A 53,909-nucleotide genomic window follows, 5' to 3' on the forward strand; every position below is an offset into this window, starting at 1 on the left:
ATGCGAAAGCTCATCGAGGCCGCTAACCTCGTCCTCTCCCGCAGCCAGCCCTGGGTCAAACATGCCACCACCTGAACATGGTTGCTCCACCACGCCCTCTGCGGGGCGCGGTCCCCCTCCCGCCGCTAAGCGGAGGAGGTGAGGGTTACGCTGTTTTTCTGCAGAGAACACTCAGCCATTTCTCGTGGGCGCGTTCCGGGCGGCTATCACCGCCGACACTGAGAGATATCAACTCCAGGCCGCCCGCCTCGGCCAACAACGCTTCCGCACCCGCTTCATCGAGGTCCGTGAAATGGCGTCCATCAGCTTCACGTTCCCCGGCGTCATACTTGAAGGACATCCACAGTGCGCCACGAGTCGCAAGCGAATCCAGCAGGCGGCGCATGACACCTGAAAGCTCGTTGCGCGGTACGTGTAGCAACGAGGCGCAGGCCCAGATACCGTCGAAAGTCTCGCGCCAGTCCATCTGATCGAACGTCATGACCTGGACAGAAAGACCTGTGTGAGCGCGGGCCAGTTCTGCGAGCCTGCCAGAAGCCTCGGTCGCGGTGACATGGAAGCCAGCCCTGTGGAAGAACAGCGCGTCGCGCCCGGACCCGCAGCCGGCGTCGAGAATGCGGCCCCCTTCGGGCAAAAGCTCGACAAAGGCTTTCCAGCCCGATGGCACATCGACGCCCACGTTCCGCTCGAAAAACGCCTCGGCGTTATTCTCGTAGAACTGGATCGTGCTCACCTCAGAGCGCCTTGACCCGGTTCACATGGCCCATCTTTCGGCCCGGCTTGGCGTCGCGCTTGCCGTAGAGGTGGATGCGGGTGTCGGGTTCGTGGGACAGCCGTTCCCACGCGTCGACCTCGTCGCCCAGCAGGTTCAGCATCTCGACGCGGGCGTGGGGGGTTGTCGGGCCCAGCGGCCAGCCGGCGACGGCGCGGATGTGCTGTTCGAACTGGTCCACCTCGCAGCCGTCCTGGGTCCAGTGGCCGGTGTTGTGGACGCGCGGCGCGATCTCGTTGACCAGCAGCCGGCCATCGGCGAGCTCGAAGAGTTCGATGCCGACGACCCCCACATAGCCCAGGCCGCCCAGGATGCGCGCGGCGATCCGCTCGGCCTGGTCGGCCAGCGCCGGGCTCACAAGGGCGGGGGCCAGGCTGCGGCGCAGGATGCCGCCCTCGTGGTGGTTTTCGGCGAGGGGATAAACCGCGGTCGCCCCGTCCCGGCCTCGCGCGGCGATGATCGACAGTTCGCGCACGAAGTCGGCCGGCGCCTCAAGGATGACCGGCACGCTTCCCAGTTCAGCGAAGATGCGTGCCGCGTCAGCGGCGTGTTCCACCCAGCGCTGGCCCTTGCCGTCATAGCCCTCGCGGCGGGTCTTCATCAGCACCGGCGCACCCATGGCCTGGGCGGCGGCTACGGCCTCCTCAGGCGTCGCGGCCGCCTGGAAGGCGACGGTCGGCGCGCCGTTGGCGTTCAGAAACTGCTTCTCGGCCACCCGGTCCTGGGCGACGGCCAGGGCCTCGGGTCCCGGCGCCACCTCGACGCCCATCGCGCCCAGCGCGAGCACAGAGGCGGCAGGCACGTTCTCGAATTCGTAGGTCGCCACACTGGCCACAGCGGCCAGCGCCCGCAGCGCTGCGTCATCGGTGTAGGGGCCAACGATGGTGTGGGCGGCCACGCGACCAGCGGGACTGTCGGCGTCGCGCTCCAGCACGGCGACATCAAAACCCAGGCGGGCTGCAGCCTGGGCCAGCATGCGGCCCAGCTGTCCGCCCCCCAGAATGCCGAGGATAGAGCCGGGGGGAAGGGGAAACTCAGCCATCTTGTTCGGTTCTACTCGACCGCTTCGGCGACGCCGGCGGTCTGGTCGGCGGCGAATGCAGCCACGCGTAAGGCCAGGGCCGAATCCGACAGCGCCAGGATCCGTGCAGCCAGCAATGCCGCGTTCTTCGCCCCCGCTTCGCCGATCGCCAGCGTGCCCACCGGGATGCCGCCGGGCATCTGGACGATGGACAGCAGGCTATCCATCCCCTTCAGCGCCTTCGACTCGATCGGAACGCCGAGTACCGGCAGGTCGGTGAGAGAGGCGGTCATGCCGGGCAGGTGCGCCGCGCCGCCGGCGCCGGCGATGATCACCTTGAAGCCAGCGGATTTGGCGCCCCTGGCAAAGTCGTACATCCGCTCGGGCGTGCGGTGGGCCGAGACCACCCTAGCCTCGTAGGCCACGCCGAGGGCATCCAGCATTTCGGCGGCGAGACGCAGGACGGGCCAGTCGGACCGGCTTCCCATGATGATGGCGACGGGCGCGCTCATGTGTGCTGCATTTCCTGCCTGAACCCCGGAAAAGGCGCGGAGTATAGGCGCCGCCTTTGCGCGCACAACCGACCCCGGTTAGAAACCCTTAACCCATAAAGCGTCGAATGCCGTTAACCGTTCTGGAGGCGGGACCATGAAGGTCACAGGTGCACGCAATGAACCGCTTCCCGGCGTCCGCAGGACGGCCGCGGCCAGCGCTTCTGCGCCGGTCGGCGGACCGGCGCGGGCCGACAGCACGAGCTTTCTCGGCGTACCGGCCGTGGAGATGACGCCGGCGGTGCTGGCGGCGATCCAGATGCTGCTCAAGGACCTCGACGCGCTGCGTGAGGAGGTCGGACAACTCAAGGGTCGCCTGAAGGCTGCCGAGGAAATAGCGGACCGCGACACGCTGACGCCGCTACTGAACCGCCGGGGGTTCCTGCGGGAGTTCAGCCGGGTGCGCACGTTCGCCGAACGCTACGGATCCTCGGCCAGTCTGGTCTATTTTGATCTGGACGGCTTCAAGGCGATCAATGACCAGTATGGCCACGCCGCCGGAGACGCGGCGCTGCTGACGGTGTCGGAACGGCTGCTGACCCATGTTCGCGAGAGCGACGTCGTGGGGCGTATGGGCGGCGACGAGTTCGCCGTGGTGCTGGTCCAGACCGATCTGGCCACAGCCGAAAGCAAGGCGGCCTCCCTGGCGGCGGCGATCGAAGGCGAGCCGGTGGTCTTCGCCGCCGGGTCCGCCACGATCCGGCTGAGCTACGGTGTGCGGGAGATCGTATCGAACACCGAGCCCGAGGCGATCATCGCCGAGGCGGATGCGGCCATGTTCGCCGCCAAACGCCAGCGCAAGACCGGTTAGAGCGGTTTGAGGAAAAGTGGGAACCGGTTTTCCGCCCGCAATCTGCTCTAGACATATGGCGGCGATCACGTTTTTCGAGACCGGATTGATTCAATCCAATCTCGACGTGATCTAGGCGATGATGTCCGGGTTCAGGTAGTCCAGAACCCGCGCAATCTCGTCCTTGAGCGCCAGCTTCTTGCGCTTGAAACGGGCGATGACGATCAGTTCCGGCAAGGGCGCATTCGACAGGGCCTGGATTGCCGACTCCAGATCGCTGTGATCCTGCCGAAGTTCGGCCAGACGCGCTTCAAGCGCCGCTTCGGTGAAGGTTGAATAGTCCATGATCTGCGCCTGATCCTATCCGAGGACCCTGGCAAGGTCAGCCAGCGCCTGAGCAGGCGGCGCTTCGCCCCAGGCGTCCGCCGCCGCCGAGAGCGCCTCGAAGGCGCCGACGCCATGCCCCTGGTCGGCGAGGCCTGCCAGTGTCTCCATCAGCAGGCGTTCCGCGGCCAGTTCAAGCGTCTTCACCTTTTCCCGGAACGCCTCGCGCGCGCCATCGTCGATGGGGGGAAGCTGCGTCTTCAGCGCGCGGCGGGCCTGGCGAAGCGGGATCAGCGCCGTCTGGTCCCAGGCCCGCGCTGTCGCGGCCGCCCGGTTCAGCAGGCTCCTGTCGGTAGCCCGCGCGTAGACCGCCCAAAGCAGATAGGAGGTGTTCTGGCCGTAGTTGTCCTGCAGCGCCAGGGTGGCGTCGGGAACGCCCGGCTGGTCATAGGCTGCCAGAACCCACGCCCATATCGCCACCGTCATGCGTCTGCCCTGGATTGCGGGCCGATGTCCTCGCCCCAACGCTTTACGGGCTGCCATGACAGACCAAACAAATCCAGCACGCGGCCCACCGACTGGTCGACCATATCGGCCATCGACAGGGGTTTCGCGTAGAAGGCCGGCAACGGCGGGGCGATAACTGCGCCCATTTCGGACAGTTTCACCATGGTGCGAAGATGACCCAGGTGCAGCGGCGTCTCGCGCACCATCAGCACCAGGGTCCGCCGCTCCTTGAGGGTGACGTCGGCGGCCCGGGTCAGCAAAGAGGCGGTGACCCCACTGGCGATCTCGCTCATGGTCCGGATGGAGCAGGGCGCCACCATCATCCCCAGGGTGCGGAATGAGCCCGACGCGATCGAGGCGCCGACATCGCCTGCCTTGTGCGCCACATCGGCGCGCGCCTGTACGTCGGCCACCGACAGATTGGTCTCCTGCGCGAGGGTCAGGGCCGCAGACCGGCTCATCACCAGATGGCTCTCCACGCCCAGATCGCGGCAGGCGTCCAGCGCGCGCAGGCCATATGCCACGCCCGACGCTCCGGAGATCCCCACGATCAGCCTTGGCGTTTCTGTCTCGACCATCAAGGGGGGTCCTAACGCGGGAGGGCGCCGAAAGATCGGCCAGCTTCAAGCAAACATATGTGATCTGACAGCGACGCAAAGCAGGCGTTTACTACGGCGTCGTCCAAAGCGAGGAGACTCTCCGCATGGCGCTTGAAGCCCGCATCCGGGAACTGGGTTCCCGTCACCAATCCCTGGAAACGGCCATCCAGGATGAACTGAGACGACCGTCATCCGACGATCTTCGATTGCGCGAGCTGAAACGACAGAAACTGCGACTGAAGGAAGAGATCGAAACGCTCCGCAGCAACTTGCATTGACGCGAGCGTCCCGCCTCTTGATGAGGCGGGAGCGACCCCATCAATCCTCGTCGGCTTCGTCCTCGTAGACCGGCTCGGGCGCGCTTTCTGAAACAACGCCGGTTTCCGAGGCCGGGCGCAGGGTTTCGCCCTCGGGCTCGATCTCGCCGCGCTTTGCGGCTTCCGTAGCGCGTTTGTCGGCGGCCTTCCGGACCACGGCATCCAGCTCTAGCTGGGTGGAGAGACCCAGCGTCACGGGGTCCACCGGCTTGATGTTGGCGGAATTCCAGTGGGTACGGTTGCGCACCTGCTCGATAGTGGCCTTGGTGGTGCCCAGCACCCGAGACAGCTGGCTGTCCGGCACTTCGGGGTGATTGCGGATAAACCAGGCGATGGCGTCCGGGCGATCCTGGCGGCGCGACACCGGGGTGTAGCGCGGCGCCTTCTTCACGGGCTTCAGCAACTCGGCATGGCGGCTCTTCTGGGCCTTCATCCGGTAGGTCGCGGTCTTTTCCGCAGCGTCCAGCTCATCACGCGAGAGCTGCCCATTGGCGATGGGGTCTGCGCCGCGAATGTCACGCGCCACCTCGCCGTCGGCGATCCCCTTCACTTCCAGGGGATGGAGTTCACAGAAGTCAGCGATCTGTTCAAACGTCAGCGAGGTGTTGTCCACCAGCCATACGGCAGTCGCCTTGGGCATCAGAATGTTGGTCATGTTCAGTCTCGACAGCCTGATCTCGGAAACGAAGGCGCCCGGCCTTTCGGCCGGGCGGGTAGGATTTCCATATAGGCCGGTTATCGACGGCTGAAAACGATCTTCTGAGGACGACCTCAGAAACCGAAGATCCAGTCGCCGGTGAGGTCTGCGGACTGGACGCCCACCAGGATCACCTGATCGCCCGGACCCAGGGTGATCACCGTGTCGGCGCCGACCTGGGCCATCGTCCAGGTATTGCCTACCGCGATCTGAAGCCGGTCGCCCTCCAGGATGTTGAAATCCAGGATCCGGTCGATACCCGAGCCCACAAAAATGTTGAACACATCAGCGCCCGCGCCCCCGGACAGTGTATCCGAGCCCAGGTCGCCCGAGATGAAGTCCGCACCCGGGCCGCCCTGAGCCACGTCATCTCCCTGACCGCCCCGAACCGTGTCGGCGCCGGCGCCGCCGTCAAGCGTGTCAGAGCCCAGGTTTCCGTAGACGAGGTCCGCGCCATCCTCGCCGAACAGGTGATCATTATCCTTGCCGCCGACCACCCAGTCATCGCCTGCGCCACCGGAGCCGGTGTCATTGCCGACATTGCCGTTGATGTCGTCGAAGCCTGCGCCGCCGGTGATGGAGTCGTCTCCGTCATCGCCACGCAGATAGTTGGAACCTGATCCGCCATCGATGGTGTCGCGGCCTGCGGCGCCGAAGATGCGGTCCGACCCGGCGTTTCCGCTCAGCTCGTTGGCCAGGGCGTTGCCGTTCAGGGTGTCAGCGCCGAAGCCGCCCATGGCATTCTCGATCTGGGCGCCCTGGGCCACCGCCACATTGCCGGTCAGGCCGCCGACGTCCGAAAAGAATCCCTCGCGCAGGTCGATCAGCTGCGCCTGGGAATAGCCGGAGAAATCGAAGGTATCGCGCCCGCCGGCGTCCCACACTGCAAAGATCAAGCGGCTTGAACTGTTCGCGGCGCTGAACCAGGCCCGATCGGCCGTGGCGTTGAACCCATAGACGGTATCACCCGTCCGCGTGGACATGTTGGCGCCGTACTCGATCTGGGCGCCGCGGATGTCGTCCAGAAGCGGGACACCCGAATAGCTGCCCCGGAAATTGCCGCCGGTGTTGGTCTCCGAGAAGTAGCTCATCACTGTATATTGCCGGGAGTCCTCAAAGTACTCGGCGCTGGCGGCATAAGTGACCCTGGCCTCCCCGCTCGAGTTGTAGGCGCCGGGATGAGCAAGCCCGATAGCATGACCAATCTCATGGACAAGCACCTGGGAGCCATAGTTTCCAGTGGTCGGAAAGGCATTGGAACTTGTGCCGATATTGATCCAGACGTCGCCGGACGAGCTGCTGAAGTTCACGTTGCCAGGGTAGTAGGCGAACGCCGCCGAGCCGCTTTCACCGGTGGAATAGTTCGAGAAGAGGATGGTCGCCTGGTCTGTGTAGGCCGTCTCGCCGTCGGTGCTGGACCCGGCCCCGACCCGGATGAACCGGATGTTCGCGACATCGGCCCAGGCCTGCAGCGCCTGCTCGGCCTGGAGTATCTGGGCGGTGTTGAAACGCTGGAACCCGTCCGTATCGCTGGGCATGCGTATCGGCGCGGTGGCGCGAAAGCCGTAGGTGACGGTGAAGGCGGCGCCGGCGATACCGCCCCAGCCCGGCGCGGGCGCCATGGTGTCGGGATTGAAGCCGGTGAGTTGCAGCCCGGCGCGATCAATGGAGAAGCTGGCCTTGCCATTGACCGTGGCGACAGCGCGATCATCGGCGTTCAGATAGCCCTGCGGGGCCCCGCCGTCGCCGACCAAACCTGCGTCCTGAAAACCCGCGGCGCCCGAGCACAACGGGCACTGACAACGCGCTTCCTCGCCGTCACCGGCAAACGGACGCGTGTTCATGAAGCCGTTCGTGATCGGATCGGCGTCCAGCTGCGGTGTCGAAAGGTCATCAGGGGTCATCATCAACTCAAGCCTGGCCCGCTCTCCCAAAGTTCCCCTGAGATTGGGCCGTTCTGCAAAAGCCACGCCAAACGAACCGGCCCGGATACAAGTATGTACGGCGACGATATCGATCTGGTTGTGGAGAGCCTGCCCTATTTTTCGGGAAGCGACTAGACTCTATGTTTCGCGTTAAGGTTTAGTTGAACGCCTGCCGCCCAACGATCTTCAGGCCATATCCGCCGGAACCCGGCAGCACCGTTTGCGATGAGCTCAGCAGCGTCATGTCGCGCACCCCCAGATCCAGCAGGATCTGGGCTCCGATGCCGTAGTCGCGCAGGATGTTCTCGGAGTGGTTGGCCTGGGGCTGGCCGTAGCGCTCCGACAGCCAGTGAGGATTGGAATCCCGGATGAAGACCGCCACCGCCGCGCCGTCATATTGCGCGAGCGCCTTCAACGCCTTGGGCACATAGTCCTGACGCGCTTCCACGGCGCCCAGCATGTCGGTGGCCATATCCACGCGGTGCATCCGCACGAGGGTGGGTTTGTCGGGATCGATCTTTCCCCGGGAAAGTACGACATGCTCGGTCTGGTCCAGGCTGTTGCGGTAGATCACCATCCGGAACTTGCCGCCAAAGGTGCTCTCGAACGGGGTTTCCAGTACACGCTCCACCTGACGCTCGGTGCGGCGGCGGTAGGCGATGAGGTCGGCGATCGTGCCGATCTTCAGGCCGTGCAACTGGGCGAAGGCCACCAGATCCGGAAGACGCGCCATGGAGCCGTCGTCCTTCATGATCTCGCAGATCACGCCCGCCGGGTTGAGGCCGGCCATGCGGCTGATATCGACCGCCGCCTCGGTGTGGCCGGCGCGGACGAGGACGCCCCCGTCCCGGGCCACCAGCGGGAAGACATGGCCGGGGGTGACGACGTCCTCGACGCCTTTGGTCGGGTCGACGGCCACCGCAATCGTGCGGGCGCGATCGTGGGCCGAGATACCGGTGGTGACGCCCTCGCGCGCTTCGATCGAGACCGTAAAGGCCGTGCCATGGCCTGACTGGTTGTCCGTCGACATCGGGGGCAGTCGCAACTTGCGGGCTCGCTCGGCGGTAATCGACAGGCAGATCAGGCCGCGGGCGTGCTTGGCCATGAAGTTGATCTGTTCGGGTGTCGCGAACTGGGCGGGGATGATGACATCGCCCTCGTTCTCGCGGTCCTCGGCGTCAACCAGGATGTAGGGTCGACCGTTGCGGGCGTCCTCGATGATATCCTCTATCGGGCTGATGGCGCTGACATCGGCATTGTCGCCGGAGCCGGGGGCGTGCGGGACCAGGTAGGGACGCTTCATTGACCGGACCTCATCTGTGTAAACTCAAAGACCTGCTCGGCGACCGTATCGAGTTGCCAAGCGTCGCGCTTGTCCCTGACGGTGCCCGTTTCGTCAAAGAGTGCTGATCCGCCAGCGAGCGTGGCGCCGAACGGCGTCGGCCAGCCCCTCAGCGCATGAATGATGGAACGCAGCGCCATCAAGGTGGTGCCGCCCGCCTGCCCGCCCTCGGCGGTAATCACCGCGCCCACGGCCTTGCCGCTGAGATAGGGTGAGGTGTCCTTTGAGGTGAACTCCAGGGTGTCCAGCGCGTTCTTGATTACGCCGGAGATGGAGCCGTGATAGCCGGGGCTGGCCACCACAAGACCGTCTGCGGCGCGAACGGCGTCGATCAAAGCCTGCTGGCTGTCGGAGATCTCGCCGGGCCGGGGGTCAAAGATCGGCAGGCTCCCCAGGAACTCCCCGCCCAGCAGCCGCACCTCCGCGCCCAGGGCCTCGGCCCGGCGCAGAGAGCAGGCCAGCGCCTTCTCGGTGGAGGAACCTGCGCGGATCGTACCGCCCAGCCCGACGATCAAGGGGCGGCCAGCGCTCATATGGCCGCCACAGCGACGGCCCGGGTGAAAAGGTGTTCCATAGCCGGACCTGTAAGCCGGACAATCCTCGGGCGCCAGTCCCCCCAAACCCGAGGCAGAGCCTTGCGAATGCAGCGGCCGTGGATGCCTGGACCCTTTCGTCGGCCCGCCGGCTTGCGCAAACGTCCCGCAGATCACCCAGCTTAGCTCTGAACAGGGCGCATTTTGTCCTGTTGCGGTTGCCGGTAAGCCATAACCCGGATCGCACGGGATCAAACCTGTCGCAGTGCTCCGGATCCGCCGATAGTCTTGGTCGATGGGAGTGTGCGCGATGCGGAGTGGTTGTGGGGCCGTGTTCGCCCTGTTCTGGACGCTGGTGTTCGCATCGCCGGCCCACGCCGGCCCACCGCCGGAGCCGCCCCGGGCCTTGCGCGCTCTGATCGGACAATACGGCGAACCCGCTGACGTTCTGACGCTCTATGAGCGGAACGGGACGCTGTACGCCCTGGGCGAAGGGATCAGCGCCACGAGCCTGATCGCCAGCGGCAATGGCCGGTTCCGGACACCGGCCGGGGTCGAGGTCCGCACCAAACGCGGCGGTGTGTCCCTTGCAGGCGTTCGGCGGGTCCGGCGTGACTTCGGCGCCGAAACCGAAGCGGCCATCCGGCGCACGGTGAAGGCCGACCCGGCCGCCCTGCGCGCCTTGGCCGCGCGCGCTACGCCACCCGTCGAGGCCGCCCCGGCGCGTCCCTCAGACCTCGTGGATCTGGCGTCGGTTGATCCGACCCTGCGGTTCGACATCCGCTATTCTACATCGAACAACTTCATGGGCCTGCCGCTCTATGACCGGCCGGGCGCCTACCTCCAGCGCCCGGCGGCCGAAGCGCTGGGCCGGGTGCAGCGCGCGCTCCGATCGCAGGGCTACGGCCTTCTCGTGCACGACGCCTACAGGCCCTGGTCAGTGACCTGGATGTTCTGGGAGGCGACGCCTGAGGCCAGCCGGATGTTCGTCGCCGATCCAGCCAAGGGGTCACGGCACAATCGCGGCGGCGCGGTAGATCTCACGCTCTATGACCTGAAAAGCGGCAAGGTGGTCGAGATGCCCAGTCGCTACGACGAGATGTCGCCCCGCGCCTATGCGGATTTTCCGGGCGGGACCTCGCGCCAGCGGTGGCTGCGCGATCTGCTGCGTCAGGCCATGACCGCCGAGGGTTTCGAGGTGCTGGCGGAAGAGTGGTGGCATTTCGACTATCGGGACTGGCGACAGTACGGGATCGGGACCGCGAGTTTTGCGGAGTTGTCGGCCCGGCGACCTCAGAACTGACCTGAACGCCCCTCGCCGGCCGCGAACCGGCTGGCGCCTTCGACGGCGGATCCGGTGCGCAGGGTCTCCAGGCCCACCTTGACCTCGAACGCCTGGGCCTCATCCCAGCTCAGCGACCACTGCTCCAGAGCCGAGAGCCGGTCGTTGCGCATACAAAGCTGCGGGAAAGCGCTGATCTGGCGCGCCAGTTCCAGCGCAGCGGCCAGCGCCCCGCCCTCGGGCGCCAGCCGGTTGGCCAGGCCGATGTCGAGGGCCTCCTGGGCCGAAACCGCACGCCCGGTCAGGATCAGATCCATGGCCCGGGAGGCCCCGATCAGGCGCGGCAGGCGGATCGTGCCGAGATCGATAAGGGGCACGCCGAACCTTCGGCAAAACACGCCGAACGTGGCGCCTTCGGCCGCCACCCGCAGGTCGGCCCAGCAGGCTACTTCCAGCCCGCCAGCCACCGCCGGACCTTCGATGGCCGCGATCACCGGCTTGCCCAGCTTGAGCCGCGTACAGCCCATAGGGCCAAAGTCGCCGTCGGACTTTACCGGGTTGCCGGACCCTGTACTGATGGCCTTCAGGCCGGCGCCGGCGCAGAAGTAACCCCCGCGTCCTGTCAGCACCGCCACATCAAGGCTGTCATCAGCGTCGAACGCCTTGAAAGCGTCGTACAGCGCGGCCGCTGTTGCGCCATCGACCGCATTGCGGCGCTCCGGGCGCTCAATTGTTATGATCGCAATGCGCCCGTCGCGTTCCGAGCTTACAGTTGACATGGACGGGTTTTCCCAAGCGCACGCTCGCGCTTGCGACCGTACGTAAGGTAAGGGCAAATGCGCCCTGGATGGTTCACGAAGGGGAAGAAGATGGGCAAGGCCAAGCAGCACGGGTTTTCCAAGGATCGCCTGCAGCGGATCGATCGCTTCCTGCAGGAGAAGTATGTGGCCTCGGGCCGCATGCCCTGCGCCCAGTTCGTGCTCGCCCGCGACGGAGAGGTGGTCCACCAGTCGGTGCTGGGTCAGCAGGACCCTGAACGCGGCGTCAAACTGGCCGAAGACAGCGTCTATCGCCTCTATTCCATGACCAAGCCGGTGGCCTGTGTGGCGTTGCTGACGCTGGTGGAAGAGGGGCTGATCGCGCTTGATGATCCGGTGGCCAAGCACATTCCGGAGTGGGCGAATCTCGGTGTCTTCGCCGCCGGCGTCGGGCCCTGGCTGACCACGCCGACCGCCCGACCGATGCAGGTGGTCGACCTGATGCGCCACACGTCGGGCCTGACCTACGGCTTCCAGAACCGCACGAATGTCGACGCCGCCTATCGCAAGCTGAAGCTGGAGAACATGCATGGCGAGCATGATCTGGAGGCGATGATCCAGATGCTGGCCAAGCTGCCGCTGGAGTTCTCGCCGGGCGAGGCCTGGAACTATTCGGTGGCGACGGATGTGGTCGGCTATCTGGTCCAGAAGGTCTCGGGCAAACCGCTGGATCAGGCGCTGCAGGAGCGCATCTTTGACCCGCTGAAGATGGTCGATACCGGGTTCCATGTTCGCGAGGACCAACGCGCCCGTTTCGCCGCCTGCTATGAGGCCGTGCCCGGCGGCAAGATGAAGCTTCAGGACGACCCGGCGAAGAGCCCCTACCTCTCGCCCCCGAAACTGTTGTCCGGCGGCGGCGGACTGGTGGGCACAGCGGCCGACTACATGCGGTTCGCCACCATGTTGACCAACCGGGGCGAGCTGGACGGCGCAAGGATCCTGGCGCCCAAGACGGTCGATCTGATGGCGTCAAACCACCTTCCCGGCGGACAGGACCTGACCGAGCTGTCGCGGTCGTTGTTCTCGGAAAGCACCAATGCCGGCGTGGGCTTTGGCCTGGGTGTGGCGGTGGTGTTTGATCCGCCCCAGACCCTGATCCCCTGCAGCCAGGGCGAATTCTACTGGGGCGGAGCGGCCTCCACCGCGTTCTGGTGCGACCCGCTGGAGCAGGTGACGGCGGTGTTCATGACCCAGCTTCTGCCCTCGTCGACCTATCCGATCCGGCGTGAACTCAGGACCCTGGCCTATTCGGCGCTGATGGAGACGTATGGCTGACGGTTTCCTTCGCCTCGACGCTGGCTGGCGTCGCCATGCCGGTGTCGGCGGCGTCACCATGCGGGCGGGTGTGCAGCATCCGTGATTTCCGCCAGCCGCCCCAGCGATAGTAGGCGGCGGCCAGCACCAGGCTCATAAGGCTGCCGGCCGGGAAGCTGATCCATATGGCGTCGGCGCCCAGCATGGGCTCGAGGATATTGGCCAGGGGGACCCGAACGCCCCAGAGCGCGATCACCATGGCGATCAGGGGCGGCCAGACGGCGCCGGTCGCGCGCACGATGCCGGTGAAGATGAAGGCCATTCCGAACGGGATGAAACCCCAGAGCACGATGGAGTTTATGTGGATGGCGACCGGCAGGGACGGGCTGGAAGCCGGCAGAAAGGCCCGCAGAATGAACGGGTCCAGCAGATATATCAGGACGATCGGCACGGCCGAAAAGACCCCCGCGTAGAGGACCCCGACCCGGGCGATCTTGCCTACACGGTCCATGTTGCCCGCGCCCACGTTCTGGGCCGCCATGGATGACACGGCCGCGCCCAGCGCCATGGCCGGCATCTGCACATAGGTCCACACCTGCACCGCCGCGCCATAGGCCGCCGCGGTGGTCACGCCATAGGAGTTCACGAAGCTCATCATGGTCACAGCCGCCAGGCTAATGACCATCATCTGGAACGCCATGGGCAGGCCCTTGAACAGGAGCCCCTTGGCGACCTCGAAGTCTGGCCGGAAAGCGCGCCATTCGGCACGGCTCAGCACCAGAACGCTCTTCTTGCGATAGAGCCAGGCGATCATCACCGCCAGCGTCGTGCCCTGGGCGATGAGCGTGGCGATTGCCGACCCCACGATACCCAGCCGCGGAAACGGCCCCACGCCGATCAGCAGCATCGGACTCAAGCTCATCTCAAAGACCACGGCGATCAGCGAAAAGTAGAATGGCGTCCGCGAGTCTCCGGCGCCCCGCTGGCCCATCATCAGGAAGGTGAAGAAGTAGATGATCGGAATGGCGCCGAAGATGATGCGCAGATAGGCGGTGGCCAGCTCCCGGGCGCCCTGCGGTGTGCCCATGCCCGCCAGGATGGCCGGCGTCAGCGTAAAGCCCGCAATGCCGACGGCGACGGATATCGCCAGGAAAAACAGGGTCGCCGTGCCCACCACGCGGGTGGCCAGCGCGCGGTCATCGGCGCCCACTGCCTGGCCAATCATGATGTTGGCGGCCATGCTCATGCCGAACATCGCGCCCATCATCAGGAAGAAGATCTGGTTGGAGTTGGAAATCGCCGTCAGAGCCGACTCGCCCAGTACGTGGCTGACCCAGATGGCGTTGGCCGAGCCATTCATGGATTGCAGAATGTTCGTGCCCATGACCGGCAGGGCGAACAGGATCAGCGTCTTGCCGATGGGGCCGGTGGTGAGGTCGGGACCCCGGCGGCGGCCCATGGCGGGCGGCCCTCCCGGTTGTCGCATCCCGTCCGTTCGAGCCTCCACCGTCGTTCTCCAGGTGCGAAACACGGGCTCACCCGGCCCATGATTTATGTTCACATACCGATTCTAGGACGCGCGCGCTGCCCCAATCGACCGTCGAGGGAGTCTTGAGGGGTTTTCATTTCGCGCTATGACCACCGAATGACGCTCAAGATCCTGCAATTCGGAACCACCGGCCAGCTGGCGACGGAGCTGCTGCGCCAGGCGCCGGCCCACGATGTGGCGATTACCGCCCTGTCCCGCGCCGACTGTGATCTGGCCGATCCTGAGGCTGCGGCCCGCAAGGTCGTCGAGATCGCCCCGGACCTTGTGGTGATCGCTGCGGCCTATACGGCTGTGGATCTGGCGGAGACCGAACAGGACCTGGCGCGCGCGATCAATGCTGCGGCGCCGGGCGCCATCGCGCGCGCCTGCGCGTCCTCGGGGGCGGCGCTGGTGAACATCTCGACGGACTATGTGTTCGATGGCGCGGGCGGCGCGCCCTATGCCGAGGACGCCGCCACCCATCCGCTGAATATCTACGGATTGACCAAGCTGGAGGGTGAGCGCGCCGTGCTGGCGGCCTGCGACCGGGCGGTGAATATCCGCACATCCTGGGTCGTGTCGGCCCACGGCAAGAACTTCGTGAAGACCATGCTGAGGGTTGGCGCGGCGGGAAATCCGTTGCGCGTGGTCGACGACCAGCGCGGCAGACCCACCTCGGCGGCGGACCTGGCGGGGTTCATCCTCTCCCAGGCGGAACGGCTGGCGGCGGCGAAGGCTGGCGACCCGGCGTTCGGGACCCTGCACTTCGCCAACAGTGGCGAAGTGAGCTGGCGCGGCCTGGCGGTGGCGATCTTCGCCGAGGCCATGGGCGACAATGCACCTGAGGTGGCCGCGATCACCACGGCGGAATACCCCGTCCCGGCGGCGCGGCCGCTGCGGGCCACGATGGACACGACGCGACTTCAGCAGGTCTTCGGCATCACGCCGCGACCCTGGCAGGCGGCCCTTTCGGATATCCTGACAGAGTTGAAGGGCTAGGCTCCGGCCAGCCGGCTCCTCGTTCGGCCATAGGCCAGATAGACCAGCAGGCCGACGATATTCCAGATCACGAACATCACCTGCGTCAGGCCCGCCAGGCTGGAGAACAGGTAGGTACACCCGCCAATCGCCAGCGGCCCCACAGCCCACCAGAGCGGCGTGCGGAACGGTCGCGCCAGCTCCGGTCGCTGAACCCTGAGGATCATCATCGCCAGCGCCGTGGCGATGAAAGCGGCGAGCGTTCCGGCATTGGCTACCTCGGCGATGAACTTCAGGGGCAGAAATCCGGCCATGGCGGCGGCGCAGACGCCGGTCAGGATGGTCACGGCCGCCGGCACCCCTCGTGCATTCACCGCCGAAAGCTCCCGAGGCAGCAGACCGTCCCGCGACATGGCGAAGAACACCCGGCTCTGGCCAAACATGAAGGCCATGATCACTGTCGGCAGCGCGATCACCGCCGCCGCCGCGATCAGGACGGCCACCAGAGGATAGCCCTCTTCCCGCAGGATGAAGGCCAGCGGCTCGGGGCTCTTGGCGAAAATCTCGAAGGGCATCGCGCCCAGGGCGGCGGCGGCCACCAACATGTAGATCGCCGCGCAGGCCAGCATGGAGCCCACGATAGCTATGGTCAGGTCGCGGCCCGGGTTCTTCGCCTCTTCCGCCGCCGTGGAGATGGCGTCGAAGCCGTAGAAGGCGAAGAAGATCACCGCTGCCGCCGCCATCACGCCGATCTTGGTCTGCTCGCCGTCGATCTCATGGGCGCTGAAACCGAAGGGCATGAAGGGCTGGAAGTTTGCGGCGTCGAAACCGGGCAGGGTCAGCGCAACGAAGGCGGCCAGGGCGACCACCTTGAAGATCACCAGATAGAAATTGATCGTGGCGCTCTCACGGGTGCCGATCAGCAGCAGGCCGGTGACGGCGAGCGTGATCACCACCGCCAGCAGGTCGATGACCCCCGGCGTCGCACCCCAGGGCCCGGCCGCCAGCGCCGCCGGCAGGCCCCAGCCGTGGCTGGCCAGGAAGCCGTTGGCATAGCCCGACCAGCCGACCGCCACTGCAGAACAGACCACGGTGTATTCCAGGATCAGGCTCCAGCCGATGATCCAGCCCACCAACTCACCCATGCCGGCGTAGGAATAGGTATAGGCCGAGCCCGCCTGCGGCATCAGGCTCGCCATCTCGGCGTAGCAGAGGGCGGCGAACGCACAGACCACGCCGGCGATGGCAAATGACAGAATGACCGCGGGTCCCGCCTGGCCGGCGCCAACGCCGATCAGCGTGTAGATCCCTGTACCGATGATCGCGCCGACGCCCATCGCCATCAGCTGCGGCCAGCCCAGCGTCGGTTTCAGGTGGTGACTGCCAGGCGCACGGGCCTCGGCTTCAACCGGCTTTCGGCGTGTCACAAAATCCATGGCGTTCCCCCGATTGTGGCGTGAGAATGGGCGCGCCGGCGGTGGCTGCCAAGCCCCGCCTCGGGGAGGCTGCATGCGACGTTTGATTCTCGCCCTGACACTCTGGTGCGCCGCCGCGCCGGCTATGGCCGACGACACGGCCCTGAACAGACTGGTGGCCGACTACGACGCCTATGTCCTGTCCCAGGACCCGGTCATGGCGGGCCGCGAAGGCGACCGCCGCGCTCTGGGTCGCCTGGCCGATCCGTCGGCCGGCGCCGATGTGCTTCGGCGCAGCAGCTATGAGGAATTCGCGGCGCGGCTGGCTGCAATTGAACCGGGCGGCCTCAGCGCGGACGCGCGCCTGAACCGCGACTTCCTAGCCTGGACGCTGGACCGGCGCCTGCAAAGCCTCGGATTCGACGAGGCGCGGACGGCCTTCAACAGCGACTGGGGCTTTGACCAGGAGTTGGGCTATGTGGCCTCCACGACCCGGCTGGACACCGAAGCCGACGCCGAGGCCTGGATCGCGCGCCTGCGGGCCTTGCCGAAATTCTACGCGCGGAGCCTCGAGAACGCCCGGCGTGGCGTGAAGACCCGCTTTACCCAGCCGCGTTCGACAGTGGAGTCTGTGCTGGCCCGTGCGCGAGCTGCTGCTGCCGCGCCTGTCGAGACTGACCCGCTGCTGAAGCCCTTCGAGGGCTCCGGCATCGATCCCGCAAAGCTTGCGGACCTGAAGGCCACCGCCGCGAGCGTGGTGCGTGAACAGGTCCGGCCGGTCCAGCGTGAGTTCGCCGCCTTCCTTGAAGCCGAGTACCTGCCGGCCAGCCGCAAGGCTCTCGGCGTTCGCACGGTTCCGGGTGGCGAGGCCTACTATCGCTGGCTGGTCGCCGATCATACGACCATCGACCTGACGCCGGACCAGATCCACGACCTGGGCCAGGCCGAGGTCGCCCGCATCCGCGCAGGGATGGGCAAGGTGATGGCCGAGACCGGGTTCACCGGCGACCTGCCGGCCTTCATCGCCATGCTGCGCAAGGAGCCGCGCTTCTACGCGACCTCGCGCCAGCAACTCCTGGAGAAGGCGTCAGAGATCACCAAGCGGATCGACGACAAGCTCCCCAGCCAGTTTGGAACCCTGCCGCGCCTGACGTTCGGGGTCCGGCCGGTCGCCGCCGAGATCGAGGAACGCTATACGACTGCACGCTATTTCCAGGGTGCGCCGAAGCTGGGGATCGCCGGCGGGTACATGGTCAACACCTCGCATCTGGATCAAAGGCCGCTCTACGAACTGCCGGCCCTGTCGGCCCACGAGTCGGTTCCCGGCCACCATCTGCAGATCGCACTCGCACAGGAACTCTCCGGCCTCCCGTCGTTCAGACGAAATGCCGGCGTGACCGCATTCACCGAGGGTTGGGGGCTCTACGCCGAGCGGCTGGCCGGTGAGATGGGCATCTACCGCGATCCCTATGAACGGTTGGGCGAACTTTCGATGGAGATGTGGCGCGCCTGCCGGCTGGTGGCTGACACCGGGATCCATTGGAAGGGTTGGACGCTCGATCAGGCCCGCCGATGCTTCACCGACAACAGCGCGCTGTCGCAGCTCAACATTGATGTGGAGCTGGCCCGCTACGTATCCTGGCCAGGCCAGGCGCTGGCCTACAAGGTCGGTCAGCTGAAGATCCTTGAACTTCGGGAACGCGCCAGGACCCGACTGGGTCCACGCTATGATCCCCGCCGATTCCACGACGCCGTCCTGCTGGCAGGACCCCTGCCGATGTCCCTGCTGGAGGCGCGGATCCAGGCCTGGATTGAGGGAGAGGCGGCGTCGCCGTCCTAACGGGCGCTCAGACATCGGACACAGGCAGGAACCTGATCCATGTCGCCGGACGACAGGTCCAGCCTCGCGGCCTCTGGCGTCCGTTGAAATTCCGCCGCAACATGTGCGCCTGAGTTTTCACCCCAGAATGCGCAACGCCCGAGGAAATCCCCATGTGTGACGACGACATCCATGTAGGTCTGGTTGAAGAGCCCAAGCCATCACGTCGTACTTTCGGTCTGATGACCGTGGCCGGAGCCGCCATGGCCTCCAACGCCTATGCTGGCACAGTCACCGAGAAGGACGTCGAGGTGAAGACCGCCGACGGGATCTGCGACGCGGTGCTCTACTATCCTACCGGCAAGGGGACCTGGCCTGCGGTGCTGATCTGGACCGACATCATGGGTCTGCGCCCGGTGTTCCGTGAGATGGGCAAGCGTCTGGCGGCCCAGGGCCACGTCGTGCTGGTGCCGAACCCGTTCTATCGTTCGAAACGCGCGCCCGTGGTGGATGCGACCTTCGATTTTTCCAAGCCGGAGGAGCGCGCCAAGGTCTTCGCCTTGCGCAGCGCCATGACCAACGACGGAATCGACCGCGACGCAGCCACCTTTGTGGCCTTCCTCGACGCCCAGCCGCAGACCAACAAGAAAAAGAAAGTGGGCGTACAGGGTTACTGCATGGGCGGACCCCTGTCGTTCCGGACGGCCGCGGCGGTTCCGGGCCGGATCGCAGCTGTGGGCAGTTTCCACGGCGGCGGCCTGACCACCAAGAACCCCGACAGCCCCCACCTGCTGATCCCGAAGACCAACGCCGCCTATCTGGTGGCTGTGGCGCAGAACGACGACAAGCAGCAGCCGGAGTCCAAGGATATCCTCAAGGCCGCCTTCGCCGAGGCCAGGAAGACGGCGACGGTGGAGGTTTATCCGGCGGCCCACGGCTGGTGTGTACGCGGCAGCGCCGTCTACGACGAGGCGGCGGCCGAGAAGGCCTGGGCCGAACTCACCAAGCTGTACAAAGCGCGGCTCGGTTAGGGCCAGACCCGGGCCCGGCGCGTCGTTCTGGGGCGCGTCGGGACTCGCCTTGCAGGGGCGCCGGTTTGCTCCCGGCCTGCTTTTTGCCTAGAAGGCTCGTTAATCCTCCGTCCTGTACCGGGCCGGAACAACCGAAGCATGGGACGAGGCCGAGGGCTCCGATCCTGAAAAATGCGCGGTGATGGTGGAGCTTGATGGCGTTGGTGAGGACAGGACCGGGATCAAAAGCGCGTGCGCGTCGGGTTGTGGCCGAGGCTGTGATCGTCGGCATTGCGGGCCTCAGCGCGGTGGCGGTGGCCCATGCCTCACTGCTGGCGCCCGCTCTGATCGCGGGCAGGACTGTGCCACAGTCAGCGACCGCTGTGGCCGTGGCGGCGTCTTCGGCGCCGGCGGAAAATGACGTCCTAATCGCCTTTCAGGAGCCGGTGCCCGGGCATGCCGTAGTGTCGCCCTTTGGCCTTCGCCAGTTGCCCTGGGAAGGCTCGGGCCGCTTGCACGAGGGCGTGGACATCTCGGCCGACGCTGGGGCCGCTGTGCGCGTCGCGGCGGACGGTGTGGTGATCGCTGCGGGCGAAAAAGGCGGCTATGGCCGCTATGTGGCCGTGCGCCACGCCGAAGGGTTGACCACGTTCTACGCTCACCTGGGCGAAATTGCCGCCGGGATGAAGCCTGGTCTGGCCATGGCGGCGGGGGAAACTCTGGGCCGTGTGGGCTCGACGGGAACCTCGACAGGGCCGCATCTCCACTTTGAAATCCGCGATGAACAGGATCGTCCGCTGAATCCGGCGATGTTCCTGGGCAAGGCGTTCGCCGAGGCCGGCGATCTGCCCCTCGACCTGGCCAAGCGCTATTCGGGACGGGTGCGGATGGCGCAGGTCTCGCGCATTCCGGCCAGCAAACAGGCGCTGATGGATGCCCGTGCAGGCAAACCCATCGTGTTGCGTCGCACCACCGACGCGGAAGACCTGGCCCAGGCCGAGCGTAACCTGCAGGGCCAGGCCCGGGAAGCCGCCATGAGCGAGCGGATCGACGGTCTGAAGGGTCTGGCGATCGGACCCGACGGCCGCCCGCGCGCCCAGCTCAGCCTCTAGGCCTGCCGGGACCCGTGGCCGCACCCCGCTATCAGGGCGAACGAGTCGATATCGGTGGGCGCCATCTACGGGTGGCGCGCGCCGGGCCCGTGTCTGGCGGTCCCCTGATCGTCTGCGAACATGGCGCCTATGGCTCGGCGACCGACTGGGCGGTGGTGCAGGCGATGCTGGCAGCCGGCGGGCGTCGCAGCCTGGCCTATGATCGTGCAGGCCTCGGCTACTCCGATCCCGGCCCGGAACCCCGGGATGGCCGAGCCATCAACGATGATCTTGAGGCGTTGCTGGAGGCCCTGGGCGAGACGGCCCCAATCCTGCTGGTAGGCCATTCCATGGGCGGGCTGATGGTCCGGTTGTTTGCGCTTGAGCGGACGCGGGCTCTGGTCGGGCTGGTGCTGGTGGATGCGGTGACGCCGGATGTGCTGGGCCTGCCGGGCGTGGCGCCGGGGGTGCAGGTGTTCGGGCGGCTGCTGCAGGTGGTGAGCCGGGGCGCAAAGGCAGGCCTGATGCATCCCGTCTCGTGGGTGGCGGGAAATCCCATCGAACTGCCGGGTGAAGCCGGCGCGGAGAAGCGCCGCATCCATGCCTCCGCCTCCCATGCCCACGGCGCGGCGGCTGAAGTGGTCTGCTGGCCCGAGACGTCGCGGATGGCCGGCGCCGCCGACCTTCCGCTGGATCTTCCGGTGGCGGTGGTGACTGCGGGCCCGTCGCGCGGCGGCGGCGCGCTCAAACGGGTGCAGGAGGCCCCGGCGAAACGCGCCAGGGCCGGCCATGTGGAGCATGTGACCGCCGCCAATCACGCCAACCTGCTTGGTCCACGCTTTGCGGCCGCCATTGTACGTGGCGTTGATCACGCCCTTGGCAAGGACTCCTGACGCAGCTCCCGATCAACGAGGCCGGCGGCCGCCGCCAGCCGGTCGGGGATCAGATTTGCCGCCGTCCCGTCCAGCGCCGGGCAAGTGATCAAGCCGTCCTCGCAGATCATGGCCGGAAGCCCCCCACGGGCGGCGGGCGGCAGAGCCTGCAGGGCGGCCTGCTGGTCGCGGGGCAGGCTCCGGGCCAGTCCTGCCAGCCGGGTGAGCTGGCCATCGCGATCCAGCGCGGCGATCTCGAACCGCCCATCCCAGACCACAGTCTGGCCGCTGGCGACCTGCAAGACGGGCGCGCCTGACCGCGCGATCTCGCCAGCCTCGCGGAAGAAGCGAACCTGCGCCAGATCAGCCTCAATCCGGGACCCGGCAAGGGTCGCGACGACGGCCCCCGGGCCGCGCAACGCTTCAGCGACGCGTTCAATCCTGGCGGTGGCCGGCCGGCGGGCGCCACCGCCGGCGCACACGCAGGCCATGGCGACAAGCCTTTGAAGGTCCGTCGCCGAGGCGTTCCGTAGTTCCTGGCGTGGGATCATGATCATTCCGGCCTGATGGGTGGCCCGGCTGGCCAGGACCAGCGGCGGGTCTGCGATGCGATCCGAAGGGGCGCCGACCAGGATCTCCCGCCGGGCGCGGGGGCGGGCGTAGCGCAGGTCAGCGTTCGCCGGATCATCGACCCAGCGCTGGCCCCCTGCGGTCAGCCAGGCGCGCAGGTCCGCGCGGCGCAGATCCAGCATGGGGCGCAGAAGGAATAATCCGCGTCCCTCAGGCCAGGCGGGCGACGGCGCCCATTCGCGAGGATCAGGCGTGGTGGATCCGGCGCGCCGCATGGCGTCAGCTTCCAGCCGGTCATCCCCGGTATGGCCCAGCAACAGCACGGAGGCTCCGGCTTCTCGTGCAGCCTCGGCCAGCAGGCGGTGGCGCGCCGTACGTGCGGCGGCGGGCAGGCCGGTGGCAGGCTTGCCGCCGGTCCAGGTCAGCGCGCGAAATCTATGGCCGAGGGTCGCGGCGAGTTCCGCGCAGGTGGCGGTCCAGCCCGCGGCTTCGGGCTGCAACCCGTGATCCACCGACAGGACAACCACGGGCCGCGCCGCCTCTCGCGCCCAGTCATGGATCATCAGGGTGAGCGCAACGGAATCGCCGCCGCCTGACAGGCCAACGGCTATGGGTTGGGTGGCGTCCCTCAGCAGCCGCCGGCCCAGGACCGTGCGGACGACCGCCTCTAGGCCGCGCACTTCGCCTGGGTGCGTGTCGCGGCTGCGCGGCTGGCGACGTTCGCCGGAGGCTTGGGGTAACGACGCATGAATTCCGCCAGGGTCTGACAGGCATCCGCCGGCTTCTTGAGGGCGACGAGGGATCTGGACAGTTCAACAACTGCGTCGGGCGCCCAGGGGGTCTGCGGCCAGCCGCGCATGGCGCCGATATAGGCCTTGGCCGCGTCGGCGTGGGCGGCGCGGACAGTCAGGGTCTTGCCCAGCCAGTAGCGGGCCTCGGGCGTGCGCGAGGCGTCCGGCCAGGTTTCCACAAACCCTGCAAAGGCGGCTTCGGCGGCATCGTAGTCGCCGGCCAGCATCAGTTGGCGGGCCTGGGCGAAGTCCTTGGCCGGATCCCCCGGCGCAGCCGCCTGAGGCGGGGCGTCGGGTTCGGGCGGCGGCGCGTTGATCTCGGCGAGCTTCTGCTCCAGCGCGGCCAGACGCTCGGTGAGCGACTGCACGTCGCGCTTCAAGGCGATGTTTTCCCGGCGCGCCTGATCGGCGTCGCGGGTGACGCTTTCGAATGATCCGTTAAGACTGCGCAGGGTCTGCTCGAGATCACTTAGCCGGACAGCCATTTCGCCCATCCGGGCGTCGGTGTCCGCCGGCTGCACGACCACCGGCTTGCCGGTGTCGCGCAGCTGGAAGACGATGGACCGGAGTTCGCGCACCACCTTTTCCATCCGCTCCACCCGCTTGGCGTCGCGGGCGTCGAGAGGATCCTCCATCGGCGTCTGCGACCAGACCGGCCCGGCGCTTGCCAGGACAGTCATGGCCAGCAGGGCCAAAAGGGAGCGGTGCGCGCGCACGTCCTACCGGGCGCCGGAGACGACGGCCGTGCGGGCGTTGCGGTTCTTGTCCCAGGACGCCTCGCCGGATCCAGCGTCGATGGGCTGTTCCTTGCCGAACGAGATGGTCGAGATCCGGTCCGCCGTCACACCTTTTTCGACCAGATAGTCGCGGACCGAATTGGCGCGGCGGGCGCCAAGCGCCAGATTGTATTCCCGGGTGCCGCGCTCATCGGCGTTACCCTCGATCCGCACCTTGACCGCGCCATAGCGGCGAAGCCAGGCCGACTGGGCGTCCAGCAACGGCGTGGCGTCGGCGCGGACATCGTGGCTGTCGGTGTCGAAATAGACGCGGTCGCCGACATTGACGACAAAGTCTTCGGTCGATCCGGGCAGCGCGCCGGTTGGCGCCTGGGTGACCGGCGCAGCAGGCGGAAGCTCCGTGCGCGGCGCCTGGGGCTGGGCCGGGGGCGGTGCCTCGATGGGGAGAGCCGGCTTCGGCTTTGTCTGGCAAGCCGCCAGGGACGCAGCGGCGGCGCCCACAAGCACCAGCCTGAGTAGGGTGCTGCCATTTACACTTCGCATCATCTGCATGTCCTCGGGTTCGGGTTGTATATAGGGATCAGAATCCATGGTGCCGGTTTTGGCGCAAGACTAGTTGAGCAATGGTGACCACGCGGGGTCTGACCCTGCCCCCGGATAGGGCATCGGCTGCAGAACCCGACCCGTCACGTCGACCGTCCAGAGCTTGGGCGGGCCGCCTGGCGTTTCGCGCGAGAACATCAGCACCCGGCCGTTCGGCGCCCAGGTGGGGCCTTCATCGAGATAGCTGGAGGTGAGCAGGCGCTCATCCGATCCATCCGGGCGCATCACCCCGATATGGAACTCGCCGCCGGTCTGTTTGGTGAAGGCTATGAACTCCCCGGTCGGACTCCAGACCGGAGTCGTATAGCGCCCGCCGCCGCCCGAGATCCGCCGTTGGCCCGAGCCGTCCGCGCCCATCAGATAGAGCTGAGGCGAGCCCCCGCGATCCGAATTGAACACGATCCGCGCGCCATCCGGTGAGAAAGAGGCCGAGGTGTCGATCGAGGGGTCGGAGGTGAGGCGGGTGGAGGTGCGGCTGGAAAGGTTCATCACGAAGATGTCGCTATTGCCCCCCCGTTCGACCGAGAACGCGACCTTGCCGCCGTCGGGCGAGAACCGGGGCGCGAACACCATGCCGGGAAAGGCGCCCAGGCTTTCACGCCGGGCCGTTTCCAGATTGAACAGGAAGATCGATGAACTGTCCGGGCGCAGCGACATATAGGTGATCTCCTGGCTGTTGCTGGAGAACCTGGGGGTCATGACGATGCTGTCGCCGCTGGTGAGGTAACTGGGATTGGCGCCGTCCTGATCCATGATCGCCAGGCGCTTGATCACCTTGGCCCGTCCGCCGCTCTCGGCCACGAACACCACGCGGGTGTCGAAGTAGCCCTTCTCGCCGGTCAGCCGCTCATAGACCGCATCGGAAATCTTGTGCGCCACGCGTCGCCAGTTCTCCGGGCTGGAAGTGAACTGCAGGCCCAGCATCTGTTGTTCGGCGAAAACGTCCCACATGCGGAAGTCCACGCGCAGCTTGCCACCCTCGACGGTCACCTGTCCGTTGACCAGGGCCTGGGCGTTGATGGTTTTCCAGTCGCCGAAGCGGGGCTGGACTGCAGCGGTCAGGTTTTTTTCAACGAAGCTGGCGGGGTCGAGTGGCCGGAACAGGCCCGAGCGCTGCAGGTTGGCTGCGATCACCTGAGCGATATCGGCGCCCTGGGTCCCGCCGAACGCTGGAACCGCCACTGGCAAGGGCTGGACATCGCCGCGGTTGACGTTGACCTCGATTTCGGCCCGGGCGGGTGCGGCCAGAAGTAGGCCGATCAGGGCCAGCAGCACCATGGTGACGACGTGCGCTGAAGAGCTGCGAAGGGAGCGGGTCATCGGCAGGCCTCTCGGGCGTTGAAATTGACAGCGACCCTGTCGCCATAGAACTCGCGCGGCAGGCCCCGGAAGGGCGCCGCGGCATAGACCGCGCGGACGGCGCGTTCGGCGCCGGCGGTGGCGACCGGTGAGCGAGCACCCTGGATCTGGGGAACCACCTCGCCCACCACCTGCCCGGTCGCGCCGAGCTGGAAGGTGACCCGCACGATGACATCGCGCCCACCCTCGACGTCGCAGTTGGGGTTCCAGCGGCGCTGGAGTTCCTCGGTCATGCCGGCAACGGCGGCGCCGGCGGCCAGACCGGACCCTACGGTCTGGCGGGTGACGGGGGCGGTTTCGGGTCTGGCGGGTCCCTTGGCGGCGGAGGAGGGGCGCTGAGGCGTGTTGCGTGCGGGGCGGGTCAGGCTTGCTTCCAGCGAATCCAGATCAAAGGCCTTCTCGGCGGGTCGTGTGGCTGGCTTCGTCGTCGGCGTGGGCACTTTCTCGGCCGGTTTTGCCGCCTTGGTCGGCGGCATCGACGGCGCCGGCAGAGGCTGCGGTGGAACCGGTTCCGGCGGCGCGTCGGCCACCGGATCGGCGGTCATGGCCGACTGGGTTTCCGGGCCCTGTTCCGCCGGTCGGGTGTCCATTTCGGGCGCGTTCGAGACGATGGTCACCGGAACAATGGCGCCTGCTTTCAGGTCGCGATTTCCCCACGAGATCATGAAGGCTGCTGCCACGCCGACGTGCAGAGCCAGCGACCCGACGGCTGCGGGGCTGAACTCTATACGTCGGGCGGCCCGGGCGCTCACGGGATCGCCTCGTCCTTGTCGCCGCCGGAGGATGGCCCGCCGGTCTCGGTGATCAGGTTGATGGCGCTGAAGCCCGAGGTGGATAGCGAGGCCATCACCTGGGCAACGGTTCCATAGGAGGCCGAGGCGTCGGCGCGCACATAGATGGGCCGGGTGGTGTCGTCGGCCATGGCCTTCAGCCGTGGCGAGAGGTTGGCGAACGGCACCTCGGCCTCCGCGATATAGATTCGTCCGTCCGCGCGGATCGAGACCGTGATCGGGTCCGGCACGTCCTGCATGGCGCCGGCCTCGGTCTTGGGCAGCTCCACAGGAACGCCTGCGGTCAGCAGCGGCGCCGAGATCATGAAGATGATCAGCAGCACCAGCATGACGTCGACCAGCGGCGTGACGTTGATCTCGCTGAGTGCGCCGCGCCGGGCGCGACCCCGGCGGCGGCGGCGTCCGCCGCCCGCCGCAAATGCGTCATAAGCCGACAGCGCCATGGGTCAGGCCCGCTCCGACAGGCGACGCTGGATTGCGGTGGAGAGATCGTCGGCAAAGCCCTCGAGACGTCCGGCGTACTTGGCCGCGCTTGTCGAGAAGGCGTTGTAGAAGATGTAGGCCGGGATGGCGGCGACCAGCCCGATCGCGGTGGCGAACAGCGCCTCGGCGATCGAGGGCGCGACGATCGCCAGCGACGTGTTCTTCTGGATGGCGATCGCCTGGAAGGACTGCATGATCCCCCAGACGGTGCCGAACAGCCCTACGAAGGGCGAAGCCGTGGCGACGATGGCCAGGCCCCCCAGGCCGGTTTCCACCCGCGCACTCTCGCGGGCGATGATGGTGTCGAGCGTGCGGTCGATCCTCTGGACCAGAAAGGCCAGCTGGCCCTCGGTGGCGCCGCCGCGCCCACGGCCATCGCGCCACTCCTTCAGCGCCGCCTGAAGCATGCGCGGCAGGGCCTGGACAGGCTGGTCACCGGCGTCAGCAGCGACATCCTCGAGACTGCGACCGGAGGCTACGGCATCCTCGAAGGCGTTGGCGTCGCGATTGAGCGTGTGAAACCGGAACAGCTTTTCCAGAATGATGGTCCACGACCAGAGGGAGGCGGCCGCCAGGCCGATCATCACCAGCTTCACCACCCAGTCGGCGCGGACGAACAGGCTGATGAGGTCGAAGCTCTCGGGAGTGAGGGCGGCGGCCGGGGTCATGGCGTCTCCTGCGAATCGGGCGTTAGGATTGAAGCGTGTCAGTGGCGAACTTAAGGCGCGAGCCAGGGGCTCATGGCCTCGATCAGCGCTGCGGGCGGGCGGCGTGCGCGTCCGGCCGGATCGATACAGGCGGCGTGGAGCTGGGCCTGTGCAATCAGATCGTCGCCCCGCAGGATACGCTGTGCGAACAGCATCCGGGGGCCCTTGAGCACGTCGATGGTTGTTCGGACGAGCAGCGCGTCGTCCACTCTCGCGGCGCGCTTGTAGTCAACCTCCACCCGCGTGAGCGTGAAGGCAGCCGGCGGGTCCAGCGCCAGCAGCGACTGGTGACTGACGCCGACCAGCCTGAGGAAATCGCTCCGCCCGCGTTCGAAATAGCGCAGGTAGTTGGCGTGATAGACCACGCCGGTGAAATCGGTGTCCTCGTAGTAGATGCGTACTGGCAGGACGTGTTCGCGCCCTTCCATCCAGCCTGATGAGGGGTCGCTCGGATTCATAGGTCACTCTGTGGCATGATCCGTCGCATGAACCTGTCGAACAATGGGACCGTGAAACCTGTGTCGCCATGAGCGGGGCTGTAAACCATTCCTTTTCCAATCAGGCTCGCACGGACGGGACCCGTGCTTGTGACCTTGACACCGAGACCGGTCGCGATGTCCCCCGAACGATGGGGCCCCGCGCCGAGCTCAGCCATGGCCCGCAGATATCGTTTCTCCGATGGCGTCAGGCGATCAAAACGTACCCTGAAGAAACTCTGATCCAGAGCGGCGATCGCACGCGGGGTCGCCGCATCGACCGCCTCCGTGCCGATCGGTGATCCGCTGGCGTTGAGCCAGGCGTGATAGCCCCACTCCTGCAGGAAATAGGGATAGCCTTCGGTCAGTTCGTAGATTCGGCGTAGCGCGGGCTCGGTGAAACGGGCCCCTTCCTGCTCCGCCGGCGCCTGCAGGGCCAGGCGGGCCTCAGGTAGCGTGAGCGGTCCGGCTTGCGGAAACGCGAAGAGTCGCTCTGCGTAAGATTTGGACCGACCGGTTAGACCGACGAGCTGCGGAAGCCCGGCACCGAGCAATACTAGGGGAAGTTGCTTTTGGCTGACCCGGTGCATCCCCACGATCAGGGCGCTCATCTCGATCTCGTCGAGGTACTGCAATTCGTCCATAATCAAGGCTACCGCAGTGCCACGTTCCCGGGCGGCCTCACCGACCGCGACCAGCAGGTCCGGAAGGTCTGCTTCCAGATCGCCGCTGTCCGCTACGCCGGGCTCGGTTTCGCCATCGAGCGAGATCTCGATATCCGCATACTTGACCTTGACGACCCGCGCGAAGCTTCTCAACGCCCGGAACGCGCGACGGGCGGCGTTGCTGACCTGCTCGCCGCGGTCGAGCTTGAGAATAAGGCTACGCAGGGCTGGAGCCAACATGGCCGGCAGGCTCTTGTTCTCAGGCGCCTCCAGTAGCTCCGCGAAATAGCCCTGCGATTCGGCGATCAACTGGATGCGATTGAGCAGGACTGTCTTACCAACGCCGCGCAGACCTACGATCATCAGGCTCTTGGCCGCCCGACCCCGGGCGACGCGCGCCAGCGCCACCTCCGCGTCCATCAGAATAGTCTCGCGGCCGGCAAGTTCTGGTGGAGGCGAGCCCGCGCCTGGCGCAAACGGATTAGAGATCGGGTCCATGTATAGTTATATTATCAAATTATTGCCCAAACAATGTATAATTAGGTAACTTCTCAATTATCGCTCATTCGAACAGGTCCGTGGCAGGTGGTGCGGCGGAAGCCAGCGGCGCGGCCAGGCCCAGGTGGGCGTAGGCGCGGGCGGTGGCCATGCGGCCACGCGGGGTGCGCTGCAGGAAGCCCTGTTGCAGCAGGAAGGGCTCGATCACATCCTCCACTGCATCCTTCGCCTCGGCTATGGCGTAGGCTAGGGTCTCAACTCCTGCGGGGCCGCCGGCGTAGTTTTCGATGAGCGCGCGCAGGTAACGGCGGTCCAGCGCGTCCAGGCCATGCTCGTCCACGTCCAGCCGGGCCAGGGCCGAGGCGGCGGCGGCGCGTCCGATGACCGCCACGCCGTCCGAGGCGGCGAAGTCGCGCACCCGGCGCAGCAGGCGACCGGCGACCCGCGGCGTTCCCCGGGCGCGGGTGGCAATCTCGGCGGCGCCGTCTGCGGCCAGCGCCGTTCCCATCTTCACGGCAGCGCTCATCAACACCTGTTGCAGCTCGTCGTGGGTATAGAACTCCAGCCGGATCGGAATGCCGAAGCGGTCCCTGAGCGGCGTCGCCAGGAGCCCGGCCCGTGTCGTGGCCGCGACAAGCGTAAAGGGTGCCAGATCGATGCGGATCGACCGCGCCGAGGGCCCCTCGCCGATCACCAGATCCAGCACGTGATCTTCCATTGCCGGATAGAGGATTTCCTCGACGTTGGCCGGCAGGCGGTGGATCTCGTCGATGAACAGCACGTCGCGAGGTTCGAGGTTGGTGAGGATCGCGGCGAGATCCCCCGCCTTGGCCAGCACGGGCCCCGACGTGGCGCGAAAGTTCACCCCCAGTTCCCGGGCGACGATCTGGGCCAGGGTGGTCTTGCCAAGGCCGGGCGGGCCGAACAGCAGCACGTGATCCAGCGCTTCGCCACGGTTTTTCGCCGCCTCGATGAAGACAGAGAGATTGCCCTTGGCCTGCTTCTGCCCAACGAACTCGGCCATGGTCTGGGGCCGGAGCGCCTTGTCAGCGGGCTCGAAGGCGGCGGGCTCGCCCGAGACCAGGCGGGTCATCGCCCCAGTTCCTGAAGGGCGGCCTTGATCAGGGCCGGCGCCTCGACGCCGTCGCCCAGGCGTATGGCGGCGGTCTCGACTACGCGGCGTGCGGCGGCCTCGGCCACGCCCAGGCCCAGCAGGGCGGCCACAGCTTCGCCCACCGCCGTGGGTTTCGGCGGCGCTGGCGCTGTGATCTGTCCGTGGAAGGCGGCCACCGGACCATCTGTAATCGGCTTATCCTTGAGTTCCGTGACAATGCGCTGCGCCAGCTTGGGACCAACGCCCTGTGCGCGCGCCACCAGCGCCTTGTCGTCCCGAGCCACGGCCTGGGCCAGTTCGGCCGGCGGAAGCACATCCAGCACCGCCAGCGCCGCCTTGGGGCCTACCCCCTGGATGGTGCGCAACAGCACGAAGGCGCGACGGTCCTCCCGCGCCAGAAATCCGTAGAGGGTCAGGCCGGTCTGTTCGCCGAACTGGCTCTCCACATGCAGCAGCGCCTCGTCGCCCACCGGCGGCAGACGGCCCAGGGTGCGGCTGCCGCAGCGGACCACATAGCCCACACCCATGACGTCGATCAGGGCGTCTTCTTCCGACACCTCGGCCACGGTCCCGCGCAGGCGCCCGATCATGCAGGGCGCTCCGGGGTGCGGATGGGGCGAATCACGTTCGGCATGTGTTCACCAGAGGTACCGCAGCCGGGAGTCCGGGGAAACGTCCGAGCCGTGGCTCTACTCGGCCGCCCGCGTGCGGGCCAGGGTGCGAAGGTTCTCCTCGTGGCCTTCCCGCGTGATCCGATAACCGCTCATGATGGCGATCATCGTCATCCAGAGCGCCAGGATTGTCGGCACATAGTAGGCGCCCATCCGCCAGATCGTCTCTTCAGAGACCTGCGAGGGGTCGGCGCCCGCCTGGACGCCGGCCACAGTGAGCACAAAGGTCGCAGTGATCAGTCCCAGGCCATTGACCATCTGACGGATGAAGGCGATGGCGGCGAAGAACACGCCCTCTGAACGACGCCCGGTCTTGATCTCCGACTGCTCCACAAGATCAGCCATCATCGAGGCCGAAAGGATCTGGAAGCAGATGATCAGGCCGACGTCGATCAGGGTCGCGGTGAAGACGAACCAGAAGACGAAGGGATCGCCGTTGTCAGGCAGGATGCCCAGCAGACGCAGGACGATGGGCATAGGCGAGCCCAGGAAAGCGATCAGGCCGATGATGATCGCGCCCCGCTTCTTGCCGATGGTGCGGCTGACGATGGGCGCCAGGACGGCGCCAATGATTGCAGAACCGAATACGCCCGTCGTGATCAGGCCGCTCTGCTGGGAGCTGAACTGCCAGAAATAGTTGAAAAAGTAGAAGCTGAGCGCCGCCGAGAGGCCCGCAGCCACCGAGCCGAAGGCGGCGGCGGCGAAGAGCGCGATAAAGGAACGGTTCGACAGGGTCTCGAAGATCTCCTTGAAGATTTTCACGAGGCTCAGGTCTCGCTTGGGCGGCGGCGCTTTCAGGTGCGGGATGCGCGAATGGGTGCCCAGCGCCGAGCCCATGATGCCCACAAACATGATCACCGATCCGATGATCCCGTAGACCTGATAGGCCTCGCGATTGAATTGGCCGTTCTTGATGTCGGCAGTGACGAACATCGGGAACAGGACGGCGAACATCAGCACCGACATGGTGTTGCCGACCGTCCAGCCGAAGAACGAGCGGAAGGATAGCAGCGAGCTACGCTGGTCGTAGTCCGGGGTGAGTTCCGGGGCGAGCGCGGTGCTGGGGATCTCGTAGATCGAGACGGTCATGCGGATCACCACGGCCAGTCCCAGCAGGTACCAGAATGTAGCCAGATCGGACCACCCCACCGGCGGGCTCCAGAGCAGGAAGTAGATGCTGCTGAGCGGAAGGGCGGCGAAGTACATGAAAGGGTGCCGTCGACCCCAGCGTGAGCGGAAATTGTCGGACCAGTAGCCCACCACCGGGTCGATGACGGCGTCCATCATCAGGGCGATGGTCAGGGCGAGGCCTACGAGGCGGGCGTCAAGCCCGACGACCTGACTGTAGAAGAGCAGAAGGAAATAGGCGAAGCCGTTGTCCTTGACGCCGCTGACGCCGGCGCCAAAGCCGTAGGCCAGTTTTGTCCAGAGCGAGGGCGGCGGCGGGCCTGGGACGGACGAGGGGTTTTGAGCGTCCGGGCTTTCAGCCATGAGAATGTCATCCTGCGGCTACGCCGCGTTCACGATTTCACATCCCCCGGCAGCACTGGATCATGTGGCGTGGCCTAGCGCTAGGGGGATTATCCAACTCCGGATACCGTGGAATCGAAAAATGGACCCGCCTCTACCGTCTGGTCATACGGCTTTGGGGGACCTAGCATCCGCTTCGAAACCGGAGACCACCCCATGCGCGTCGTTCTGGCACTGTTATTGTTGATATTGGCGCAACCCGCCTGGGCCGAATCGGCCCGTGACCGGCTGGTCGTAAGCCCGGCCTGGGTGGCGAAGCGGTTGAGCGACCCGGACCTGGTGATCCTGCAGGTGGGCGACAGGCCGGGGTATCAGGCCGGGCATATACCCGGCGCCCGGCTGTTGATGCTGTCTGACATCGCGGCGCCGTCCACCGGTCCGGAGCCCCTGATCCTGCAGATGCCGGAGCCGGAGGCGTTGCGGGCGCGGCTCGCGGCGTTTGGCGTCTCGGACAAGTCGAAGATCGTGGTCTATCCCACGCGAGAGGGCATTCAGTCGGCCACGCGGGTGGTTTTTACCCTGGATGCCGCGGGCCTTGGCCAGCGCACCTTCCTGCTGGAGGGCGGCATGAGCGCCTGGACGGCAAGCGGCGGCAAGGCCTCGACCGAGGCGCCGGTCATCACACCCGGCAAGCTCTCGGCGTTGAAGATGCGCCCGCTGGTGGTCGATGCGGCCTTCGTACGTGAGCACACCGGCAAGCCCGGCTATGTTGTCGTCGATGCGCGAGCCCCCGACTTCTATTCCGGGGCGCGGGCTGGCGGCATGCCTTCGAAACCGCACAAGTCGGGTCACATTGCAGGTGCTGCGAGCGTGCCCTTCACCTCGGTGACCACGTCTGACTTCAAGCTCGCGGCCGCCGATGAGATCGCCGCAAGGTTCAAGGCGGCAGGCGTGAAATCCGGCGATACGGTGGTGGCCTACTGCCATGTGGGTCAGCAGGCCACGGCGACGATCTTCGCGGCCAGGACGCTTGGCTTGAAGATCCTGCTCTACGACGGCTCCTTTGAAGAGTGGTCACGGCTCGACGGCGCCGTCGAGACGTCGAAGTAGCCTCCAGATCGTCGACCACGACTAGCGATTGGGCATCGGAGCGTCGAGACGTCGCGCGCTTAGGCATCTAACCGGTTGCGATGTCTTCGGCAGGGTTCCCAGTGGCCCGATGCGCCCGGGCGCGACAGGCTGATGTCGAATTGATGACAGACATCGGGGGCTCCATGAACCATGCACGTCGACTCTTGCGCACGCACCGCGCCCTGAAACTCGTGTTGTTGGGCGGAGCCATGCTGGCGAGCCCGGCACTAGCCGCCGAAGCTCCCGTACCGGCCGAGGTGGAAGAACTGGTGGTGACCGGCTCGCGGGTGTCTGAGGCGACGGTGGCCATTGGAACGGACCGGGTGACGGCGACGGTTTCCATCACCAGCGAAGCGCTGCTGTCGGCGCCGGCAGGGATCACCGGTCTGAAGATGCTGGAGAGCCTCCCGGGGTTCAAAGTCCAGGCCAATGATGCGCTGGGTCTTTATGAATTCGGAAACTCGGTTTCGGTGCGCGCCTTCAATTTCCAGCAGATAGGGTTTCTGCTCGACAGCATTCCTATGGGCCGCTCCGACCAGTTCGGCGGCAGCCCGATCTATCGCTATGTGGACAACGAGAACCTTGCGCGGCTGACGGCGTCGGCCGGGGCGGGCGACGTATCTCTGTCCAGCTACGCCTCGCTGGGGCCGATCGTCAGTTACATCACGCGCGGGCCGCAGGAGGAGTTTGGAGGCAAGCTCAGCTTCAGTCGCGGCAGCGACGAACTGCTGCGGGCCTTCGGCCGTATCGACACCGGTGAGCACAACGGCTTTTCGGCCTTTGCCAGCGCTTCGCTGATCTCGGGCGAACTCTGGCGTGGCCCCGGCACCATCGACCGCAATCACTATGAGGGCCAGATCCGTTACCGCTTCGGCGAAGGGTCCCTGACCTTCCAGACAGTGCACAACGACTATTTCGACTATGACAGCCCCTCGATCACCAAGGCTCAGTATCTGGGGACGGCAGGCGACATCTTCGGTCGCAAAGGGCGCAGCTTTGCCTACCTGGGCTATGTTCCCTTGTCGGGCCCTCTGGGTTCGGCGGCGACAGCGACCTCACTGCCCATCACGGCGGCGGGGATCCCGTACTCGAACGCGGCCTTCAACCAGTACTACAAGTTCGCCGTGAACAGCCGGAAGGATCATCTCTACGGCCTTACCCTGGCGACACCTGTCGGTGAGGCGTTCGATATCTCGACCACCGCCTACTACGAGAAAAAGTCCGGCTACGGGGTCTCGCCCGAGGCCTATGCCACGTCGCTCGCCAGCTACAACAACCAGCGCCTGATCGTCGCGGGCCTGACCGCGCCCAAGGGCCTGCAATATGGCCTCTCCACAGTGGACGGCGAGCGCATGGGTCTCAACAGCCGGGCGGGCTGGAAGTCCGGCGACCACCATATCCAGGCCGGCGTCTGGTACGAGGACGACGACTATCACCGCACCCAGCAGCGCTACAATGTGGCCAACGGCGACCCGGACGGCGCGCCGCTGCTCAATGAACCCGTCCACCTTCAGCGCAACTACATCTCCAACCGCAAGACCACGCAGATATTCCTGAAGGATACGATCAGCCTGTTCGATGACCGGCTGAAGCTGGACGTGGGCTTCAAGGGTCTGAACATCGACTATGTGATCTCAGGTTCACGTAACCCGGCCGACTTCATCAACCGCCGCACGCCGCGGATCACGGATACCTGGAAGGACTGGTTCCTGCCCCAGGTCGGCGCGGTCTGGTCGCTGACCGGCACCGATCAGGTGTTTGCGTCATATTCCGAGAACCTGGCCCTGCCACGCGGGGCGGATGACATCTTCTCCGCCGCAAGCCCGCTCGCGCCCGGACCCGAAGCGGAGACCGCAAAAAACTATGAACTGGGCATTCGCACCAACCGGCCTACCTTCAATGCCGCGCTGGTCGGGTACTTCACCCGCTTCGAGAACCGGCTGCAGTCCTTCGCCTCGCTGGTCCCGGGAAGCACCACGACAGAGACGTTCTTCCAGAACGTCGGTGGCGTGGAGGCGCATGGTCTGGAGTTCAGCGGCCAGTGGAAGCCGGAGCTTCTCGGCGGCAAGGTCTATTTCAACACCAATGTTTCGTACAGCATATCGGAATTCAAGGACAATTTCGCCACGTTCCTGATCGCGGGCAACAAGGTTCCGGACTTCCCCAAGTGGGTGTTCCAGGGCGGCGTCACATTTGAACCGGCCCCTGGCGCGGTCCTCAACCTGTCGGCCCGGAAGGTGTCCAAGCGCTACACCAACTTCACCAACGCCGAGTCCACCGACGGCTACATGATCTACAACGCCTATGTGGATCTGGGCGACGGCTTCGGCGTCGGCCCGCTGAAGCAGGTCAAGGCCCGCATCAACATCGATAACATCTTCGACAAGGACTACCTGGGCACCATTTCCGCCACAACCAGCACGCCGGCCACCTTCCGGCCCGGGCCCAGGCGGACCATCCAGGTTTCGCTGTCGACGGACTTCTAGAGCGGGCCGAGGAAAAACGTGATCTAGGCCACGCGCCGCGCTGTGCGCGCGTGGGCGTGGGCGATGGCCACGGCCAGGGCGTCGGCGGCGTCGCTGGCGGTCTTGCCAGCGGTGGGTAGAAGGCGGGCGATCATCCAGCCCACCTGAGCCTTGTCGGCGCCGCCGGTGCCGACGACGGCCTTCTTGACCACGGTGGCGGCATACTCGGCCACCGGCAGTCCCGCGCGGGCCGGCACGATCATGGCCATGGCGCGGGCATGGCCCAGCTTCAGTGCCGACTGGGCGTTGGAGTTCATGAAGGTCTCCTCCACAGCCGCCTCATGGGGAGCCCAGGTGGTCAGCACCGCCTCGATCTCCGTGAACAGGCACAGCAGGCGCTCGGCGAACGGCAGGGTGTCCTTCGGCGCGATCACCCCGTGAGCCACGTGGCTGATCCGCGCGCCGGCGCAGTCGATCACGCCCCAGCCGGTACGGCGCAGGCCCGGGTCCAGTCCAAGGATGCGAATCGGTGCGTTCATTGTCTGTTCCCGACAACATGCCGGATGACGCCACGAAATGCTTTCGGAAATGTGAGCCTAATGCGCCGCGTGGGCGCCGCGCGCATCGCGGACGGCCTTCATCGCCTGCGTCATATCCGGCGTGCTGCATTCAGGATCGCTGCGGGGCGGGGCGCTGACGCCGCCCAGGCAATAGGCCGCCGCGACCTGGCGGGGGATCAGATCCAGCGGTTCAGGCGAGCGGTCGCCTCGGGCGACGGCGCGCGCCAGCCCGTCCAGAAACGCCCCCCACTGCGCGGCGGCAGGATCACTGGCGAGCGTATCTCGAGGCAGGGCGGCCAGGGCGATCCCTGCTTCCTCGAACCGACCCAGCTCGCGCAGCGCATTGGCGGCGCGGACCCTGAGGGCGAAGGCCTCGATCGGCGGGGCCGCGCCGGCCAGCACCTTCACGGCGTCAACGAACTCGTCCTGATAGCGCGCCTTGCGCAGGGAGCCGTCCTGCGCCTCCCATGTGGCGTTCAGCAGCAGCCAGGCCGTCACCGGCGAACGCGGCTGCAAAGCGTGTTCGAGGTAGGCGGCGCGATACCAGGTTCCCTGACCCTCGCGGAGCGCGATGAACCCGGGGTCGGCCAGGATCGCAGGCAGCTGCGCGCGCTCCTCGCGGGAGAAGTTGCGGTACATCACCAGGCCATTGCCCGGACACTCCGGGAGCGGCGCCGGGAACACCCATGAGCCATAGGGCTTGCCATCCGGCCGTTGGCCCCAGGTGGCGTAGGCCGTCGCGCTGGTGAAGGCGAACCGCTCGCCGCCGACCGGACAGGTCAAAGTTTGGGTGACGGGCGCGGTCGGCGTCGCGGTCTGGGCGGCGAAGGGCAGCAGCAGGACGGCGGCCATAGATGCGGCGGCGGGCGATTTCCGGACTGCACGAACAAACGCCATCATCGTCCTTTTATAGCGCCCGACCATCAGAAAACGCCAATCAAGGGAATCCTTGTCCGATTATTGCACGCTCAGGGTTATGGTGCTGACCTGCCTCTCTGATTTAGCCTCAGGCATCAGTATTGAGGAGATCAAGGCTATGAAGATGCGTTTTCTGGCCACTGCCGCCGTTTTGGCGCTTGGCGTGGCGACAGCAGGTGGCGCGTCGGCGGCAACAGTGGTTTATGACCTGAACCACTACGCAGCCGGGTTCACCGGATCGCTCGGCACCGTGACGGTCAGCGACAACGTCGCCAACCAGCTTCTGATTAATGTCAATCTGACGGACAACACGTTCTTCCAGGTTGATGGGGGGCAGGCAGCGAGAACTCTGCCCTGTGGTTCGACCTTGGTCAGGCAGATGTTGCTCTAACCTACAATTTCGTGGCGCCCGCCCTGGGAGCATATTCCGATGGTGGACAGTTTACGGGCTACGGCTACAACAATAACGCCTTTCGTGCGGGCAATGGCTTCCTAAGCGGCTTTGACTATCAGGTAACGGTCAAGGACACTCAGAACCCGAAGGACTACTACGGTGGTACAAGTAACCTGACCTTCACGATCACGGGCGCGGGGCTTACCCTGGCCAGCCTGACGTCGCAGGCCGAGGATAATGGCGTCTCTACCAAGAACGTGTTCTTCGGCGCTGATCTTCGTCAATGCATTGGCACTGCGGCCTGTGTGACCGGTCCTGTTGGCGCCATCGGGCGTAATGGTGGCGGCGGTGACGCAGTAGTTCCCGAGCCCGGCACATGGGCTCTGATGATCCTGGGCTTTGGCGCGGCTGGAGCCATGCTCCGTCGCCGTCGCGCGCTGGTCGCGTAGGACCTCCACGGACACAACAATAGAAGGGCCCGGCCAATGGTCGGGCCCTTTTGCGTTGAAGGTCGCCCCGGACGCAGCGCTGAGCCTACCCGAACAGGAAGTCTCCGGACTTGAGCCCATAGCCGTTGCTGAGGTGCAGCAGTTCCGTCGTGCGGCTCGCGCCGTCGGTGATGATCCAATCGGTGGCGCTTCCGGCGACCTTGGTCAGGGTGGATCCGGCTGAATATCCTGTGAGCTGGATGCGGTCACCCTTGGCGAAGTCCTGGACGGTGTCGTCCATCGCCTCACCGCGCACCAGCACGAAGGTGTCCTTGCCGGCGCCGCCGACGTAGAGATCGATCCCGCCGCCGCCGAGCAGGCGGTCGTCACCCGAACCGCCGGTCAGGGTGTCCGCGCCGACGCCGCCGTCCAGGGTGTCGGCCCCGGACCCGCCGTTGAGCCGATCCGCCCCGGCCAGACCGAAGATGAAGTTCGCGCTGGAATTGCTCGTTATGATGTTGGCCAGGTCGTTGCCGGTCCCGTTGGCGGCCGACCCGGTGAGGGTCAAGTTTTCCACATTGGAGTCCAGGGTGTGGCTGACCGCGCTCTGGACCAGATCGATGCCTTCGTCGGCAAGTTCCACGACCCTGTCGCCAGCAGTGTCGACGACGTAGACGTCACTCCCGGCCCCGCCGGTAAGGATGTCCGCGCCGGCCCCGCCGTCAAGCGTGTCATTGCCGGCAAGCCCCGAAAGGGTATCGGCATAGACGGTTGGCGCGGCCTGGTTGGCCAGGCTGGTCGAAGGGGTGATCGTGTCCGCGCCGCTGGTGCCGGTTATTGTGACCCCCGTTGTCGGCGTCGGGGTGGGTGTCGGGGTCGTCGTGGGCGACGGTGCTGGCGCCGTCACGGAGCTCTGGGTGTTGAGGAAATTGGCCATATCCAGCCGCCCGTCGGACGCCACCTTGTCGAGGATCGAGGCTGTGGCCGTTGTCGACGTCAGAAGAGCGTCGCGGATCTGGGCCGCACTGGCCCCGGCGCGCACGGAGGAATAGAGCGCGATCGCGCCCGTCACATGGGGCGTCGCCATTGATGTGCCGCTCATGGAGCCGTAACCCCCGCCCCGCGTGGTCGAGACAATGCCGACGCCGGGCGCCGCCAGGTCCACGGAGATTGAGCCATAGCTGGAAAAGCCGGCCAGCCCGCCCGTGCTGTCCATGGCGGCCACCGAAACTACGGCGTCATAGCCAGCGCTGGCTGCAGTCGAATAGCTCGAGGGATAGTAGGGGGTGACGTCGTTGTTCGCGCCACTATTGCCTGCGGAGGCGACGTAGAGAACATCCTGCTTCGCGCCACGGGTGATGGAATCCAAAAGCGACTGTGAGAAGCCCGCGCCGCCCCAGCTATTGTTGGTGGCCGCGAAGTCGACGCCGGTTCCGGCCTTCGAGGCATTGGTGAAATAGTCCAGCGCCTTGATGGTGTCCGAGACATAGCCGTAGTTGGTGTTGTCGAGGAACTTCAGTGCAACCATCTGAACCGACCAGTTCACGCCGGCCACCCCGATCGCATTGCCGCCCATGGCGCCGATGGTGCCGCTGACGTGGGTGCCGTGCCCATGGTCGTCCATCGGGTCATTGTCGTTGTTGACGAAGTTCCAACCGATCAGGTCGTCGTTGTAGCCATTGGCGTCTTCGTCGAGGCCGTTTTCCCAGCGGGCGTCGTTCAACAGGTCGCCCGCATCGATACGTCCATTGGCGTTGACGTCACTGACGAAGCCGGCGTTGCGCGTGTCATTGAGGTCCCGGAACGTGATCAGGCCGTCACCGTCGCCGTCGGTCAGCGCACCCCGGAAAGCTGTCGGAATCTCGCGCTGGTTCAGCCAGACGTTCAGGTAGAGGTCGGGGTGCGTGTAATCGATCCCGGAATCCACAACGCCCACAGCCACCTTGGTGCTGCCTGTGGCGCCGGCGGCCCAGGCCTCGGAAGCCTGGCTGCCAAAGGCATTCGCTGGCGCGCCGACATCGCCATAAAGCCCCCAAGTCTGCCCGGAAGTGACGCTAGTGTCGTTGGAAACCGCCTGGCTGCTGACGATGTAGTCGGGCTCGGCGAACTTCACCCCCGGCAGTTTGGACAGGATGGCTATCGCCTTCTCGACGGTCACGCCCTGACCCAGCCCGACCCGCGCCAGATCGCCGCCACCGGACCCACCACCGGCCACAATGTCCAGCAGCCGTCCGCCTAGGGCCTCAAGCGCCCGGCTGTGCGCCGCGCCGTTCACTGAGCCATCCAGCTGGATCAGGATCTGATCTGCGCGGTAGTTGGGGGTCGCGTTGGAATTCGGCATTCTGATGCTCCGCAGTCCGGAGCCTCTTCTGGCGAACGTCGATATTCATCGACGCCAGACCGGTGAGGCGCGGTCCTACGGATCGCATCGTGAGCTTTAAGGAGCGCCGACCGAGTGTTCTTAACAATTCTTAACCAGAGCAGTCATGTCGGCCGTTTGGCGCCGATCAAAGGTGCGTAGGCCCTCACCCCTTCCAGAAGTGAAACGTATCCCAGCCGGCGCCGATGGCGCTGCGGGGCACCCCGAGCGCAGAGGTCAGGTCCGCGGTGGCGCCAAACAGCAGGTTGCCGATCATGGGCACGAAGAACAGCGCGCCTAGCAAGACCAGCATCGCCACGCCCTCGAGCTTGCTGATCGTGGGCGTCCACGTCGCCGGCAGAAACGGCCTCAGGGCGTTGAAGCCGTCGAGGCCAGGAACCGGCAACAGGTTGAGCACCAGGGCCATGGCCTGCAGGAACGCCAGAATGGCCAGCGCCTCGAACAAGGGCCCTCCCGCAGCACCCGGCCAGAGCGCCAGCAGCGTCGCCAACGCCAGCAGGATCATCAGCGTCGCCGCCGGTCCCGCCAGCGAGGCCGCCGCGCGCCAGGCCCGGCTGCGCATCAGATCATTGCGCAGGTAGACCGCTCCGCCTGGAAAGCCGATGCCGCCCAGCGCCAGCGCCAGCAGCGGGATCACCAGACTGGTGCCCAGGTCGCCATACCGCCGGGGATCAAAGGCTAGGTAGCCCTTGGCCTTCACCGTGGTGTCGCCGGCCACATAGGCCACAAAGGCGTGGGCGAACTCGTGCGCCATCACGGCCAGAACCCAGCCGATAAGGACGAAGCCGAACGTGAGCGGGCCGCCCGGGCCAGGGCTCATCGCCAGCGCAACGCCCTGTCCGACAAAGGCCGCCAGCAGGGCCACGCCCACCAGATTGTTCGGCGGCTTCCCCGGGATCGCCGTCCCGCGTGTGATCGTCATGACCGATGGATCGGATCAATCCAGGCGACGCCCTCTGGCGCCTCGGCGGGCTCGATATCCAGATTCACCACCACCGCATCGGAATCACTGCGGACCAGCACGCAGGACAGCACCTCATCCGTCGAGGCGTTGATTTCCTGATGCGGCACATAGGGCGGCACATAGATGAAGTCCCCCGGTCCAGCCTCGGCGGTGAACTCCAGATTTTCGCCCCAGCGCATGCGCGCGCGGCCCGAAACCACATAGATCACGCTTTCCAGCGGGCCGTGGTGGTGCGCGCCGGTTTTGGCATTGGCGTGGATATGGACGGTGCCGGCCCACAGTTTCTGGGCGCCCATGCGGGCCCGATCTACAGCCACCGCGCGATCCATGCCTGGTGTAGTGGCGGCCGCGGGATCGAGTTGATCGCCGGGGACGACGCGGACGCCGCTATGTTTCCAGCCGTCTTCCGGGGTTGCCAAGGTGTCGGTCATGCTGGCGCGCTCGCAGCTGGAGGGGCGGGAGCCGTGGATGGCATCCGGTTGACTTTGAGGATGCGGACCGGCTGTTTCAGCAGCTCGCCCTTCATCGCGCCTTCGCCCCGGTTGGGATCGACCGGCAGGGCGATGATCTTGCGGACTACATCCAGACCTTCCACGACGGTTCCAAATGCCGCAAAGCCCGGATTCCTGGGGTTCTTTGGGTCGGCGTCCAGATAGCTCATGTCGCCCAGGCAGATGAACCAGTCGGACTGGGCGGTGCCCGGGGCGTGGCGGCCCATGGAGATCGTGCCCTCGCCGTGCTTCAGCCCGGTCTTGAGGGTGGACTCGTGGGCGATCGGCGGCAGCACTTTCTTTGGGTCGTTCTGCAAGCCGCCCTGAATGCTGCCATAGTCGGTGGCCGTGTAGCCCGGCGGCCGTGACGCCCGATAGAAGGTCGCCCCGTTGAACAGGCCGCGATCGACATACCTGAGATAGTTGGCCGAAGTGATCGGGGCCTTGTCGGGGTAGAGCTCGATCACGATCACGCCTTGTGCGGTTTCCAGCTTGACCCTTGGGTAGGGCTTCTTGACCGGGGCGGCGGGCGTAGGTTCAGGCGCAGGTGCGGGCTCAGGCGTCTGGGCCCGGGCTGCGGTGAAAGCGAAGGCGGCGGTCAAGCCCAGCAATGTGCGACGTAACATGGGCCCAGCCTAAACCGTGGGTGTGCGGTCGCGCCAGCCCGCGTCGCGATCGGTGGTGATCCCGAACAGTTGCAGGAAGCTGACAGCCGGTAGCGGTTGGCCGGTGATCTGCCGAGTGGCTTTCACATAAAGGGGCACGACGACCCAGGACGGCGGAAAGGCTTTCAGGTCGCGATCCGCCATCCCGCCCAGGTGCGGGCAACGCTGGAGAGAGGCCAGCGCACAGCGCATGTGCAAGGGCGCGATGGCCCCGGCGTCCAGCACGATGCGGTCGTCCTCCAGGTCGGCAGGCACAGCCGGACCGAAACCGCGCGCCCGCAGGTCGCCCACCGCGACAAAGCGCCCGGTCTGGCTCCAGCGATCACCCGCCTCCGTCGGCTCGCCGCACATGGGGCAGAGCATGGCGCGGACGCTATCGCGCTGGCGACGAAGGTGATTGCGCGAATAGAGCGGCTTGCCAATGCCAGGCTTCCAGACCTGCAGCGCCGCCGGTTGGCCATCCACCGTGGGGCAAGGCCCGACACCGCCCTGGATTTCCTGGGACCAGCTGGTCACCCAGGGCACGTCGACGCCGACTTTCAGGCGGGTGGGAACGATGGGCGGTTTCATGTCACGCCTTCAACGCGCGCAGGCGATATCCGTTCACCGCCGTCGCGCCCAATTTCTCAAGCAACCGCCAGTTCACAAAAGCGCCGATGGGCGCGCCGACCACCGGGATCAGCTGGGCCAGTTTCGCCAGGTCGATGTAGTCGCGGTATTCCTGCTGAAATGTACGCCAGTCGAAGTGTTCGAAGTCGGCAGGATGCTCACGCCCGTCCCAGCCCTCGACCCCGGCAAACACCTGCGGGCGATGCTGCGCACTGGAAAACGCCAGTTGGAACAGCTGCAGGATAAACAGCCGCTCGCTGAAGCGGTCCGCCTCGTGACCATAGATGGCCGAAAGGTCGAACAGCAGTTTCATCTTGAGCACCAGAAGGGCGGGAAAGTCAGCGAGCGCCAGCCAGAACCCCCCCGCACCTGCAACCCCGCCTTCGACGGCGGCGGTCTTTCGATAGCCGTCTATGCACGTGAAGGCCCTGCGATCCCGCTCAGCCAGGGGGACGCCGATCAATGGCTGGGCGGTGGTGATGTCTGCGCCGGTGAGGATCGTCCGGGTCAGCCCCTCCACCAAGGTGGTCAGGGTGGCGTGGACCCGCTCCGGGATCAGTTCTGTGATGCGCACCTGAACGTCCTTCGTGGCGCGGTCAAAGGCGCCCGCCGGTTTCAGCATCGCCGCGCGCCAATGGGTCACCTCGGCTCTGGCCCAGTCTTCGTAGGCGGCGTCGCTTGCACCAAAGGGCGGTGCTGCGCGGGCTATTGCGCCAGCACCATCTGCAGGATCCAGGCCCCCAGCGCCGCCAGGCCCGAACCTACCACGAAGCCGCGCACAAACGACCCGTTGCGCTCCCACCAGATGCGACGGGCGCGCATGCGTTGGGCTCGATCGACTTTGCGGCGCTGCATGATGGCGTGGTTCCCCCGAAGTCTGTCTGGTCTTCTAGCCTGCCCGGCGCGCGGACGAAACCTCGGCCTCGCTGGCGACCGACGATTGCGCGCTTGCCGAACGGCGCGGAAGGGCCTTCAGAATGCAATTCAATCCGGAGTATGGCCATGCAGCGTCTGGCGATTGCGTTTTTGTGCCTTCTCGGCGTTGCGGGCCTGAACGCCTGCGCCAGGCCGGAGCTGCCGTGGGCGCAACTGGAAAGCCGCTATGGCAACACCGCCTCGCGCTATGTGGAGCTTCCGGACGGCGTGAGGGTTCACTATCGCGATCAGGGAGCGCGGAGCGGCAGGACGGTTGTGCTGGTGCACGGCTTTGCGGCCTCCCTCCACGCCTGGGAGCCGTGGGTCGAACGCCTGTCGCCGGAGTATCGGATCATCACACTGGACCTGGCGGGCCACGGCCTGACGCGCACACCCGACGGATACCGGATCAGCACCGAGGGCCAGGTCGCGATCGTCGACGCCCTGACCCGCCGGCTGGGTGTCGAACGCTTCGTGCTGGGCGGCAATTCCATGGGCGGGGCGGTGGCCTGGAACTATGCGCTGGTCCATCCGGACCGGTTGCAGGGGCTGGTGCTGGTCGATGCGGCCGGATGGCCTGTGGAAGGCAAGCGCGAGGGCTCTCCGCTGGCGTTCAAGCTGCTCGCCAACCCCGCCGGGCGCGCCGTGCTAAAAAGCGTCGACCTGAGCGGGATCGCCGAACGGGGTCTGAAGTCGGCCTATGTAGACGAAACCCTCGTCACCGATGCGCTGGTCAGTCGCTACGTTGATCTGGCGATGGCGCCCGGTCGCAGGGAGCTGATCCTGAACGGTCAATCCCAGCCCCGGCGGTCTGTCACGAAGGCCACATTCACGAAAATCACGACGCCGACTCTCGTGATCACCGGTGAGGCCGACAAGGTGATCCCGGCCGAAGCCAGCCGGGGTCTGGCGAGCACCATCCCCGGGGCGAAGCTGATCACCTACCCCGGGGTGGGCCATGTGCCGATGGAACAGATCCCCGAGCGATCAGTTCAGGACCTGAAGGCGTTTCTGGCGGGATTGCCACCCGCCTGAGCAGACTACTTCGTCTCGGCGATGGTCTTCATGGTGGCCATTATGCCGGCAAACATCTTCTGGCGGCGATCCTTGTTGGCCGCGCGCTGTTCGGCGGGGATGGACGCTTCGTCGAAGAACAGGCTGTAGACGAGTTTCGAGGTTTTCTTGTCCACCGGGCGGATCTCGACCGTGCCATGATAGAGAATGGCCGGGTTGATGTCGGCATAGGTGTAGGACATCGGCGTCACGGCCACGATGACCTCTTCGACCCTACCCGCGATCTTGCGCAGCGCGCCCAGTTCACCGTCCTTGCCGGAGGTGATCTCGCAGGGGGCCTTCAGCCAGGCGCCGATGTCGCAATAGCCCTTGACCTTGGCCCAGGCTGTTTCTGCCGGGACGTTGATGGTGGTCTCCTGAACGATGGAGACGTAGACGCCGGGGGCCGCCTGACCGGCTCCCGCGAGGCCTAACGCGGCGGCGCAGGCGGCAAGGCCAGCGAACAGACGGATGGTCATATGATGTCCCCTTGATACTCGAATCGACTTTGCACGGGTTCCCCCGGGAACGGCAAGGCGGTGCTTGATGCCTTCTACGCGGCGGCGGCGCGGCGCTTCACCGGGACCGCGGCTACCGACAGCAGCGATTCCACACAATCGCGGATGGACTCGTCCAGCGGCCTGAAGGTCACACCCGTCACCGAGCGGATCCGGTCGTTGCGCAGATCGGCCATGGCCCATATGCCCCGGAACTCGGCCTCCCGCGCCCTGATGCGATCCGGAAAGGGATCGACCACCGTCGGCGTATCGTGCGCCAGTTCCGGCAGCAGCCGATCGATATCCGCGCAGATGTCCTCGACGTTGCGCGCGTCGGTGGACCAGGCGATGAAGCGCTCGCCGTTCTTGACCTCTGTGCTCTCCAGCAGCGCGATGTGGCAGGCCGCGTCATCGCGCACGTCGACGGTCATCCAGGGCCGATAGGCGCCCGTCTGGACCAGCTCGCCCTTCAGCATGCCCTCGATCAGGTGTTGCCAGGGTCCCATGTCCTTCTGGTGGGCGGACTGGATCGGCCCGACATTGTCGCCTGGGCAGCAGGTGATGGCGTCCCAGGTTCCGCTCAACTCCGCGGCCTCGGCAAATGCGCGTTCGGCCACGAGCTTTGCCATGGAATAGCCCTGGCCACGTTCCGGGGTCCGCTTGGGATTCATCTCGTCGGGATAGCGGCCTTCGAAAAACACCGGCCGGCGTGCAATTTCGGCCAGATCGGCCTCGGAAATCACCGCGGCGATGCTGGAGGTGACTACCGCGCGGGTGACCGACCCCGAGCTGTTGATGCTGGCGATCACATGGTCACAGACGCGGCTGATATAGGCCTGATCCTCATATCCGCTGACGTGGGAAATGTGGGCGACGCCATGGCAGCCCTTGAAGATGTCGTCGAAACAGCCGTCCTGATCCAGATCGGCGCTGTGCAGCGTCAGTCGCCCGGACGCATAGCCCGGCATGGCGCGCAGGAAACCGGTGCGCGCGGGGTCGTCAGCATTGCGAACGCACGCCCGCACCCGATAGCCCTTGTCCAGCAGCTGCCGCACCACCCACCCGCCGAGAAACCCGGCCGCGCCGGTGACCGCGACCAGGCCGCGCTTGGGGATGGGTGACATGGAAACTCCTCCGACTGACGAGATTCTGTTGGCCTCGTTGATTCAGCTTAGGGCGCATCACGTCGCAGTGGAAACCGGTTCGCTGCTGTGTCGTCGTCAGAGAAACAGCGGAACCACGTAGAGCGCCGCCAGAACTATGGCCACGATCGCCAGGATCAGCGGCGCGCGGGGGTTGGAGCCCATCAGGCCGCTGCCGGGGCGGGCCTTTGGCGCCACCTTGCGCTCAGCCTGCTGGCGCGACTTCTTGTACTGGTTCAGGTCGGTGACCCGCCGGTCCAGATCATCGGGATTGATGCGCGGGCGCTTCGCCATCAGCCGGCCAGCTTTTCCAGGTCCTCGGCCGAGATATCGGCGTTGGAGTAGACATGCTGGACGTCGTCGTCGTCTTCCAGGGTCTCGATCAGTTTCATCAGTGTGGCGACCGCATCGCCCGTCACGGGGGTGAGGACCCTGGGCCGCCAGACGATGTTGGTGGAGCGGGCCGGGCCCAGAGCGGCTTCCAGCGCCGTCGCCACGTCGGACAGCAGTTCGAACGCGGCAAAGACCGTGTGGCCGTCCTCGTCGGTTTCGACATCGTCGGCGCCGGCCTCGATGGCGGCCTCCATCACCGTCTCCTCGCTGCCTGCCGAGGGCGCATAGACGATCTGGCCAACCCGATCCCACATGAACGAGACCGAGCCCGTCTCCCCCAGATTGCCGCCGTTCTTGGAGAAGGTGGAGCGAACGGTCGCGGCTGCGCGATTGCGATTGTCAGTCAGAGCCTCGACGATCACGCCCACGCCGCCGGGGCCGAAGCCTTCGTAGCGGATCTCGTCATAACTTTCGGCGTCGCCGCCGGACGCCTTCTTGATTGCCCGATCGATGACGTCCTTGGGCAGCGACTCGCTCTTGGCGTTGTTCACCGCCAGTCGCAGGCGGGCGTTCATGGCGGGGTCGGGCAGACCCATCTTGGCCGCCACGGTGATCTCGCGCGAGAGCTTGGAAAACAGCTTGGAGCGCACCGAGTCGGCGCGGCCCTTGCGGTGCATGATGTTCTTGAATTTGGAATGTCCGGCCATGGTCCGTTCGGGCAGGTGACGAATTTGCGTCGCGTTCTAACCCGAGCGGTGGCCTGCGCGGAACCCCCGGCGCAGAATGAGGCCTAAAGGCCAGCGATGTTACGGGTGCAGGCAGCGTTCGCGGCGTCCGAAAGGCCAACGGCCATCTGGAGTTTGCGGGTTTCCACGTCCATATCGCCATAGGGCCAGTAGCGAACCTTCCGGGGCTTGGCCCGCTTGTTCGCGGGCCGGATGTTGAGTTCGATCTCGCGGTTCATGTCGCCCGCGTTGAATGTCCAATTCTCAAGCTTCATCCCGTTGCGCAGGCCGCTGTTCCAGGCTGGCCCGCCCCGCCGCACGCCGCGCACCGTGCGGGTCGCGAAGGACCCTGCCGCGTCGAACCCGGCGTCGAACCCCGGTGCGACCGTTACGCGGGCGTCCAGACAGCCGCCAAACATTGTCTCGAGCAGGGGGATGGCGGCGGAACCCTGGACGTAACGCGCAAGATCGGGGCGCAGGTCAATCTCGGCTGTCACCCAGGCGGCAGAGATCAACCCTGTAATCACATCCGGTCCCTGTCCGGCAGGGAAGCGGCGGTAGTGTTCGGCCATGCGCAGGACCACGTCGTCCAGGTCCAGCTTGCCGGCGGACTTGCGACGGACGTCCTCGTCCCACTTCAGCGCCAGGATCAGGCCGCGCGAGCGGGCGTCGCGACGGGTGTCGGCCATGGCCAGGGTGCTCACCGCCGCGCTGTATGGCAGCAGGCCGTCGCGTAGCCGGATGCGGTCGGCGTAGAAAGCGGCCACGCCTAGCATCAGCCCGGCGGCGTCTGGCGCTGGCCCACCGAGGCGTTGCGGAATCCACGACCGGGTCAGCGCTTGCGCGATCTCGTCCGATGGATCGGATCGCGTCAGGAGATCGGCGGGAAGGGTCAGGCTGCCGCGGCCACCCGAAGCGGCTTCGAAGCCGGCGGCGACCAGAAACGATCCCGAACCGTCGCCCGTGAAAGCCCGTTGGGCGCCGAGCAATGGCGCCGTGAGGTCCGCCAGCCGCGCCGCCCCCGCAGCATCGCCGAACACTGCAGCTCGCAAGACGCCACCCGGAACCCCGCGCTCCGCGATCCGCAGGTCCGGACCGGCCAGCAGCACCGCTTCATCCAGATCAGCCAACCTCGGCGCCCAGGCCGTCAGGCCCGGGTCGAGGTCGGAGAGGCTGCGCCAGCCTCTGGGGAGTCGATTCCAGCGCAGGGTGGCCGCCTGATCCGCGCGCCCGTCGGGGACCGCAAAGACCGCGTTCCCGGTGATCGCCAGCACGTTCGGACCGGCGCCCGGTACGCGTAGCCGATAGCGAACCGTGAGCCTTGCGCCCGGCTTGTGTTGCAACAGGCGATGCTCCGTGTCCGGCGCGGTCATCGCGGCGCCCGAAACGGTGGGCTCGGAAATCACTCGCTTCGGCAGCACGATCCGCGTCTCGCCATCGGCGTCGCCCCTCAGGCGCATCTCGACCGACAGCACCGGCGGCCCTCCCGCCTCCGGCGCCACGTCCAGCCTGTAGTCGACGCTCGACGGACGATCCGCGCCCATCGTCATCAGGGCGACGGCGGCGATGAGGAACGCGCGGATCATGACCGTCCTTATGGCGGACTATTCCACCGTCTCGCAGTCGAACCGGTCGATCTGGCCGTTTTGAAGGCGACAACCTCCGCGCCCGTCATCCCGGTCTCTGGCTCCGCCAAGAGCGGGGTAACGGAATGGCGCAGCGGCAGGATCATTTCTTGCGGCGCACCACCGGGTGCGAGGTCGACAGGCCGCCATCCACCGCAATCGTCTGGCCGTTGACGTACGAGGCGTCGTCCGAGGCCAGGAACAGGGCGGCGGCGGCGATCTCCTCCGGCTCACCGTAGCGGGTGGTGGGGTTGAGCTGGCCGATCCTGTCCTCGTTGCCGCGCGCCCGCGCGCCGTCGAAGATCGGCTTGGTCATCCCGGTCTCGATCAGGCCAGGCGCGATCGCATTGATCCGTACGCCGGTACCATAAAGCTCGTTGCAGGCGGTCTTCACCAGGCTGATCACTCCGGCCTTCGACGCCGAATAAGCTGGCCCGCCGGCGCCCGAGCGGATGCCCGCCACCGAAGCGGTACAGATGATCGAGCCCTTGCCCTTGGGGATCATCACCGCCGAAGCGTACTTCACAGCCAGGAAGGGCCCGATCAGGTTCACCCGCAGGATCTCGGCCCAGTAGTCGGCGGTTTGCTCATGCAGCGGTGCAAACCCGCCCGAGATGCCGGCGTTGGCCCAGAACACGTCGAGACTGCCGTATTCGGACACCGCACGGTCCACGAGCGATTTCACGAAAGCGTCGTCCCCGGCGTCGCCGAGCAGGGCCACAGCCTTGCCGCCGGCGGCGCGGATCGCCTCGGCTGTCTCGTTCACCGCTTCGGCGCGGTCAGCGATGACCATGCTGGCGCCCTCTGAGGCGAACAGCTTGGCGGCGGCGCGGCCGATGCCGCTGGCGGCGCCGGTGATGACGGCCGTGCGGCCTGAAAGTCGTCCCATGGTCGTTCCTTTGATCAAGTCGTGGGCGCGGCGCGCCGGGCGGCGCTGAGGATGGCGTCAAGGAAGATATCGTAGAGCCCCGGCGGCATGTCGTGGCCCATGCCCGGGATCATCCGCAGTTCGGCGCCCGGAATGGCGGCGGCGGTCGTCTCGCCGCCGATGGGCTGGACCAGCGGGTCATCGGCGCCATGCAAGACCACCGTCGGAACCTTCAACCTTCGAAGCTCAGCGGTCCGGTCGCCATCGGCGCCGATGGCCGTACGCTGGCGGCCGACGCCAGCCGGGTTGAAGGCGCGGGCGTGCTCGGCGATCACCCGCTCACGCAACTCGGCCTCGGTCCAGGGATAGCCGGGGCTGCCGATGGTGCGGGCGTTTGCAATGCCATGGGCGACGAAGGTTTCGTAGTCGGCCTCAGGGCTGGGGGGCGGCTGGCTGATCACCGCCATCGCCTCCGGCGTGGCGACCACATTGCCCGAAGGCGCCGACATGATGGATGTCATCGAGAGCACGCGGTCCGGATGATCGATGGCGATGCGCTGCACGATCATGCCGCCCATCGATACGCCGGCGATGTGGGCCCGCCGAATGCCCGCCGCGTCGAGCACGGCCATGGAGTCCCGCGCCATGTCGGCCAGGGTGTAGCGTTCCGTCGGCCAGCTCGACAGGCCGGTATCGCGGTTGTCCATGCGCACCGCCTGAAACCCCCTGGCCGTCAGCAGATCGCAGAAGGCTTCGGGCCAGCGGGTCATCTGCGACCCCAGGCCATTGATCAGCAGAATGGCCTCGGCCTTGGGGTCGCCAAAGGTCTGGAACTCCAGTTCCACCTCGCCATTGCGCGCTCTGGGCATTACAGATCTCCTAGTAACGCAACCTCAGGGTTGAATATATCGTCACCAAATCCTCATCACGCGTGAATCGGCTGGTAATTTATCAACTTGGACGCTTAAACGTGTTCTAAGGAGTCGCCTGAGGGGAGTGGGTCGACCAAACCTATGCGCGTAATCGTTCCCTTGTTGCTGTCCCTCGCGATGTGGGGGTTCATCATCCTCGGCCTGATCGGTCTGTGGCTGAAGATTTTCGGCTGACCCAACGGAACCCCTCAAGGGATCAGGAGAACGCGCCCGACCGCCTGGCGACTTTCGATGTAGCGATGCGCCTCGGCCGCCTCTGACAGCGGGAATGTCCGGTCGATCATCACCTTGAGCTCGCCGCTGGCCACGTCAGCGATCAGCTTGGCGATGTTTTTCTGTACCCGGTCTGTGGCGATTTCTGCGCCAAGGAAGACTCCCGAGAGCGTGCGGTTGCCGCCCATCATCGAGCCTACATCCACCCGCATCGGCTCCCGGCCTGCGGCGCCAACCATCGACACCCGGCCGCGATAGGCCAGCGATCCGATAGAGGACTGCAGCGTGGGTCCGCCCACCGAGTCGACGATCACGTTGACGCCTTTCTTGTCGGTCAGGCGCATCACCTCCTGAACCACGTCATGGGTCTTGTAATTGATGCCATGTGTCAGCCCGATGGCCTTCAGCTTTTCCAGACGCTCGTCCGAAGAGGCGGTGGCCAGGATCATGGAGGCGCCGGCGCGGGCCGCCAGCTGGATCGCCGCCACACCGACGCCCGAGGCTCCGGCCTGCACCAGCACGGTCTCGCCCTTCTGGAGGCGGCCAAATTCGAACAGGCAATCGTCAGCCGTGCCGAACGTCACCGGGATGACGGCGGCGTGACGCACGTCCATGCCCTCCGGGATCAGCCAGGCGGTCTTGGCCGACACCGCGCGAAGCTCAGCGTGGCTGCCCCAGCCGCCGGTCGTGGCGACCTTCTGGCCGACCTTGAGATGGGTGACCTCTGCGCCGACCTCTATAATCGTGCCCGCGGCCTGGTAGCCGACCACATGTGGGTTGGTCATCAGCGGCCCGCCATGGCGGTTCAGCGTGTCACCGCCCTCGATGGAGACCGCCTCGACCCGGATTACGATCCCCTTGGGGTGGCACTGCGGATCCGGCACGTCCTCATAGCGGAGGACCTCAGGCGGACCATTTTCGTAGTAGACGGCGGCTTTCATCGGTCATTTCCTCAAACACTTGTTTGACGAAACACATTCCACGGGCGGGTTGAGGGTGCAAGTGAGGAACCAGCCATGCGGGCTCCGTGGAGAGATGGCCGATGGGTTCGACGGATTGAAACCCGGGAGCCTGACATTTTCAGCCTGACCCATCCGAACCGGAAAACATTCGCGCTTTCATCTGGGTAGAGCACGACCGGCGCTTGAACCGGCATCTCCTCGAAGCTGTTTCGCCCTAGGCGCTTTTCCTGTCGCCTCGCGCCGCAACCGCAGTCCGCCCGAATATGAACCTGTCGAGAAACGTCCACAGCTCGGCCACCTCTCGACCAGCCTCGATCGATGGGTCGAACTCCTCGACGGATCGCCCCGTCTCGAAGGCCGATTGATAGCTGGTTCGGGCTCGCATGATCGTAGGGACCACCTGGATCCGCATCAGACCGAGGGCTTCCATAGCCCTCTTGACCGCAGGGGCCTCAACGCCGGCCCTCGGTGATGGCGCCTGGTTCAATACGGCCAGGGCGGGTTTGCGGAGCCGGCGGACAATCTCGGCGGTCTGGATTGCGGCGATCAGGTCAAGGAAGGTGGGCCGGATCACCATCAGGCAGAGATCGGCGGCGACGATGGCATGGCTGATCTCTTCCTCCACTACGGCAGGGGTGTCGATGATCATCAGCTCGGCCCCGGTGCGCTGACAGCTGATCTGCAGCGTGAAGAGCTTGGGGCCCGAGGTCTCGGCCAGTTGGGGGCCGGGCGCCTTTCGACCCTTCAGAACCTGAGCGGCGGAACGTTGTGCATCGGTATCCGCCACACACACCCTGCGTCCGCGAAGGAAGGCGGCCAGCGCTAAATGAACGGCAACCGTGCTCTTGCCCGATCCGCCCTTGCGCGCAATTACGGCGACCGTTCGCATGAAAACGCAGGCTTTTCCCCGGGACAGCAGCGGAGAAGCCTAGTCGCAAGGTGTGACACCCGTACGACCAGTCCCGCGGTCAGTCGTTACGCTTTACGTGATTGCGGATCGCCGCGATGATCCGGTCCTGGACGTCGGGCGCCAGATAGGCGTGCATCGGCAGGCTGATCACCCGGCCCGCCGCCGCCTCGGTCACCGGCAGGCCGCCGGGCTGGGGATAACGGGCGTAGGGCGCCTGTCGATGCAGGGGTAGCGGGTAGTAGACAGCCGTGGGGATATCCTGACCCCGCAGGTGGGCGGCCAGGCCGTCCCGGTTGTCCGTTTCGATGGTATACTGCGCCCAAACGGAGACTCCGCCCGCGATCACCGG

General features: G+C 66.0%; 57 protein-coding genes and 1 pseudogene (1 of these 58 running past the window's edge). 14 read left to right on the forward strand and 44 right to left on the reverse strand.

Annotated features, from left to right (window positions below; genetic code table 11):
- Nucleotides 1-145: 145 nt before the first annotated feature.
- Genes ACIQ3B_RS06165 through purE form a run of 3 tightly spaced genes read right to left on the reverse strand, consistent with a single transcriptional unit; the run spans nucleotide 146 to nucleotide 2,305 of the window.
- Nucleotides 146-733 (reverse strand): class I SAM-dependent methyltransferase, encoded by a 588-nt coding sequence (locus ACIQ3B_RS06165; RefSeq protein ID WP_397400673.1) that lies wholly within the window; start codon nucleotides 731-733, stop codon nucleotides 146-148.
- A 1-nt stretch (nucleotide 734) separates the two neighbouring features.
- Nucleotides 735-1,814, reverse strand: coding sequence for a 5-(carboxyamino)imidazole ribonucleotide synthase (locus ACIQ3B_RS06170; protein ID WP_397400675.1), 1,080 nt, complete (start codon nucleotides 1,812-1,814; stop codon nucleotides 735-737).
- Between the two features lie 11 nt (nucleotides 1,815-1,825).
- Entirely contained in the window at nucleotides 1,826-2,305 is a 480-nt protein-coding gene (purE, locus tag ACIQ3B_RS06175) for a 5-(carboxyamino)imidazole ribonucleotide mutase (protein ID WP_397400677.1), read from the reverse strand.
- Between the two features lie 136 nt (nucleotides 2,306-2,441).
- Between purE and ACIQ3B_RS06180 the strand changes: the two genes are divergently transcribed.
- Nucleotides 2,442-3,155, forward strand: a complete 714-nt coding sequence (locus ACIQ3B_RS06180; protein WP_397400679.1) for a GGDEF domain-containing protein — start codon at nucleotides 2,442-2,444, stop codon at nucleotides 3,153-3,155.
- A gap of 111 nt (nucleotides 3,156-3,266) precedes the next feature.
- Here ACIQ3B_RS06180 and ACIQ3B_RS06185 read toward each other — a convergent pair whose 3' ends face one another.
- The 3 genes from ACIQ3B_RS06185 to ACIQ3B_RS06195 are packed head-to-tail and all read right to left on the reverse strand — an operon-like array spanning nucleotide 3,267 to nucleotide 4,543.
- Nucleotides 3,267-3,479, reverse strand: coding sequence for a YdcH family protein (locus ACIQ3B_RS06185; protein WP_397400681.1), 213 nt, complete (start codon nucleotides 3,477-3,479; stop codon nucleotides 3,267-3,269).
- Nucleotides 3,480-3,494: 15 nt separating this feature from the next.
- Nucleotides 3,495-3,944 carry a TIGR02444 family protein gene (locus ACIQ3B_RS06190; protein WP_397400683.1) on the reverse strand — a complete coding sequence of 150 codons (450 nt, stop codon included), beginning with the start codon at nucleotides 3,942-3,944 and terminating at the stop codon, nucleotides 3,495-3,497.
- Complete coding sequence (locus ACIQ3B_RS06195) at nucleotides 3,941-4,543, reverse strand: UbiX family flavin prenyltransferase (RefSeq protein ID WP_397400685.1); 603 nt, start codon at nucleotides 4,541-4,543, stop codon at nucleotides 3,941-3,943. Before ACIQ3B_RS06195 ends, ACIQ3B_RS06190 begins: the two co-directional genes overlap by 4 nt.
- A 125-nt stretch (nucleotides 4,544-4,668) precedes the next feature.
- Between ACIQ3B_RS06195 and ACIQ3B_RS06200 the strand changes: the two genes are divergently transcribed.
- The gene (locus ACIQ3B_RS06200) at nucleotides 4,669-4,842 is read left to right on the forward strand and encodes a YdcH family protein (RefSeq protein WP_397400687.1); all 174 of its coding nucleotides are present in this window, start codon (nucleotides 4,669-4,671) and stop codon (nucleotides 4,840-4,842) included.
- 40 nt (nucleotides 4,843-4,882) lie between these two features.
- Here the strand turns inward: ACIQ3B_RS06200 and ACIQ3B_RS06205 are convergent, their stop codons facing one another.
- The 4 genes from ACIQ3B_RS06205 to ACIQ3B_RS06220 form a co-directional block, all read right to left on the reverse strand.
- Nucleotides 4,883-5,536: a DUF1013 domain-containing protein gene (locus tag ACIQ3B_RS06205; RefSeq protein WP_397400689.1), complete on the reverse strand. Its 654-nt coding sequence runs from the start codon at nucleotides 5,534-5,536 to the stop codon at nucleotides 4,883-4,885.
- 116 nt (nucleotides 5,537-5,652) lie between these two features.
- On the reverse strand, nucleotides 5,653-7,485 hold the full coding sequence (locus tag ACIQ3B_RS06210; RefSeq protein WP_397400691.1) for a M10 family metallopeptidase C-terminal domain-containing protein: 1,833 nt from the start codon (nucleotides 7,483-7,485) through the stop codon (nucleotides 5,653-5,655).
- A 175-nt stretch (nucleotides 7,486-7,660) separates the two neighbouring features.
- Nucleotides 7,661-8,806: a 3,4-dihydroxy-2-butanone-4-phosphate synthase gene (gene ribB / locus ACIQ3B_RS06215; protein WP_397400693.1), complete on the reverse strand. Its 1,146-nt coding sequence runs from the start codon at nucleotides 8,804-8,806 to the stop codon at nucleotides 7,661-7,663.
- Nucleotides 8,803-9,378, reverse strand: coding sequence for an NADPH-dependent FMN reductase (locus ACIQ3B_RS06220; RefSeq protein WP_397400695.1), 576 nt, complete (start codon nucleotides 9,376-9,378; stop codon nucleotides 8,803-8,805). The genes ribB and ACIQ3B_RS06220 overlap by 4 nt, the downstream gene beginning before the upstream one ends.
- Nucleotides 9,379-9,709: 331 nt before the next feature.
- On the opposite strand from ACIQ3B_RS06220, the gene ACIQ3B_RS06225 reads away from it, so the two are divergent.
- A complete protein-coding gene (locus ACIQ3B_RS06225; protein ID WP_397400697.1) occupies nucleotides 9,710-10,681 on the forward strand; it encodes a M15 family metallopeptidase in 972 nt (323 codons plus the stop codon).
- On the opposite strand, the gene ACIQ3B_RS06230 is transcribed toward ACIQ3B_RS06225, so the two are convergent.
- Nucleotides 10,672-11,439, reverse strand: a complete 768-nt coding sequence (locus tag ACIQ3B_RS06230; RefSeq protein ID WP_397400699.1) for a crotonase/enoyl-CoA hydratase family protein — start codon at nucleotides 11,437-11,439, stop codon at nucleotides 10,672-10,674. The genes ACIQ3B_RS06225 and ACIQ3B_RS06230 overlap by 10 nt on opposite strands.
- A gap of 90 nt (nucleotides 11,440-11,529) precedes the next feature.
- Between ACIQ3B_RS06230 and ACIQ3B_RS06235 the strand changes: the two genes are divergently transcribed.
- Nucleotides 11,530-12,753 carry a serine hydrolase domain-containing protein gene (locus tag ACIQ3B_RS06235; RefSeq protein WP_397400701.1) on the forward strand — a complete coding sequence of 408 codons (1,224 nt, stop codon included), beginning with the start codon at nucleotides 11,530-11,532 and terminating at the stop codon, nucleotides 12,751-12,753.
- Here the strand turns inward: ACIQ3B_RS06235 and ACIQ3B_RS06240 are convergent.
- Entirely contained in the window at nucleotides 12,710-14,191 is a 1,482-nt protein-coding gene (locus ACIQ3B_RS06240) for an MATE family efflux transporter (protein ID WP_397400703.1), read from the reverse strand. The genes ACIQ3B_RS06235 and ACIQ3B_RS06240 overlap by 44 nt on opposite strands.
- 186 nt (nucleotides 14,192-14,377) lie before the next feature.
- Here ACIQ3B_RS06240 and rfbD point away from each other — a divergent pair, with 186 nt between their 5' ends.
- Nucleotides 14,378-15,259, forward strand: coding sequence for a dTDP-4-dehydrorhamnose reductase (gene rfbD / locus ACIQ3B_RS06245; protein ID WP_397400705.1), 882 nt, complete (start codon nucleotides 14,378-14,380; stop codon nucleotides 15,257-15,259).
- On the opposite strand, the gene ACIQ3B_RS06250 is transcribed toward rfbD, so the two are convergent.
- Complete coding sequence (locus ACIQ3B_RS06250; RefSeq protein WP_397400707.1) at nucleotides 15,256-16,674, reverse strand: amino acid permease; 1,419 nt, start codon at nucleotides 16,672-16,674, stop codon at nucleotides 15,256-15,258. The two genes, rfbD and ACIQ3B_RS06250, sit on opposite strands and share 4 nt — an antisense overlap.
- 73 nt (nucleotides 16,675-16,747) lie before the next feature.
- Between ACIQ3B_RS06250 and ACIQ3B_RS06255 the strand changes: the two genes are divergently transcribed.
- From ACIQ3B_RS06255 to ACIQ3B_RS06270, 4 genes are all read left to right on the forward strand, one after another.
- Nucleotides 16,748-18,493, forward strand: a complete 1,746-nt coding sequence (locus ACIQ3B_RS06255) for a DUF885 domain-containing protein (protein WP_397400709.1) — start codon at nucleotides 16,748-16,750, stop codon at nucleotides 18,491-18,493.
- A gap of 152 nt (nucleotides 18,494-18,645) precedes the next feature.
- Nucleotides 18,646-19,503 (forward strand): dienelactone hydrolase family protein, encoded by an 858-nt coding sequence (locus ACIQ3B_RS06260; protein WP_397400711.1) that lies wholly within the window; start codon nucleotides 18,646-18,648, stop codon nucleotides 19,501-19,503.
- A 194-nt stretch (nucleotides 19,504-19,697) separates the two neighbouring features.
- A complete protein-coding gene (locus ACIQ3B_RS06265) occupies nucleotides 19,698-20,594 on the forward strand; it encodes a M23 family metallopeptidase (RefSeq protein ID WP_397400713.1) in 897 nt (298 codons plus the stop codon).
- A gap of 14 nt (nucleotides 20,595-20,608) precedes the next feature.
- Complete coding sequence (locus ACIQ3B_RS06270; protein ID WP_397400715.1) at nucleotides 20,609-21,466, forward strand: alpha/beta fold hydrolase; 858 nt, start codon at nucleotides 20,609-20,611, stop codon at nucleotides 21,464-21,466.
- On the opposite strand, the gene tilS is transcribed toward ACIQ3B_RS06270, so the two are convergent.
- The 12 genes from tilS to ACIQ3B_RS06330 all read right to left on the reverse strand — a co-directional run bounded on the left by tilS (nucleotide 21,442) and on the right by ACIQ3B_RS06330 (nucleotide 32,401).
- On the reverse strand, nucleotides 21,442-22,695 hold the full coding sequence (tilS, locus tag ACIQ3B_RS06275; protein ID WP_397400717.1) for a tRNA lysidine(34) synthetase TilS: 1,254 nt from the start codon (nucleotides 22,693-22,695) through the stop codon (nucleotides 21,442-21,444). The two genes, ACIQ3B_RS06270 and tilS, sit on opposite strands and share 25 nt — an antisense overlap.
- A complete protein-coding gene (gene ybgF, locus ACIQ3B_RS06280) occupies nucleotides 22,683-23,486 on the reverse strand; it encodes a tol-pal system protein YbgF (RefSeq protein WP_397400719.1) in 804 nt (267 codons plus the stop codon). The genes tilS and ybgF overlap by 13 nt, the downstream gene beginning before the upstream one ends.
- Before the next feature lie 39 nt (nucleotides 23,487-23,525).
- Entirely contained in the window at nucleotides 23,526-24,089 is a 564-nt protein-coding gene (gene pal / locus ACIQ3B_RS06285) for a peptidoglycan-associated lipoprotein Pal (RefSeq protein ID WP_397400721.1), read from the reverse strand.
- Nucleotides 24,090-24,155: 66 nt separating this feature from the next.
- Nucleotides 24,156-25,424 (reverse strand): Tol-Pal system beta propeller repeat protein TolB, encoded by a 1,269-nt coding sequence (gene tolB / locus ACIQ3B_RS06290; RefSeq protein WP_397400787.1) that lies wholly within the window; start codon nucleotides 25,422-25,424, stop codon nucleotides 24,156-24,158.
- Nucleotides 25,425-25,462: 38 nt separating this feature from the next.
- Nucleotides 25,463-26,257, reverse strand: a complete 795-nt coding sequence (locus ACIQ3B_RS06295; RefSeq protein ID WP_397400723.1) for an energy transducer TonB — start codon at nucleotides 26,255-26,257, stop codon at nucleotides 25,463-25,465.
- Nucleotides 26,254-26,739, reverse strand: a complete 486-nt coding sequence (locus tag ACIQ3B_RS06300; RefSeq protein ID WP_397400725.1) for an ExbD/TolR family protein — start codon at nucleotides 26,737-26,739, stop codon at nucleotides 26,254-26,256. The genes ACIQ3B_RS06295 and ACIQ3B_RS06300 overlap by 4 nt, the downstream gene beginning before the upstream one ends.
- A 3-nt stretch (nucleotides 26,740-26,742) precedes the next feature.
- Nucleotides 26,743-27,447 (reverse strand): protein TolQ, encoded by a 705-nt coding sequence (tolQ, locus tag ACIQ3B_RS06305; protein WP_397400727.1) that lies wholly within the window; start codon nucleotides 27,445-27,447, stop codon nucleotides 26,743-26,745.
- Nucleotides 27,448-27,497: 50 nt separating this feature from the next.
- Entirely contained in the window at nucleotides 27,498-27,944 is a 447-nt protein-coding gene (locus ACIQ3B_RS06310; protein ID WP_397400729.1) for a YbgC/FadM family acyl-CoA thioesterase, read from the reverse strand.
- The gene (locus ACIQ3B_RS06315) at nucleotides 27,941-29,125 is read right to left on the reverse strand and encodes an AAA family ATPase (protein ID WP_397400730.1); all 1,185 of its coding nucleotides are present in this window, start codon (nucleotides 29,123-29,125) and stop codon (nucleotides 27,941-27,943) included. The genes ACIQ3B_RS06310 and ACIQ3B_RS06315 overlap by 4 nt, the downstream gene beginning before the upstream one ends.
- Before the next feature lie 64 nt (nucleotides 29,126-29,189).
- Nucleotides 29,190-30,218, reverse strand: coding sequence for a Holliday junction branch migration DNA helicase RuvB (ruvB, locus tag ACIQ3B_RS06320; protein ID WP_397400732.1), 1,029 nt, complete (start codon nucleotides 30,216-30,218; stop codon nucleotides 29,190-29,192).
- Entirely contained in the window at nucleotides 30,215-30,829 is a 615-nt protein-coding gene (gene ruvA / locus ACIQ3B_RS06325) for a Holliday junction branch migration protein RuvA (protein ID WP_397400734.1), read from the reverse strand. Before ruvA ends, ruvB begins: the two co-directional genes overlap by 4 nt.
- Before the next feature lie 99 nt (nucleotides 30,830-30,928).
- On the reverse strand, nucleotides 30,929-32,401 hold the full coding sequence (locus ACIQ3B_RS06330; RefSeq protein WP_397400736.1) for an MFS transporter: 1,473 nt from the start codon (nucleotides 32,399-32,401) through the stop codon (nucleotides 30,929-30,931).
- Nucleotides 32,402-32,596: 195 nt separating this feature from the next.
- On the opposite strand from ACIQ3B_RS06330, the gene ACIQ3B_RS06335 reads away from it, so the two are divergent.
- Both ACIQ3B_RS06335 and ACIQ3B_RS06340 read left to right on the forward strand, forming a co-directional pair.
- Nucleotides 32,597-33,490, forward strand: coding sequence for a sulfurtransferase (locus tag ACIQ3B_RS06335; RefSeq protein WP_397400738.1), 894 nt, complete (start codon nucleotides 32,597-32,599; stop codon nucleotides 33,488-33,490).
- Between the two features lie 164 nt (nucleotides 33,491-33,654).
- The gene (locus tag ACIQ3B_RS06340; protein WP_397400740.1) at nucleotides 33,655-35,997 is read left to right on the forward strand and encodes a TonB-dependent receptor; all 2,343 of its coding nucleotides are present in this window, start codon (nucleotides 33,655-33,657) and stop codon (nucleotides 35,995-35,997) included.
- A gap of 23 nt (nucleotides 35,998-36,020) precedes the next feature.
- Here ACIQ3B_RS06340 and ruvC read toward each other — a convergent pair whose 3' ends face one another.
- Nucleotides 36,021-36,515 carry a crossover junction endodeoxyribonuclease RuvC gene (gene ruvC / locus ACIQ3B_RS06345; protein ID WP_397400742.1) on the reverse strand — a complete coding sequence of 165 codons (495 nt, stop codon included), beginning with the start codon at nucleotides 36,513-36,515 and terminating at the stop codon, nucleotides 36,021-36,023.
- A 57-nt stretch (nucleotides 36,516-36,572) separates the two neighbouring features.
- A complete protein-coding gene (locus ACIQ3B_RS06350) occupies nucleotides 36,573-37,436 on the reverse strand; it encodes a hypothetical protein (RefSeq protein WP_397400744.1) in 864 nt (287 codons plus the stop codon).
- A 49-nt stretch (nucleotides 37,437-37,485) separates the two neighbouring features.
- On the opposite strand from ACIQ3B_RS06350, the gene ACIQ3B_RS06355 reads away from it, so the two are divergent.
- Together ACIQ3B_RS06355 and ACIQ3B_RS06360 are read left to right on the forward strand one after the other, a co-directional pair.
- Nucleotides 37,486-37,845 carry a hypothetical protein gene (locus ACIQ3B_RS06355; protein WP_397400746.1) on the forward strand — a complete coding sequence of 120 codons (360 nt, stop codon included), beginning with the start codon at nucleotides 37,486-37,488 and terminating at the stop codon, nucleotides 37,843-37,845.
- Nucleotides 37,846-38,195: 350 nt separating this feature from the next.
- Nucleotides 38,196-38,297, forward strand: a pseudogene (locus ACIQ3B_RS06360) (PEPxxWA-CTERM sorting domain-containing protein); the annotation flags it as partial.
- An 85-nt stretch (nucleotides 38,298-38,382) separates the two neighbouring features.
- Here the strand turns inward: ACIQ3B_RS06360 and ACIQ3B_RS06365 are convergent.
- The 7 genes from ACIQ3B_RS06365 to ACIQ3B_RS06395 form a co-directional block, all read right to left on the reverse strand.
- On the reverse strand, nucleotides 38,383-40,617 hold the full coding sequence (locus ACIQ3B_RS06365) for a S8 family serine peptidase (protein ID WP_397400748.1): 2,235 nt from the start codon (nucleotides 40,615-40,617) through the stop codon (nucleotides 38,383-38,385).
- A 184-nt stretch (nucleotides 40,618-40,801) separates the two neighbouring features.
- On the reverse strand, nucleotides 40,802-41,578 hold the full coding sequence (locus ACIQ3B_RS06370; RefSeq protein WP_397400750.1) for a site-2 protease family protein: 777 nt from the start codon (nucleotides 41,576-41,578) through the stop codon (nucleotides 40,802-40,804).
- Nucleotides 41,575-42,051, reverse strand: a complete 477-nt coding sequence (locus tag ACIQ3B_RS06375; protein ID WP_397400752.1) for a cupin domain-containing protein — start codon at nucleotides 42,049-42,051, stop codon at nucleotides 41,575-41,577. The genes ACIQ3B_RS06370 and ACIQ3B_RS06375 overlap by 4 nt, the downstream gene beginning before the upstream one ends.
- The gene (locus tag ACIQ3B_RS06380; RefSeq protein WP_397400754.1) at nucleotides 42,048-42,737 is read right to left on the reverse strand and encodes a peptidylprolyl isomerase; all 690 of its coding nucleotides are present in this window, start codon (nucleotides 42,735-42,737) and stop codon (nucleotides 42,048-42,050) included. The genes ACIQ3B_RS06375 and ACIQ3B_RS06380 overlap by 4 nt, the downstream gene beginning before the upstream one ends.
- A 9-nt stretch (nucleotides 42,738-42,746) precedes the next feature.
- Entirely contained in the window at nucleotides 42,747-43,346 is a 600-nt protein-coding gene (locus ACIQ3B_RS06385; RefSeq protein WP_397400756.1) for a hypothetical protein, read from the reverse strand.
- A 1-nt stretch (nucleotide 43,347) separates the two neighbouring features.
- A complete protein-coding gene (locus ACIQ3B_RS06390) occupies nucleotides 43,348-44,028 on the reverse strand; it encodes an EcsC family protein (protein WP_397400758.1) in 681 nt (226 codons plus the stop codon).
- A 62-nt stretch (nucleotides 44,029-44,090) separates the two neighbouring features.
- Nucleotides 44,091-44,240 carry a hypothetical protein gene (locus tag ACIQ3B_RS06395; RefSeq protein ID WP_397400760.1) on the reverse strand — a complete coding sequence of 50 codons (150 nt, stop codon included), beginning with the start codon at nucleotides 44,238-44,240 and terminating at the stop codon, nucleotides 44,091-44,093.
- A gap of 147 nt (nucleotides 44,241-44,387) precedes the next feature.
- On the opposite strand from ACIQ3B_RS06395, the gene ACIQ3B_RS06400 reads away from it, so the two are divergent.
- Nucleotides 44,388-45,335 carry an alpha/beta fold hydrolase gene (locus tag ACIQ3B_RS06400; protein ID WP_397400762.1) on the forward strand — a complete coding sequence of 316 codons (948 nt, stop codon included), beginning with the start codon at nucleotides 44,388-44,390 and terminating at the stop codon, nucleotides 45,333-45,335.
- A 5-nt stretch (nucleotides 45,336-45,340) separates the two neighbouring features.
- Here the strand turns inward: ACIQ3B_RS06400 and ACIQ3B_RS06405 are convergent, their stop codons facing one another.
- The 10 genes from ACIQ3B_RS06405 to ACIQ3B_RS06450 form a co-directional block, all read right to left on the reverse strand.
- Nucleotides 45,341-45,832, reverse strand: a complete 492-nt coding sequence (locus ACIQ3B_RS06405; RefSeq protein WP_397400764.1) for an SRPBCC family protein — start codon at nucleotides 45,830-45,832, stop codon at nucleotides 45,341-45,343.
- Between the two features lie 74 nt (nucleotides 45,833-45,906).
- On the reverse strand, nucleotides 45,907-46,974 hold the full coding sequence (locus tag ACIQ3B_RS06410; protein WP_397400766.1) for an NAD-dependent epimerase/dehydratase family protein: 1,068 nt from the start codon (nucleotides 46,972-46,974) through the stop codon (nucleotides 45,907-45,909).
- A gap of 96 nt (nucleotides 46,975-47,070) precedes the next feature.
- Entirely contained in the window at nucleotides 47,071-47,286 is a 216-nt protein-coding gene (locus ACIQ3B_RS06415; protein WP_397400768.1) for a hypothetical protein, read from the reverse strand.
- The gene (locus ACIQ3B_RS06420) at nucleotides 47,286-48,032 is read right to left on the reverse strand and encodes a YebC/PmpR family DNA-binding transcriptional regulator (protein ID WP_397400769.1); all 747 of its coding nucleotides are present in this window, start codon (nucleotides 48,030-48,032) and stop codon (nucleotides 47,286-47,288) included. The genes ACIQ3B_RS06415 and ACIQ3B_RS06420 overlap by 1 nt, the downstream gene beginning before the upstream one ends.
- 83 nt (nucleotides 48,033-48,115) lie before the next feature.
- A complete protein-coding gene (locus ACIQ3B_RS06425) occupies nucleotides 48,116-49,636 on the reverse strand; it encodes a hypothetical protein (protein WP_397400771.1) in 1,521 nt (506 codons plus the stop codon).
- A 142-nt stretch (nucleotides 49,637-49,778) separates the two neighbouring features.
- Nucleotides 49,779-50,564: an SDR family NAD(P)-dependent oxidoreductase gene (locus ACIQ3B_RS06430; protein WP_397400773.1), complete on the reverse strand. Its 786-nt coding sequence runs from the start codon at nucleotides 50,562-50,564 to the stop codon at nucleotides 49,779-49,781.
- 14 nt (nucleotides 50,565-50,578) lie between these two features.
- Nucleotides 50,579-51,412 carry an alpha/beta fold hydrolase gene (locus tag ACIQ3B_RS06435; RefSeq protein WP_397400775.1) on the reverse strand — a complete coding sequence of 278 codons (834 nt, stop codon included), beginning with the start codon at nucleotides 51,410-51,412 and terminating at the stop codon, nucleotides 50,579-50,581.
- Nucleotides 51,413-51,663: 251 nt separating this feature from the next.
- Complete coding sequence (locus tag ACIQ3B_RS06440; RefSeq protein WP_397400777.1) at nucleotides 51,664-52,629, reverse strand: zinc-binding alcohol dehydrogenase family protein; 966 nt, start codon at nucleotides 52,627-52,629, stop codon at nucleotides 51,664-51,666.
- 235 nt (nucleotides 52,630-52,864) lie between these two features.
- On the reverse strand, nucleotides 52,865-53,539 hold the full coding sequence (locus tag ACIQ3B_RS06445) for an AAA family ATPase (RefSeq protein WP_397400779.1): 675 nt from the start codon (nucleotides 53,537-53,539) through the stop codon (nucleotides 52,865-52,867).
- A 79-nt stretch (nucleotides 53,540-53,618) separates the two neighbouring features.
- Nucleotides 53,619-53,909 carry the final stretch of a DegT/DnrJ/EryC1/StrS family aminotransferase gene (locus ACIQ3B_RS06450; protein ID WP_397400781.1) on the reverse strand. 870 nt of this gene lie beyond the right edge of the window, so only the last 291 of its 1,161 coding nucleotides appear in the window; its start codon lies off the right edge, out of view — the gene reads right to left on this strand; its stop codon occupies nucleotides 53,619-53,621.

It is taken from the genome of Phenylobacterium sp. (genome assembly GCF_044358365.1).
GTDB lineage: Bacteria > Pseudomonadota > Alphaproteobacteria > Caulobacterales > Caulobacteraceae > Phenylobacterium.

Excerpts from the sequence above, each read along its gene's own strand:
- ACIQ3B_RS06170 (WP_397400675.1), bottom strand. The coding sequence starts at position 1,814 with ATGGCTGAGTTTCCCCTTCCCCCCGGCTCTATCCTCGGCATTCTGGGG.
- purE (WP_397400677.1), bottom strand. The coding sequence starts at position 2,305 with ATGAGCGCGCCCGTCGCCATCATCATGGGAAGCCGGTCCGACTGGCCC.
- ACIQ3B_RS06180 (WP_397400679.1), top strand. The coding sequence starts at position 2,442 with ATGAAGGTCACAGGTGCACGCAATGAACCGCTTCCCGGCGTCCGCAGG.
- ACIQ3B_RS06185 (WP_397400681.1), bottom strand. The coding sequence starts at position 3,479 with ATGGACTATTCAACCTTCACCGAAGCGGCGCTTGAAGCGCGTCTGGCC.
- ACIQ3B_RS06190 (WP_397400683.1), bottom strand. The coding sequence starts at position 3,944 with ATGACGGTGGCGATATGGGCGTGGGTTCTGGCAGCCTATGACCAGCCG.
- ACIQ3B_RS06195 (WP_397400685.1), bottom strand. The coding sequence starts at position 4,543 with ATGGTCGAGACAGAAACGCCAAGGCTGATCGTGGGGATCTCCGGAGCG.
- ACIQ3B_RS06200 (WP_397400687.1), top strand. The coding sequence starts at position 4,669 with ATGGCGCTTGAAGCCCGCATCCGGGAACTGGGTTCCCGTCACCAATCC.
- ACIQ3B_RS06205 (WP_397400689.1), bottom strand. The coding sequence starts at position 5,536 with ATGACCAACATTCTGATGCCCAAGGCGACTGCCGTATGGCTGGTGGAC.
- ACIQ3B_RS06210 (WP_397400691.1), bottom strand. The coding sequence starts at position 7,485 with ATGATGACCCCTGATGACCTTTCGACACCGCAGCTGGACGCCGATCCG.
- ribB (WP_397400693.1), bottom strand. The coding sequence starts at position 8,806 with ATGAAGCGTCCCTACCTGGTCCCGCACGCCCCCGGCTCCGGCGACAAT.
- ACIQ3B_RS06220 (WP_397400695.1), bottom strand. The coding sequence starts at position 9,378 with ATGAGCGCTGGCCGCCCCTTGATCGTCGGGCTGGGCGGTACGATCCGC.
- ACIQ3B_RS06230 (WP_397400699.1), bottom strand. The coding sequence starts at position 11,439 with ATGTCAACTGTAAGCTCGGAACGCGACGGGCGCATTGCGATCATAACA.
- ACIQ3B_RS06235 (WP_397400701.1), top strand. The coding sequence starts at position 11,530 with ATGGGCAAGGCCAAGCAGCACGGGTTTTCCAAGGATCGCCTGCAGCGG.
- ACIQ3B_RS06240 (WP_397400703.1), bottom strand. The coding sequence starts at position 14,191 with ATGGGCCGCCGCCGGGGTCCCGACCTCACCACCGGCCCCATCGGCAAG.
- rfbD (WP_397400705.1), top strand. The coding sequence starts at position 14,378 with ATGACGCTCAAGATCCTGCAATTCGGAACCACCGGCCAGCTGGCGACG.
- ACIQ3B_RS06250 (WP_397400707.1), bottom strand. The coding sequence starts at position 16,674 with ATGGATTTTGTGACACGCCGAAAGCCGGTTGAAGCCGAGGCCCGTGCG.
- ACIQ3B_RS06255 (WP_397400709.1), top strand. The coding sequence starts at position 16,748 with ATGCGACGTTTGATTCTCGCCCTGACACTCTGGTGCGCCGCCGCGCCG.
- ACIQ3B_RS06260 (WP_397400711.1), top strand. The coding sequence starts at position 18,646 with ATGTGTGACGACGACATCCATGTAGGTCTGGTTGAAGAGCCCAAGCCA.
- ACIQ3B_RS06265 (WP_397400713.1), top strand. The coding sequence starts at position 19,698 with ATGGCGTTGGTGAGGACAGGACCGGGATCAAAAGCGCGTGCGCGTCGG.
- ybgF (WP_397400719.1), bottom strand. The coding sequence starts at position 23,486 with ATGACTGTCCTGGCAAGCGCCGGGCCGGTCTGGTCGCAGACGCCGATG.
- pal (WP_397400721.1), bottom strand. The coding sequence starts at position 24,089 with ATGATGCGAAGTGTAAATGGCAGCACCCTACTCAGGCTGGTGCTTGTG.
- tolB (WP_397400787.1), bottom strand. The coding sequence starts at position 25,424 with ATGGTGCTGCTGGCCCTGATCGGCCTACTTCTGGCCGCACCCGCCCGG.
- ACIQ3B_RS06300 (WP_397400725.1), bottom strand. The coding sequence starts at position 26,739 with ATGGCGCTGTCGGCTTATGACGCATTTGCGGCGGGCGGCGGACGCCGC.
- tolQ (WP_397400727.1), bottom strand. The coding sequence starts at position 27,447 with ATGACCCCGGCCGCCGCCCTCACTCCCGAGAGCTTCGACCTCATCAGC.
- ACIQ3B_RS06310 (WP_397400729.1), bottom strand. The coding sequence starts at position 27,944 with ATGAATCCGAGCGACCCCTCATCAGGCTGGATGGAAGGGCGCGAACAC.
- ACIQ3B_RS06315 (WP_397400730.1), bottom strand. The coding sequence starts at position 29,125 with ATGGACCCGATCTCTAATCCGTTTGCGCCAGGCGCGGGCTCGCCTCCA.
- ruvB (WP_397400732.1), bottom strand. The coding sequence starts at position 30,218 with ATGACCCGCCTGGTCTCGGGCGAGCCCGCCGCCTTCGAGCCCGCTGAC.
- ruvA (WP_397400734.1), bottom strand. The coding sequence starts at position 30,829 with ATGATCGGGCGCCTGCGCGGGACCGTGGCCGAGGTGTCGGAAGAAGAC.
- ACIQ3B_RS06330 (WP_397400736.1), bottom strand. The coding sequence starts at position 32,401 with ATGGCTGAAAGCCCGGACGCTCAAAACCCCTCGTCCGTCCCAGGCCCG.
- ACIQ3B_RS06335 (WP_397400738.1), top strand. The coding sequence starts at position 32,597 with ATGCGCGTCGTTCTGGCACTGTTATTGTTGATATTGGCGCAACCCGCC.
- ACIQ3B_RS06340 (WP_397400740.1), top strand. The coding sequence starts at position 33,655 with ATGAACCATGCACGTCGACTCTTGCGCACGCACCGCGCCCTGAAACTC.
- ruvC (WP_397400742.1), bottom strand. The coding sequence starts at position 36,515 with ATGAACGCACCGATTCGCATCCTTGGACTGGACCCGGGCCTGCGCCGT.
- ACIQ3B_RS06350 (WP_397400744.1), bottom strand. The coding sequence starts at position 37,436 with ATGATGGCGTTTGTTCGTGCAGTCCGGAAATCGCCCGCCGCCGCATCT.
- ACIQ3B_RS06365 (WP_397400748.1), bottom strand. The coding sequence starts at position 40,617 with ATGCCGAATTCCAACGCGACCCCCAACTACCGCGCAGATCAGATCCTG.
- ACIQ3B_RS06370 (WP_397400750.1), bottom strand. The coding sequence starts at position 41,578 with ATGACGATCACACGCGGGACGGCGATCCCGGGGAAGCCGCCGAACAAT.
- ACIQ3B_RS06375 (WP_397400752.1), bottom strand. The coding sequence starts at position 42,051 with ATGACCGACACCTTGGCAACCCCGGAAGACGGCTGGAAACATAGCGGC.
- ACIQ3B_RS06380 (WP_397400754.1), bottom strand. The coding sequence starts at position 42,737 with ATGTTACGTCGCACATTGCTGGGCTTGACCGCCGCCTTCGCTTTCACC.
- ACIQ3B_RS06385 (WP_397400756.1), bottom strand. The coding sequence starts at position 43,346 with ATGAAACCGCCCATCGTTCCCACCCGCCTGAAAGTCGGCGTCGACGTG.
- ACIQ3B_RS06395 (WP_397400760.1), bottom strand. The coding sequence starts at position 44,240 with ATGCAGCGCCGCAAAGTCGATCGAGCCCAACGCATGCGCGCCCGTCGC.
- ACIQ3B_RS06400 (WP_397400762.1), top strand. The coding sequence starts at position 44,388 with ATGCAGCGTCTGGCGATTGCGTTTTTGTGCCTTCTCGGCGTTGCGGGC.
- ACIQ3B_RS06405 (WP_397400764.1), bottom strand. The coding sequence starts at position 45,832 with ATGACCATCCGTCTGTTCGCTGGCCTTGCCGCCTGCGCCGCCGCGTTA.
- ACIQ3B_RS06410 (WP_397400766.1), bottom strand. The coding sequence starts at position 46,974 with ATGTCACCCATCCCCAAGCGCGGCCTGGTCGCGGTCACCGGCGCGGCC.
- ACIQ3B_RS06415 (WP_397400768.1), bottom strand. The coding sequence starts at position 47,286 with ATGGCGAAGCGCCCGCGCATCAATCCCGATGATCTGGACCGGCGGGTC.
- ACIQ3B_RS06420 (WP_397400769.1), bottom strand. The coding sequence starts at position 48,032 with ATGGCCGGACATTCCAAATTCAAGAACATCATGCACCGCAAGGGCCGC.
- ACIQ3B_RS06425 (WP_397400771.1), bottom strand. The coding sequence starts at position 49,636 with ATGATCCGCGCGTTCCTCATCGCCGCCGTCGCCCTGATGACGATGGGC.
- ACIQ3B_RS06430 (WP_397400773.1), bottom strand. The coding sequence starts at position 50,564 with ATGGGACGACTTTCAGGCCGCACGGCCGTCATCACCGGCGCCGCCAGC.
- ACIQ3B_RS06435 (WP_397400775.1), bottom strand. The coding sequence starts at position 51,412 with ATGCCCAGAGCGCGCAATGGCGAGGTGGAACTGGAGTTCCAGACCTTT.
- ACIQ3B_RS06440 (WP_397400777.1), bottom strand. The coding sequence starts at position 52,629 with ATGAAAGCCGCCGTCTACTACGAAAATGGTCCGCCTGAGGTCCTCCGC.
- ACIQ3B_RS06445 (WP_397400779.1), bottom strand. The coding sequence starts at position 53,539 with ATGCGAACGGTCGCCGTAATTGCGCGCAAGGGCGGATCGGGCAAGAGC.